Here is a 57671-nt window from a genome sequence, read left to right as displayed (position 1 = left end):
TACGTTAAACGAGAAATGCTTAGGTTGATAACCTCTTAGCTTTGACAACTGTTGTTTAGAGTATAAATCTCTAATATCATCGTAGGCTTTGATATAGGTTACAGGATTAGATCTAGAACTTCTTCCGATTGGATTCTGATCTACATATTCTATTGATTTAATACCACCAAATTCCCCTTTCATCTCTGTAAACTGACCAGGTTTATCGCTAAGTCCTGTTAGTTTTTTCTGTAGTGCAGGGAATAATATTTTTTTGACTAAGGTACTCTTACCACTGCCAGATACTCCTGTGATCACTGTTAGACAGTCTAATGGGAATGTAACGTCTATATTTTTTAGATTGTTTTCTCTAGCGCCTACTATTTCGATAAAGTGTTTGTACCCTCTGCGTTTTTTAGGAACAGCTATTTCAAGAGCACCACTAAGGTATTTCCCTGTTAGAGAGTTTGCTTTTAAAATAGTATTGTAATCTCCTTGAGCTACCAGTTGTCCTCCATAGCTACCAGCTTCAGGACCGATGTCTATAATCTGATCAGCTGATTTCATGATGTCTTCATCGTGTTCTACCACGATAACTGTATTCCCTAGTTGTTTAAGGTTATTCAGTACATCGATTAACTTTTCTGTATCCTTAGGGTGTAATCCTATACTTGGTTCGTCTAAGATATACATAGAACCTACTAAACTACTTCCTAATGAAGTAGCTAAGTTAATACGCTGAGATTCTCCACCAGATAGCGTAGCAGAGTTTCTATTTAATGTTAGGTAGTCAAGCCCTACATTACTTAGAAAGCCAAGTCTGTTGTTGATTTCGATTAATAAGCGTTGTGCTACTTTGGCTTCGTATTCATTTAGTTTTAAATCTTTAAAGAAGGTAATCAAATGCTTGATAGGTAAGTCTACCAGCTCGCTTACTGTTCTGTTACCTACTTTTACATAGCTCGCTTCTTTGCGCAGTCTTTTTCCTTTACATGTAGGACATTTTGTTTTTCCTCTATAACGAGATAAAAGGACGCGATTCTGAATTTTATAGTTTTTGTCTTCTAATTCTTTAAAGAAGTCATTAAGTCCTGTAAAGAACGAGTTTCCTTCCCATACCAATGCTTTTTGCTCTTCTGTTAGCTCAAAGTAAGGTTTGTGAATAGGGAAGTCAAATTTATAAGCATTGTTAACCAGTTGATCTCTATACCAGCTCATCGACTCTCCTCTCCAAGGGAAGACCGCATTCTCATATATAGAAAGCCCTGTATTAGGAATGACTAGTTCTTCGTCAATACCGATGATATTACCATATCCATCACAAGATGGACAAGCTCCATAAGGATTGTTAAAGCTAAATAAGTGAACATTAGGCTCAAGGAATATTTCTCCATCTAGAGCAAAGTTGTTGCTGAACTCTTTGCGTTTTTTATCTTTAAGATCCTCAATATAGCAATATCCTTTTCCTTCGAAGAAAGCTGTTTCTACAGAGTCTCCTAGACGGTTAAAGAAATCCTCATCATCACTGACTACGATACGGTCTACAACTAGATAAACTTGAGTAGCGTCTACTTGATTAACGATATCTTCTGTATTATCACTAATGTATTGATCTAAACGCAAAGTCTCTCCATGCACTAATATTCTAGCATATCCCTGCTGAAGAAGGACATTAAGGTGCTCATAAAGCTCTCTGTCTTCTCCTAAATCAATAGGGGCTAGCAATAATAATTTGGCTCCAATAGCTAAGCTCTTAACATAGTCTAATACATCACTTACAGTATCCTTCTTTACTTCTTCTCCTGAGATAGGGGAAAAAGTCTTTCCGATACGTGCGTAAAGTAATTTGATGTAGTCATATATCTCAGTAGAGGTACCTACTGTAGAACGAGCATTGCTAGTGTTTACTTTTTGTTCAATCGCAATCGCAGGAGCAATTCCTTTTATGTATTCTACTTTAGGTTTGTTAATACGTCCTAAGAATTGTCTAGCATAAGAAGATAAGCTCTCTACATAACGTCTTTGTCCTTCTGCATATAAGGTGTCAAAGGCTAAACTGGACTTACCAGAACCAGACAACCCTGTTATAACAACAAGATTATTACGAGGGATGACAACGTCTAAATCTTTTAGATTGTGTAGCTGAGCGCCCTTGATGATAATATTCTTTTTTGGATCTATATTGGAGAAATCTATTTTTTTCATGTAGCCTATAAAGGTTTAATAAACAAAGATAATGCTTTCTTTAATTCCACTAAAACTCTGCAAGGTATAATCTTGTGCAAAATGCTGAATCTGCTATAATATTTCGCATTATCACCTTGTATAAAGAGTAGGATGAAAGAACGATCAGAGGTTTAAATATAGAAAGAACTAGAAAGTGGATGTAATAGAAAGTCAAAAAGTGGAGTAAATAGGAGTAAAAGGAGGTAAAAGAGCGTAGTTGTTTTAAAGAGAAAGCTAGTGTTGATCTAGCGTGTATCCTGTTTGGACGCTGTGGTTATCCTATTTTGTTTTCGAGTTGTTCCCAAAAAGTCGCTTCTAGGGTATCTCTTGGGAACACGACACAAACGAGATTAAGAGCTGACAGGAATAAGGATGAAATACCACATGGGAGCAAAAGGGAGGCCGTATTATAAAAATGTAAAGGTTCAATACATAAATATAATTGTGTTTTCTACATCTATTCCAGCCTAATATTGTGATTATTTCATTTAGATAAATTTAAGAGATGTGAATTTTATTGTTTGTCCGGCTAAATGATGAGATATGATAACGTTTGTTGATTGAGGTTCTAAAAAAAACTTTTATTTTTTATTTATTTTAACAAATATAATTTTATATATTTGTCTCGTTAAACGATAAAAATCAAAGCCTATAATACAAAATTACTTTATAAAAATCTATTTACAGTTTTAAAAAAGAAATTTGGTATGGTATATATAAATATGCCTGATGCAACCCTTGTAACATTATATATTGCAGGTGGTGAAGAGGCGTTAGAGGTTTTGATCAAAAGACACCAGTCTAAGATCTATGGTTTTATCTTTTCTAAAGTATCAGATGCTGAGTTAGCAAATGACATTTTCCAAGATACATTCATAAAAGTAATTAATACCCTTAAATCGGGTCGATATAATGAAGAAGGTAAGTTTCTACCTTGGGTTATCCGTATTGCTCATAATTTAGTAATGGATCATTACCGAAGAGAGAAGCGTGTACAGTTTCAATATGATTCTGAGGAATTGCCTATCTTTTCATTTCTAAAAGATGATTCTAATACAGTAGAAGGAGATATCATCCAACAACAGATAGAGTCAGATCTACATTTATTGTTAAAAGAATTACCAGAAGATCAACGTCAAGTGATCACGATGCGTATGTATCAAGACTTGAGCTTCAAGGAGATAGCAGAGTTGACAGATGTAAGTATTAATACTGCTCTGGGAAGAATGCGATATGCACTGCTTAATTTAAGAAAATTAATTGACGAAAAAAATATTATTTTGACAGAGATATAATATGTAAAGCGTTTTGTCGTTATTATTGTATAAACAACAAAACGCGCCACATATGAAGAAAAATTACACAACGAAAACTAGTTCATTTAGTTTACCCAAAGAAGAAACCATTAAATTCCTTTTGAGTTACTCTAAAGGATTGAGCCTAGTTAGGCTAAACGGGTTAATCAATAATCTATCGCTTTACTCGAAAGAGAATTAAAAAAAAGAGGTTAAGTCATTATACTTAACCTCTTTTTTTACTTTTTGATGATCTTAGATTACTCCTCGATACCTCTATATATTGTCTTTAACCATTAGCTAAATACTACAAAGCAATTCTACTTCATAGTTCTTTCATTAGCTCTAAAACCATACTATAGTATGCTTTAATTACTAATTCAGACCTACTTTGAATAATTGGGGTTAAACTGATGTGCTAGGATTAGCAGTTTTATTTCTTTTCTTTTTTTTCTTTCTTTTTATAGTATTCATTGATAACCGTTTTTCTACCTATCACACTCGTTATAATATCTAGTTCTAGATTCCAGCCACGTGCAGGAGAGTATTGTCTTCCATACCATACGAGTTGTAAATGAAGTAGATTCCATTTGTCCTCTGGAAATAAACGTTTAGCATCTCTTTCTGTCTGTTCTACACTTTTTCCATTAGAGAAATTCCAACGATACATTAATCTATGAATATGGGTATCTACTGGAAAAGCAGGTACTCCAAATGCCTGAGACATAACAACACTAGCTGTCTTATGACCTACAGCAGGCAATTCTTCTAATGCAGCCATATCTTGAGGAACTTCTCCATTATACTTATCAATTAAGATATGGGATAGTCCATAAATTCCCTTAGACTTCATAGGAGATAATCCACAAGGCCTAATGATATCTTGTATTTCTTCTACCGTCATTTTGACCATATCATACGGATTATCAGCCTTAGCAAATAGAAGAGGAGTAATCTTATTTACGCGTTCGTCTGTACACTGTGCTGATAGAAGTACAGCGATCAGTAGAGTATATGGGTCTTTATGATCTAATGGAATAGGAACTTCTGGATAAAGAGCGTCTAAGGTCTCCATAGCGAATTTTACTTTTTCACTTTTGGTCATAGTCTTTCTGTTTTTATTTAGGGCGAATATACTTAAAAAAAAGATAGCCTATTTTCTATTCAGATAGAGTTTCTTTATCTGAGAATAGGTAATTAGGGGTATTGTGTTTTTTGAAGGAGGGCTGTGATTTGATGCTTTATATTGAGGTTGTTATCTTATACTTAAAAGAAGTAAGAAATTCTTTATTTTTCTTTTATTCTTGTTAAAGGGAGATATTTATCGGATAATAACTGATATATTTATCCTTGCAAAATAAAATTAAGAAATGAAGAGATTAAGTATTTCCATAGCGATGTGTTTATTGATGAGTTTTGGTTCTTTCGCTCAAGAGAAAGAGTTTAAACCCTTAATAGATACTTTTGTAAAGGATTACAACACCAATGATTACGATGATATTTACAGTCACTTCGCACCATCTTTAAAAGAAGAGTTGCCTAGTGCTAAGGCTAAGTTATTCTTTGTAGAGATGAAAGAGAAACTTGGTAATATTAAGAGTATGGAGTTCTATGGCTTAGATAATAATCAATTAGCGTTGTTTAAAACTGAGTTTGAGAATAATGAAGTTGCTTTACTTAATCTAGCGATGAATGATACTGGGGAGGTAGTAGGATTTAGATTATTAGACATGCCTAAGCCTGTAGATGATTCATTTAAGAAGTTTAGTGTAGAAGAAATTATCGCAAACGAAACGGTTAACCTACCTGATAAAGGACAGTATGCTATCGCTATCATTGATGATGATAAGGTAGAATATCACGGCTTTAAGAAAGTAGGGGATGGAGTGAAAGTAGAGAACAATACAGATAGTAAGTTTTCTATGGCTAATGTAATGACGATATTTACTTCTACTGTATTAGCGCATGCTGTACTAGAGCAAGGTCTGGATATGACTACGGATGTAAATAAGTATTATGATTTTAGCTTTAATAAGAATATTAAGCTTCCCTTCATTGCTTTAGCTAATCATTCTTCGTTAGTACCTATGCTACCTGAGATAAAGTCTAATGATCCAAAGGTAGAAGATGATTATTTGACTAATATGACTAGTGCACAGCTAGAAGACTATTTGCAACATAATCTAGAGACAGATACGATAAGTCCAGAGAAGAGACAGAGTTTTTCTTTCTTAGGATATGCCATACTTGGTAATACATTGAGTAAGGTGTATAACAAGCCTTTTAATCAATTAATCGAAGAGAAAGTATTCGCAAGATATGGTATGCATAACTCTACCGTATACATGCCTAAAAAGAAGCGTGAGGTAGTAAAAGGGATTAATGTCAATCTAAAGGAAGTATATCCAGTCAAAGTAGGTGCTTTATTACCATCTAGTGGGGGGATCTCTACAGCTGCAGATTTGACGAAGTTCATTCAAGCGCAATTTAATAGTGAAGATAAGGTACTACAGCTAACACAGAAGCCTACTCTTATTGTAAGTCCTAATTACTGGGTTAGTTTAGGATGGAAGATAGGGTATCCTTTTGGTTCTGGAGAGCCTCTTTACTTCACAAGAGGTATAGATGCTGGATATTCTAACTATGTCGCTTTTGACCCAGTAAGAAAGAAAGGTCTAATCGTTCTTTCTAATAGCTCTTCTGAAGGAGCACTTAATGGACTAGATTCTTTAAGTTATAAATTAGTCGTTAAGCTTTTTGAAGATAAATAATACTAAAAACTCCTTAATAGGAGTTTTTTTGTTTTTAGAAGACAGCGAATCGGTTAGGGGAGTATAAGACTGATACTTAGTTTTTTATTCTACAGCTATGTTATGAAGTAGGAGCTTCACTGAAAAAACTTTCAATTATTTTATCTCGAAAGTTTGGAGGTTTGGATATTTGTGCTACATTTGCACTCGCAATACGGAAGTAATGCAGACCACTGGAGAAATGGCAGAGTGGTCGAATGCGGCGGTCTTGAAAACCGTTGACTGTAACAGGTCCGGGGGTTCGAATCCCTCTTTCTCCGCTGATTTATAAAAGATAACTTTTCAAAAGTTATTAAAAAAGCACAAAACCTATGATTCACAACGAGTTATAGGTTTTTTCTTTTTTAGGGGTATCGCATTTTATTCAAAAGTGCACTTAAAAAGGTTATAGATTCGGTGCACAAAAAAAAATTCAAGTAATGCGCACCTTTCAACTTAGCAAACCCAGACGCCAAAGGGTACCAGAGAGTTTTAGACTGTGATTTTGGAACGTTTTAATTCGACATTTATTAATATTTAAAACAGTTGAATTATGTTAGAAAAACAGTTATCAATTAATTTCTTTCTTAAACCCAATAGAGAGAAAAGTGATTTAAGAGGTGTTTACCTAAGAATCACGGTAGATGGTATTCGCAAAGAGACTTCTCTTAGTCACAAATGGGATATCAAAAGATGGAACCAAAAAGCAGGTCGTGCTAATGGTGCTAAAGAAGATGCTAAAACGCTAAACTACATCTTAGATACAATCATATCTAAGATTACCAAGTACAAATTAGAGCTCTTAAGTAATGAAGAGCCTATTACTGCCTCTGTGCTTATGGATTATATCCAAGGCAAAGGAACAAGTAAAGCTAAAGTTTTAGAAGAATTCCAAAAGCATAATGATGAAGTTTTTAAGTTAGTACCTAAAGAGTATGCTATTGGAACTCATGAAAGATATGTAACAGCAAGATCACATGTCGCTGAGTATATCCGTTATGTATATGGTAAAGAAGATATGGAATTTAGAGAACTCAATTATGAGTTTGTACTTGGCTATGAACACTATTTAAAGACTGTTAGAGCGTGTTCTAATAATACAGCTATAAAGTACATCTCAAACTTCAAGAAGATTGTTTTACGGGCAGTTGCTAAGGGAATTATTGCTTCTAATCCATTTGTACAATACAAACCTAAAAAGACTAAACTCAACAAAAAACCATTAAGCAAACAAGAGCTATTTATTTTAGAAAACAAAGAGTTTACTAATGAGCGATTAGCTACTGTTAGAGATGTGTTTGTATTTCAATGTTATACTGGTCTTGCCTATATTGATGTCTTTCAACTAAAGAAAAGTGATATTACAAAAGATGAAGAAGGTAACCTGTGGGTTAGAATTAACAGACAAAAGACAGATGCTAATATTACTATACCACTACTTCCAAAAGCTATTGAGATAATGGAAAAACATAAAGATCATCCTGATTGTATAGATAAAGATATTGTGCTTCCTGTTCGCTCCAACCAAAAGATGAATGAGTATTTAAAAGAGATTGCTTCACTCTGTGAGATAAGCGAACTAAACACCCATAAAGCAAGAAGAACTTTTGGAAGTACTGTAACTCTTGGTAATGGTGTACCTATTCATGTAGTAAAAGAAATGTTAGGGCATCACTCTGTTAAGCAGACAGAGGAATATGCTCTAACAGAAGAAGAGTCTATCAAAACTGAAATGCAGATACTCAAAGCTAAACTTGAAGAAAAAACAAATAAACAAACTGATAGTTCCACAGACTTAATTGAAAGTTTAAAAAATCTAAATCCTGATAAATTAGCTCAGCTAACTACCTTTATTAATCAGTTAAATGGATAATAAAAACCCCCTTGAATTCTCTACAATTTCTAATAATTCAGCTGTCGTATTTGTAGTAAGGAATTCAAGGGAGTCAATTTTCAACCTTTTTAATGAGTAGAAGTTAACTTCTACTCATTAAAAAGGTTCATAATATCTTTTCTGTTGTAGTAATACGAACCAAGTATTTTGCGACACTGCAATTTACCACTGATACGCAGTGTTTGTAGTGAAGCTGGTGAGATACTGAGTAGTTGTCTAGCTACTTTAGCCTTTACCCATTCAAGAGAGGTTTCTTTGCTCTGTTTAGCTAATAGTTCTTTTAGTTCGCCAATGATTGTTTGAGCAAACAGTTTTAAATCTTCTTTTGTGATTTGATTTTCCATGATAGTTGTTTTTTAGGTTAAGCAACTAAGGTATTTGTCATTACTATAAGTTGATTTAAAAGGCAAAAAGATGACGTATTTGGCTTTTAACAGAAAAAAAAGTCAATTATTTTTTTAAAACTAAAGTATTCAGATGTTAGAAAAAGAACTATAAAAAAGATAAATAACATTATGCCCCAGATCAAAATATACAATTTCTTTCTTTTATCTAAAAAGATTAATTAGGTTCAAAGTTGTTTATAAAGAGTAGTTTACAAGAATTGAAAACCTTATCGGTAACGATTTAGTAATGGTGCTTACTGCACTTGCTTTCATTTGATTACCTTGTAAATCATTACTGCAAATGTAATAAATTAATGGGTAAAGTATATTACTGCTTTACCCTTTTTTCATCTCCCCTAATATAAAAATCTTTGAAAAAATTCCCACACTGGGGAGAACCTGTGATATTAGTTTCAATATTATTTCCAAATTTTGGCATACAACAATAGTTGCAATTCCGAAACAAATAGTGATAACTTCAAAAAAGACTATGCTATGGAAATCGTGTTGAGTAAAATATTATCGCAAATTAGACATCAGGAAGATGACCTGTCTTCTCAAATGATGCGAACGGCAGACGAGGCATACCAAATGACCTTATTCCTAAATGAAATGCTGGGAAGCATAAAAGCAAAAGTATTGCAGGATAATTTTGTGGATGAACAGCAGGAGATTGACTTTTTCAAGAATATCAAGCCACAGGTTTTAGGAAAGCTCATTTACTATAATAAAGTGTTTCGTATTGAAACGACCTGCCCCGTGAGTAATGGTAAGATACATCAAAGCTATTACGAGAACCTATTGAAAACGCTGAAAGCAGAATATAAAGAAAGTATCTGCAACGAGGATTTTTATAGGTACTATCGGGCTTGCAGAATTGACCGGGACCATATTTACTTCCGGCTCGGTCAAATCAATTACCACGATGGATTAAAGAGTGGCGTATTTGAAATTGACCTTAGCTTTTCTACTTATTATGATAACAAGATTGCCCACATTATAGCCAACGAACTCCTCTACACTTACCTGCTTACCAAAATGAACCCCGAAGAAAATCCTGATGCGATTTTAATAAATGGAGATGCAAACAAGGATATTTCTTGGACTAATTCCCAAAATGCACTTATCGAATTGATATACGCCCTATATGCTTCAAATTCCATTGCACACGGAAAAATCGGCATCCGAAAATTAGCCTTAATTTTTCAAGTGTTGTTCAGAACTCCGCTAAACGACGTTCATCATTCTTTCCACCGAATGAAAACAAGGGCTGGTTCAAGAACAGCATTTTTAGACCAACTTAAAATATCCCTCGAAGAATATATGGACAAAGACCTTTAGCTATATTATTAGATATGTTCAAAGCGGTACATCAAAAGTGTACTGCTTTTTTTATGCCAATATCCGCCAATGGTCGAACACTTCCAATAGCCGAATACAAAACATACCAAATCCCCTAAAATGCTTGTCTGAAAAGGGTTTTGCCCGATTGCAAAAATTTTCAAAAAACCACCCAACCAATTGGCGAGGGTTGGCGGACAAACTCTGCCACCCTTAGCAATTTTGCATTGTGAACATTAAAAAGCAATGCGATGAAAATAATCACTATTGAAGAAGAAGCGTGGCAACAGCTAAACAGCCGTATCAACGCCATTGCCGACTACCTGAAAAGACAGGAAGACACCAGCTATAATGACTTGTGGCTCAACAATCACGAGGTATGCCAATATCTGCACATCAGCGAAAAAACTTTATGGCGTATGCGTACCAAAGGCGAAATAGCGTACTCCAAAATTTATGGACAATACTTCTACACCATTGGAGCAATCAAGGATATGCTCAATGCCAATGCCGTACAAAGTAGCGATGAATATGTACAGGAACTTATGGCAAAAGGCAAAAGCTATATCGAAAAAGGCAGAAAGCTGAAAACAGACAAAAAGTAAGTGCTATGAATATTGACAGAATGGAATTTATATCGTGGATGGAACGACTAATCGACAGGCTGGATATGTTGAGCGACCATATAGACGATTTAAAAAAGAAGCGTAACAGTATTGACGGCGAAGAACTTTTGGATAATCAGGATTTACTGCAAATGCTGAAAATCAGTAACCGTTCCCTGCAACGGTATCGCTCCATCGGTAAGCTACCCTATTATACGATAAGCGGAAAACTGTATTACAAGCTATCCGATGTACATCAATTCATCAGAGAGAGTTTTAACAAATAGAAAGCCAATGAGTGCCAAACACTGCCTTTGACTGCCACTTCAAGTTACACAGTAACAACTTCATTTACTTTCGGCACTAAAACTTTAAAATTTTCAGATTATGAGCGAAGAAACAACGAACAAACAGGAAATGCCCGAACAGTTATCGGACATATTATTGGTGTTGGATAAAGAAAAAATGAAAATCCAAGCTGTAAAGAGTATTGACGAAAACGGAAAAATGGAAACCGTTGACCCAACTAAAAAGAACCAAAATCAGTTTATGCGTGTGGACAAACACGGCGATTTATTTTCCAACTTCTTCTCCAATTTTTGGAGGCAGTTAAAAGACCCTACCCAATTTTCATTTTTCAAAGTATCTGCTGATGAAGCGGTAGAAAAAGCAAAGGAATTTCAAAAACAGGTAGATAATCCTGCTCCCGAGGGCGAAAAGGAAATGAAAAAGCACGAAGTGAAAACCGATACAAAAGAGAATAATAAACAAGAAAATAATAATGATATGGCAACAACACAAACAACACCGGAAAAAAGCGAATACCGCTACCAGCCGGAACAGATTGATTGGGACACAATGAAAAATCTCGGATTGAGCAAAGAATATCTTGAAAAAAGAAACCTGCTTGACCCCTTATTAAGAGGTTACAAAACTAATGAGCTTTTACCGATTGGCATTAATCTCGGTAGTACAATTCTCCGCACGGATGCCCGTCTGTCTTTACAGCAAGGCGAAGACGGAAATGTTATCGTGGCAATACACGGTATCAAAAAAGAACCTAACCTGCACTTTGAGTTCTTCGGACATAAGTTTACAGATGAGGACAAGAAAAACCTGCTCGAAACAGGCAATATGGGGCGTGTGGTTAATCTAATCAATTCTAAAACAGGCGAACTAATGCCGTCTATTATCAGTATTGACAGGCTTACCAATGATATTGTTGCTCTACGGACGGATTTCATTAAAATTCAAGATGATATAAAGGGTGTGAAGCTGACTGATGAACAAAAGCAAACCTTAATGGAGGGCAAACCGCTCAAATTGGAGGGTATGATTTCTACAAAAGGAACGGAGTTCTCGGCAACGGTACAGTACAATGCCGAAAAACGCTATCCTGAATTTTTGTTTGACCGTAGCAACTCCAACGGACAAAAGCAAAATAACCAACAAAGCAATCAGCAAAGCCAACCGCAGGAAGCTCCAAGAGCATTCCGTGGCAAGGAACTGACCGATGAGCAGTATAAGGATTTCAAAGCGGGTCAAACCGTGTATATGGCAGGTCTGGTTGATAAGAAAGGGCAAACGTACAACGGTTACATCACATTCAACAAAGACACCGGAAAAACAGGCTTTGAGTTTCCTAATCAATACAAGGAAAGAATACAACCTACCGAAGCCCACAAAACGCAAACTGCCGTCAATTCGCAGGGCAAAACCAACGAAGCGACCAAAAACATCAAAGAGCCTTTGAAGTCGGGGCAACAAAGACCAAAAAATGAAAAGCAACAGGAGCAACAGAATAAACCCAAAGCACCTGCAAAATCAAGAGGTAAAAAAGTGAGTTAATTATGAAAACAATCATCGCAGAAAAACCAAGCGTAGCAAGGGAAATAGCGGGCTTGTTGGGAGCTTCCGATAAAAAGGACGGCTACCTGACAGGCAACGGCTATTTTGTTACGTGGGCGTTCGGACACCTTATCGGTTTAGGAATGCCCGAAGATTACGGCATTTCGGGATTTGACAAGGCTTCATTGCCCATACTCCCGAACCCGTTTGTTTTGACCGTTCGTAAGGTCAAAAAGGACAAAGGCTATCAAGCCGATACAGGAGCATTGAAGCAACTGAAAGTAATCAAAGAACTATTCAATAAAAGCGACAGTATCATCGTTGCTACCGATGCAGGTCGTGAGGGAGAGCTTATTTTCAGATACATTTATGAATATCTGAAATGCCGTAAACCCTTTGAACGGCTTTGGATAAGTTCGCTTACCGAAAAAGCCATAAAGCAAGGGTTTGACAGTCTGAAAGACGGAAAAGAATTTGACGGATTGTATCAGGCGGCACAAGGAAGAAGCCGTGCCGATTGGCTCGTGGGTATCAACGCTACACAGGCATTGAGCATAGCCGCAGGCAATGGTATTTATTCGCTGGGCAGAGTGCAAACGCCTACATTGGCTTTAATTTGCAAACGCTATTTGGAAAACAAAAATTTCTCGGTTAAAAAGTATTGGCAAATTCAGCTATTACACCATAAAGAGGATATTGATTTCAAAAGCATATCCAAAAAGAAATGGGACGAACAAAAGCTGGCAGAAGATACCTTGCGTTCAATCCAAAGACACGGCACTGCTACGGTTGTATCTGTGGAAAGCAAGAATGTAACGGAGCAACCTCCACTGCTTTTTGACCTCACGGGCTTACAAAAAGAAGCCAACAAAAAGCTGAACCTATCAGCCGAACAAACCCTCAATATTGCTCAAAGCCTTTACGAAAAGAAATTTATTACCTACCCCCGTACCGGAAGCAAATACATACCCGAAGATATGTGGGCTGAAATCCCCAATCTCGTAAGAGCATTACAGGACAACGAAAGTTTCAAACAAGCTACATCCAAATTGAAATGGGGTCGGTTTAATAAGCGAATTGTAAACGATTTGCGTGTAACAGACCACCACGGTTTGTTGATTACCGACAAGATACCGTCTGCCCTCAATGCAGACGAAACAAAGGTCTATAATATGGTTGCGTTCAGACTGCTCGAAGCCATTTCACAAGCCTGTATCAAAGAGATTACCGATATAGCAATGGAAGCATCCCACTATGATTTTACGTTGAAAGGCTGTAAGGTTTTGGAAGCTGGTTGGCGTTCGATAAAAGGTGCTTTTTCGGACGAAGATACAGAGCCGATACAGGATTTACCCGAACTGAAAAAAGGCGATGAACTTAAAATCAAGGAAGCCGAAGTTTTGGAAAAGAAAACCAAACCGCCTGTGCTATATACAGAAGCCGGACTGTTATCGGCAATGGAAACCGCAGGTAAGGAAATCGAAAACGAAGACGAACGGAAAGCCCTGCAAAACATCGGTATCGGAACTCCGGCTACAAGAGCCGCAATAATCGAAACACTGTGTACACGTAATTATATCCAAAGGGAAAAGAAATCCTTAATTCCGACTGAAAAAGGATTACAGGTATATGGACTGGTAAAAGACAGAAAAATTGCGGACGTTTCTATGACTGCCGAATGGGAATTGGCTTTGCAAAAAATCGAAAATAACGAGATTGATACAAGAGTGTTCCAAAGAGAAATGGAAACTTATGCGAAATCCATTACCGATGAACTGCTGCATACCTCCATTGCCAATGCGAAGCTGCCCAAACTTACCTGTCCGAAATGCAAAAGCCAACAGCTTATTATCCGTGATAAGATTGTCAAATGTCCTGATGAAAGTTGTAGTTGGGTGCAGTTCCGTAATATCTGCGGTGTACAAATTGGTATTGCCGATATTGAAAACCTTGTCAATAAGGGCAAAACTTCCCTTATCAAAGGAATGAAAAGCAAGGCAGGTAAGAAATTCGATGCTTACATCGTGTTGAATGAACAAGCCGAAAGCTCATTTGAATTTGAGAAAAACAAAAGCTACAAACGCAATGGAAAATAAACCAGCTATTGTACCGCAAGAAATCAGAAATCTGATTTACACCATACGTGGCAAACAAGTGATGTTGGATAGCGACCTCGCTACGCTGTATCAGGTGGAAACAAAGAACCTTAATAAAGCCGTAAAACGGAATATCAACAGGTTTCCTGCTTCTTTTTGCTTTCAACTGACCGAAGAAGAAGTTGAAAACTTGAGGTTCCAATTTGGAACCTCAAGTTTGAATTATGGCGGAAGACGTTACCTACCCTACGTTTTTTCGGAAATGGGGGTCGCAATGGCTTCCGCTATTCTCCGTTCAGATATAGCCGTTAAAATCAGTGTTGAAATAATGGAAGCGTTTGTAGAAATGCGGAGAATGCTCATCAGCAATGCTTCTTTATTTCATCGGTTGGATAAGATTGAACTCAAACAGCTTGAAACGGACGTAAAATTTGAAGAAATCTTTAAGGCTTTGGAAAGCGGTAAACTGCAAAGCGAAAAAGGTATTTTCTACAACGGACAGGTCTTTGATGCTTATACCTTTGTTTCCGATATTATCCGAAGTGCCGAACGTTCCATTATCCTGCTGGATAATTATGTGGACGATACGGTGCTGACCCTATTGGGCAAACGCAATGCTAATGTAACCACCACTATTTATACCAAAAATATCAGCAATCAGCTACGGCTGGATGTTCAACGCTACAACAGCCAATATCCGCCTATTGAAGTAGAGATTTTCTCCGATGCCCACGACCGCTTTTTGATTATTGACAGTGCGGAACTATACCATATCGGAGCATCACTCAAAGACTTGGGTAAAAAATGGTTTGCTTTTTCGAGAATGGATATAGAAGTCGGCAGAATGCTTCAAATTCTGAACACTCCATAAAACAAAACCCTCCGAATTTTCAGAGGGTTTTATTTTAGCCTTTAGATGCTTCCAAAGATGCTTTTCTGAACTCTTTTAAAAGTTTCTCCAAATCAAGAGAAGCCTTTCGGGCTCTCGTACCTGCTGCCTTGTTCCCTTTTTCTGCCTGTAATTCTGCATCAGCTTTCAACGCTTCATAGCTTGCGTTGATTTTTTCAATTAGTTCGTTCATTATGATAATGGATTAAAATTTATAACAGGCAAAAATACACTTTCTGCCTTTAAATCCTGTCACTTTACGCCAAATCCTACCTCTCAATGCCAAACCCTGCCACTTCTTCAGAGACACTTATGTACCGCTATAATTTTAGGCTTTAAATAAAATTCTAAACAAAATTATAGTATGAGTACACAGCAAAAAGACCTATCGTATTTCAGATTACGACTGCAAGAATTATTAAACACCAGCTTCCCCGAAAAAGCAAACGACCAAAAATTTATAGACCAGCGTTCATCGTGGGCTGCCAATGCCTACGAGGGTGCGTTTCGCTCCGGAAATGCTATCGACCAATGCAACGAAATAGCCAATTACATACTTTTCGAGGGGCTACACTTTTCCAAGTTTGATACGGTTTTCCAAGTGGTATGCAATGAGTTTGATACCCTGATGGCAGATGAGGAACTGCGACCTTTCGCCCTGAAAATGCTCCCTGTCTGTGAGCCTGTTTTTTCAAGATATACACTAACCGATGATTTCGCATACGGTTATGAGTTTGACCTGCTCTATACCGAAACAACCGGAGCAATCGCAATATGGATAGAGGAAAATGGGCTTCAGTAAAAAGCAACACCTCCAACAGAATATTGATGCTCTGCGGATTGCTTTTACATTGGAAAAGGAGAAACGGCAAGCCACCGTAAGCGAAAGACTGTCATTGATGCAATATAGCGGATTTGGCGGTCTTAAATTCGTTCTGAACCCCATAGCGGACGAAACAGACATCAACCATTGGCGGAAGACCGAACACGATTTATTCCCCATTACGCAGGAACTCCACCAACTGCTCAAAGAAAACTTCGAAGACGATAAGCAATACCGCAGGTATGTGGATAGTATGAAAAGCTCCGTACTGACGGCTTTTTATACCCCGCCACAGGTCATTGATGCGATTTCCGAAACCTTGCGTGAAAGCGGTCTGAATATTGACAAATTCCTTGAACCCTCCGCAGGTATCGGCTCGTTTATACAATCATTTTCCGAAAACCAACAACCCAAAATTACTGCCTATGAAAAGGATTTGCTGACAGGTAAGGTTTTAAAACAGCTTTATCCCGAAAGCACTATCCGTATAAGTGGTTTTGAGGAAATCCCCGAAAAGGAACAAAACAGCTATGATGTAGTCGCAAGTAATATTCCGTTTGGCGATACCTCCGTATTTGATTTATCCTTTTCCCGAAGCAAGGACAATGCAAAAGTACAGGCTTCCCGAAGCATTCATAACTATTTCTTTTTGAAAGGAAATGATATGCTTCGTGAGGGTGGTTTACAGGCGTTTATTACTTCGCAAGGCGTTTTAAACAGTCCGAAGAATGAGCCTATACGGAGGGCGTTAATGGAGAACAACAATCTGGTTTCAGTTGTGCGGTTGCCCAACAACCTGTTTACCGATTATGCTGGTACGGAAGTAGGAAGCGATTTGATTATCCTGCAAAAGAATACGGCAAAACAAAGTCTGACCGAAACGGAAGAACTGTTTTGCCAAAGTAAACAGACCAAATACGGTACGCCAAGCAATGCTTTCTTTCAGAACGGCACGAGGGTAATCCATACCGACCGTAAAATTGATACCGACCCCTACGGACAACCTGCAATCATCTATACACATAAGGACGGAGCTGAGGGCATTGCCAAAGATTTGAAGCAAATGCTTTCAGAAGATTTTGGAAAGCACCTGAATTTGGATTTATATAAAGGCGAACGGAATGATGAACCTATAATACAAATTCCGGTTGAACCAACGGTTATACCTCTGGTTGTCGAACCCGAAATCATTCAGCAAAAACCGCAACCTGCACCCACGCCTGTAATCCATCGGGAAAGTCCGCAGGAATTAAAACAGATGAGCATTTTTGACCTGTTTGAAAATGCGAATGAACCCGTAATGGTGGTTGCTCCACCCAAAAGAACCTCGCAAGCCAAAAGACAAACTACTAAAAAAAGACGGGGTGCAATAGGTCGTCAAACCGACCTGTTCGGTGGTACGATGCAACAACCTTATACACCACCAAAATCTAACGGTACACCACTAATAAACGGCAAAAAACAGGAAGTCATTGGCGACCTGTTTTCGGGTATGGGTGGGAATGGCCAAGCTGATAAGCCAGCCATTCCCGTAACCGTTTCCAATACTATTCCCGAACCTGCTCCGTACAGTGGCGAACTGCAATCGTTCCACCGAAACGACTGCCTTGTCGTGGATAACGGTTGGGTCGGTCATCTGCAAGATATAGATACCGCAGACGGTACGGCTGTTTTCCACCCTTTGCAACTACCGTCCTTGCAGAAAGCAAGAGCCGAAGCGTACATAGCTGTACGTGATGTTTACCAACAGCTTTACAACAAAGAAGCGGAACTGCACACCGAACATAAAGAAGAAAGGGAAACTCTTAACAGCCTTTACGATGCCTTTGTAAAAAGATACGGAAATCTCAACGATGCTAAAAATATCGAACTTATCAAAACGGACAGTGCAGGTAAAGAAATGCCCTATTTGGAGCGTGTCATTGGTGGTGTGGTACATAAGGCAGATATATTCAACCGCCCTGTAAGTTTTTCAACCGCAACCATAGCAACGGACAATCCCGAAGAAGCCTTAGCGGCTTCGCTGAACAAATACGGAAGCGTGGATTTGGACTATATGTCCGAAATCAGCGGTATGACGGACGATGCTTTAAAAGAAGCCTTACACGGTCGCATCTACTACAATCCATTGCAAAAGGAATATGAAATATCCGAACGCTGGATTGCAGGTAACGTAGTGGAGAAAGCCAATGAAGTAAGAGCCTACCTCGAAAACAATCCCGATGATGCCCAAGCCAAAGAAAGCCTTACCGTATTAGAGGAAGCAAGACCAAGACGTATCGAATTTGAGGAACTCGATTTTAATCTCGGCGAACGTTGGATACCCACAGGCATTTACGCCCGATTTGCTTCGTACTTGTTCGAGGCAGAAGTGCATATCCATTATGCCGATAGTGCCGATGACTTTTCCGTAACCTGCAAACAGAAGAACGTACATATTTGGGATAAATATGCGGTCAAAGCCCAAAGCCGGACGTATGACGGGATTGCCCTGTTCAAACACGCCCTTGTCAATACCACACCCGATATTTCAAAAACAATAACGGTTGATGGCAAAGATGTCAAGGTGCGGGATATGGAAGCCATACAAATGGCGAATACCAAGATTGACGAAATCCGTACCTCCTTTACCGATTGGCTTCACGCCCAAAACGATGAGTTCAAAACAAGGCTGACCGACCAATACAACGATACCTTTAACTGCTTCGTCCGACCGGACTATGACGGCTCACATCAGGAGTTTCCGGGATTAGACCGCAAGGGATTAGGCATTGAAGACCTGTATTCGAGCCAAAAAGATGCCGTTTGGATGATAAAGCTCAACAACGGAGCTATCTGCGACCACGAAGTAGGTGCAGGAAAGACGTTGATAATGTGTACAGGTGCACAGGAAATGAAGCGTTTGGGAATGGCTCATAAACCGATGATTATCGGGCTGAAAGCCAATATTCCCGAAATAGCCGAAGCCTACCGCACCGCTTATCCCCACGCCAAAATCCTCTATCCCGGCGTTGATGATTTTACGCCCGAAAAACGCCTGCGGATTTTTGGAGATATAAAAAACAATGATTGGGACTGCGTGATATTGACACACGACCAATTCGGAATGATACCCCAATCGCCCGAGATACAAAAGGAAATTCTCCAAGACGAATTGGACAGCGTAGAGGAAAACCTTGATGTTATGCGAAGTCAAGGCGATGACATAACGCAATGGATGCTCAAAGGAGCGGAAAAACAAAAAGACAACCTCGTAGTCAAGCTCAAAACCCTGCAACACGATATTGAAAACCGCAAAGATGACATTGTGGACTTCAAAATGATGGGCATAGACCATTTATTTATTGATGAAAGCCACCAATTCAAAAACCTGATGTTCAACACAAGGCATTCAAGGGTTGCGGGATTGGGCAATCAACAGGGAAGCCAAAAGGCATTGAACCTGCTTTTTGCTATCCGTACCATACAGGAGCGTACCCAAGCGGATATGGGTGCGACCTTTCTTTCGGGAACGACTATCAGCAACTCACTTACTGAACTTTATTTATTGTTCAAATACCTGCGACCACGGGCATTGGCAAAACAGGGCATTAACTCCTTTGATGCTTGGGCGGCGATTTACGCGAAGAAAACAACCGATTACGAGTTTTCGGTGGCTAACAATATCGTGGCAAAAGAGCGTTTCCGCTATTTTATCAAAGTGCCGGAACTGGCTCAATTCTATTCCGAAATCACGGACTACCGTACTGCGGAGATGATTGGTATTGACCGCCCCGAAAAGAACGAGATATTTTACAACATACCTCCAACTCCGGACCAGGAAGAATTTATCCAAAAGCTGATGAAATTTGCCGAAACAGGCAAAGGCGAATTACTCGGCAGAACACCGCTATCAAAATCGGAGGAAAAGGCAAAAATGCTCATCGCTACGGATTACGCCCGTAAGATGTCATTGGATATGCGAATGGTAAGCCCACATTACGCAGACCACCCCGACAATAAGGCTTCACATTGTGCCAAGAATATCGCCAAGTATTACAATAAGTTCAATGCACAAAAAGGAACACAGTTCGTTTTCTCGGATTTGGGAACGTACAAGCCGAACGAATGGAATGTGTACTCCGAAATCAAACGCAAGCTCTTGGAAGACCACGGCATACCTGCAAATGAAATCCGATTTATACAGGAAGCAAAAAACGACAAGCAACGCAAGGCACTTATCAAGGGAATGAACGACGGTACAATCCGTGTGCTGTTTGGTTCTACAAGTATGCTCGGTACAGGCGTAAACGCACAAAAAAGAGCCGTTGCCGTTCATCATTTAGATACACCGTGGCGACCGTCCGACCTCGCCCAGCGTGACGGTCGGGCAATCCGCAAGGGTAATGAAATCGCTAAACATTTTAATAACAACAAAGTGGATGTCATTATATATGCAGTAGAAAAATCATTGGACAGCTACAAATTCAACCTGCTGTACAACAAACAGCTATTTATAGACCAGCTAAAATCCAATAATCTCGGCAAACGTACCATTGACGAGGGCAGTATGGATGAAAAATCGGGTATGAACTTCTCCGAATATGTGGCTATCCTTATGGGAAATACCGACCTTTTGGATAAAGCTAAAATAGAAAAACAGATTGCCGGATTGGAAAGCGAAAAACAGGCGTTCAACCGCTCTAAATACAGTGCCAAATACAAATTGGAAGACTATACGGCAGAATTGGACAAAGCCCAATCCCGCTTTGACCGTATGAGCCTTGATTGGAATAATCTGCAAGGGCGTATCCAAAAACGTCCTGACGGTACTATTGCCAATCCTGTACGGTTAGACGGCTTGCCACCCAATGCGGATATAAAACAAATCGGTGCAAAACTCAACCAGCTTGCGGACAAAGCCCGTACAGGTGGGGATTATGAGGAAATTGGCAGTTTGTATGGATTTCAACTTTTGGTCAAAACGGAAATGTCGCAAAAAGAGGGTGTGGACATTCGTGTAAACCGTTTTTTGATACAGGGCGAGGGAAATATCAAATACACGTACAACAACGGTATCATTGCCAAAGATGAAAAATTGGCATCAATGAATTTCCTTAACGCATTGGAAAAACTGCCTGCCTACATTGAACAGGAACAAAAGAAAATAGCCGAAATACAAAAAGATTTACCTGTTCTTCAGGAAGTGCTTAACAGTACGTGGAGTAAAGAGAGCCGGTTGAGCGAACTCAAAACGGAACTGGCTGCCATTGAACGAAAGATACAATTATCCATCAAACCCGAAACGAAAGAAGAACCCGAAGAGCAATCCGAAAAACACAAGCAAACGCCACAAGTTTCGGAAAGTATTGTACGGACAAAAGGTATTCATTTGCCACGTGGAGTATTATAATATTACTGCTCGTCCTCTTCATCCATTTTCTTAATCAAGGCATCACGCAAGCTGTCAATAAATTTGGTACGGTTTATTTTCCTTGCTTTAAGTTCCATAAACGTATGATAGAAATCGCCCAAACTAATATTGAATGTACTTTCAAATGTTTTAGCGATGGTTATTATATCTGCATTGCCAAATGCACCCTGCGAATGCAGTGCGTAAATCAATTCGGTTATCGTAGAGCCAAAGAATAAAGGACCAAAAATTTCATAATGCTTTATTCCCTTTTCATCGGTATATTTTCTTGCCCTGATACGTTTGGCACTTTCCCAAGCAAACACCAAAGCGGAAATGAAAACACCGATTAATACGGCTAAGGCGAGGTTATGCAAAACAACCGTAATCAGGGCTACCAACATACCAACGAAAATATCGTGTCTTGGCATTTTGTTGATGATGCGAATGCTTGCCCATTCAAACGTACCGATAGCCACCATTATCATCAGTCCTGTCAATGCAGCCATTGGAACTTTCTCTATCAGGCTGCTGCCAAACATTACAAAGACTAACAACATTACCGATGCTACAATGCCCGATAGTCTGGCTCTTGCTCCATTGGACACGTTGATTAAACTTTGACCAATCATTGCACAACCGCCCATTCCCGAAAACAGACCCGATAATAGATTTCCGGCTCCCTGTGCTACCGCTTCACGGTTGCTATGCCCCCGGGTTTCCGTAATTTCATCCACGATGTTTAATGTCAGTAAACTTTCAATCAACCCTACACCTGCAACGATGGCTGCATAAGGGAAAATGATTTGCAGGGTTTCAAATGTGAATGGTATAGAGGGAATGTGAAACGGCGGAAAGCCACCTTTGATGGAAGCAATATCGCCAACCGTTTTCGTGTCGAGTTTCAGGACATACACCAATCCGAATACGACCAAAATAGCCGTCAAAGAAGCGGGAATGGCTTTCGTCAATTTCGGCAATCCCCAAATAATAAGCATTGTTAAGGCTACCAACCCTACGAGCAGGTAAAGATTAGTACCTGTAAGCCAATTGCCGGAAGCGTCTTTAAACTGGTCGAGCTGCGACATAAAAATGATAATTGCCAAACCGTTTACAAATCCGAAGATTACGGGATGCGGTACAAGGCGGATGAGTTTTCCTAACTTCAAAAATCCGGCAGCCATTTGTATCAAACCTGCAAGTATAACGGTGGCAAAAACGTATTCCACACCGTGGCTTTTGGCTAATGCAACAACAACAACTGCGACTGCTCCTGTTGCTCCTGAAATCATTCCGGGACGACCTCCTAAAATAGATGTGACCAAACCCATCATAAAAGCGGCATATAAACCGACCAACGGAGAAAGACCTGCAATCAAAGCAAATGCCACCGCTTCCGGAACCAATGCCAAGGCTACGGTTAAGCCTGATAAAACTTCTGTTTTGTAATCTACCTTTTGTTTAAAATCAAACAAATTAATGATTTTCCGCATATATGTATAGAGTTAAAATTGTTGAAAAATGAAATGAGCCGAAAGGGTAACTTTCGGGTACGACTAAACGACCAATAAAATTAAATTGGGAAAAACAACGATTATCCGACTATCAAGGCGGAGTAACTTGGGAAGATATTTGTGTTGTTCTTTTCATTGAGTTCGCAAAAATACAATTCCAACATAGATGTAACAAGTTTATACGAAAAAATAATAGGAAAGAACGTCAGTGCAGTAAATAATACAGTTCAATATCCTGAATACTTACTCTTTCTGTACCATTTCCTCTATTGGCGATATTCAGAATATTAAATTCTGTGTTATGATAATTGTGACAATATCCTCGTTCATTTCATATTTCTTCTTGTTCGTCCATTTTCATAATCAGTGCATCACGTAGGTTGTCAATGAATTTGGTACGGTTTATTTTCCGTGCTTTAAGTTCCATAAACGTATGATAGAAATCGCCCAAACTAATATTGAATGTGCTTTCAAATGTTTTGGCGATGGCTATTATATCTGCATTGCCAAATGCACCCTGAGAATGCAGGGCATAAATCAACTCGGTTAGTGCTGTTTTGCTTTCTGCCCAATTTAAAGAAGAACTGTTGGATGGCTTCTTCTGATTGTTATTAGTCAGTTGGTCCTCAATATAAACTTGTATCAGGTCGTTGGCAATTATCTTTGATGCTTTATAGTCGTGGGAAGTAGAAAAACGGGGGTCAGTTTCAAAATAAATGGTATCCAAGCTCAATTTTATATCGTATTTGCCCCGAATAAACAGCTTATCATCAATAAATGAGTTATTTGTTCGGTAGTATTTATAAAATTCAAGATTATTATCAAAATACCTTTTGAGCTTTCTCAATTCTTCATTGAGGTATTTCCGTATAGCCTTTGTATCATTGGGCTTCTTTGTTTCGATTTTATAAATGGCATTGTAATAAATGAGTTTTGAAACGATAGCAGGTTTCTGATGTTTGAAAAAATGGATTTCTTCATCAATGTCTTTAAAACCACGTTTTAATACAACTTGTTTTAATTTAGCTATTTTGTCTATAGTTAAGCCAATAGCTTTTTCGCATAATGCTAAAGAGCCATTAAATTCGATAGATAACTCATTAATCTCGTCATCTAAATCTCTAATTATGTTTTTACAAAAATCGTTCATTTAAAAAGGTAGTATGATATGGCTATTCTTTAAAGGATTTTCCTTGCACTAAACCATAAATATTCAATAATAAAATTGTTTTGGATTCTCAAAAAGACTTTATCAAGCCTTCCAGGTATTCTATATTGGCTTTCTTTCCGGTTAACAGCCTATCTTTGCAATATGCTGTATAAAAACAGTGTTTGTTGAGAAAGTCCAATGACTTCTGTAATTTATCTGGAATTATGTGCCCTGATCGTTGTTCTGTTTCTTTCCATACAAGTTCATCCATTTGACGGAAATCTTTGGTTCCTAAATGGTACACATCCGAATCCCGTAAAATATCTTCGATTAAATTGGTTGGTTTTGTATTTGCCTCTGTTGCCATAATCGCTTTGTTTATTGCCAGTATAATACTGGCATCAATTTTCTGGCTACGTAAAAATTGTTCCATAATAAATGCTCCTCTTTTTTCATGGCCATCCATTGGCCCAAATAATTGACCGGTATCGTGGAACCATGCTGCCGCCAACAAAACAAATCTTTCCATATTTTTCAAACGATAGAAATCTGCCATTTCAGCTGCATTTTTAACAACAGCCTTTGTGTGTTCCAGATTATGATAGCATAGTTCAGCGGTAGTCTTTGAATCAAACAGGCTTACTACATACTCCGCTATTCTTTTTAAATAATTTTGCTTTGATATATCCATTGTATCAATATTTATTAAATTGACAATTACATTGGGATTAAAACCTAAATATTCTTTTGATTTTGCCGTTCATCATTGTTAGGAAATATTTACGCCAAATACATACCCAACAATTGCCGTTATTACCATTGCAATAGTCCCCCAGAAGCAAATTCTAACTATTGCGACCCCTATATTGGAGCCCCCTGTTTTGGCAGCAATAGCCCCCAAAATCATTAAGAAAATAATCGAAAAACCATATTGGTAATACACCATATTTTTTTCTGGAGCAAAAATGGAGACCATCATTGGCAACGCTGCTCCGGAAAGAAAAGAGAAAAACGATGCTACTGAAGCCTGAAAAGGTTTTGCTACAGTAATCTCGTTTATTCCTAATTCGTCTTTTGTATGTGCTTCCAGTGCATTGTGATCTGTAAGTTCTTTCGCCACGAGCATTGCTGTTTCTTTGCTGACACCTCTTTTTTTATAAATTTTTGCCAATTCGTGGAGTTCAATTTCAGGCATTTTTTCTAACTCTTTCATCTCCCTGTTTATGTCCGATTTTTCTGTATCAGCTTGTGAGCTTACAGAAACATATTCTCCTGCGGCCATCGACATTGCTCCTGCGATGGTTCCCGCCAAAGCCGCCAAAATTATAGCATGTCGGCTGGGATCTGCGGCAGCAACTCCAATTACAATACTTGTGGTGGAAAGCAATCCGTCATTAGCTCCTAAAACAGCAGCTCTTAACCAACCCACTCTGTTTACATAATGTTTTTCCAATTCCATTTTTATAATTATTTATATAGTTTATATTATTTTTATTCTCCACCTATCATCTTAGATACTATTCCTTTTTTATTTGTCAGTTCACCAATTACGATTCCGCCAAAATGCAATAAAATGAATATCGGAAACCAATAAATGGCCCACTTATGAACAGCTTCCATGGGTTCTTTCCATTGACCATCACCCCATTTCAGGTAAAATCCTGTAACAATAGAAACGGCGATGAACAGATAAAAAATTACATAAATAAATCCTTGCATTCTTTCCTTTACTGATTGGGATTTCTTCAACGGATCAGGAAATTTAATTCCCTTTACGAGCATATAAATTATCCTTACTAAGAATGCCAGAAACATAAAGTAGGCAGCATATTCATGCCATTCCCACATCGGTTTCTGAATGCTTTTTACGATAGGTATTATCTGTCCCTTTTCAAGTGAAATGTTGTGGCTTTGCATCTCGGTTTCAACCGTATCTATAATTGTTTTTTTGCTCATCCAGTACATCCGTAAAAATCCGGTAATAAATAAAATAGACATTAATAGTGCAACAGACCAATGTAAAATCCGGTGAATTACTGTAAACTGATTTTTGTTTTCCATTTTCATATTTTAAAATGTTTTAATGATTGCTAATCCAAATTGTTTTGTTTGATAAGTAGGTAGAATAACCAGTGATGCCTGATTCTTTTTATTTGCAAACCATTTTGAAATGGTTGGAAACAACCAATACGCCACTTCTGTCGATAGAATGCCAATGCCTGCTCCGGTCATCACGTCACCAACCCAATGTTTGTCATTAAAAATCCGGTAGATTCCTGTCATGGCAGCAATCGGATAGCCGGAAATACCCAACCAAAAATTGGTTTCATTATATGCCTATGAGGCCTTCGCTGCGGACATATAAAACAGTAGGCCCTTTTTCGATATATGCACCGCCGGTATTTTGATTATTTTCTTCCAAAGCCGAAAAAATATCGTTGATGCTAATCCCGTAGGCATTGAGTTTGTCAGGATTTACTGCAATTTCATATTGCTTGAGCTTGCCACCGAAACTACTCACTTCAGCAACCCCCTTTACGCCTAATAACTGCCTGCGTACAATCCAGTCCTGAATGGTACGCAGTTCGGCGATGTCATATTTTTGTTCGTAACCTTTTTTGGGGCGGACTACATATTGGTATATTTCGCCCAAGCCGGTAGAAATTGGCCCTAATGCCGGTGTACCGATCCCTTTCGGGATTTGACTTTGTACTTGTTGTAGGCGTTCAGCCACCTGTTGTCTTGCCCAATAAACATCTATATCATCATCAAAAACAATGGTAACGAGCGAGAGTCCAAAACGGGAAAAGCTGCGTATTTCTTTGGTGCCGGAAATATTGCCCGTAGCTTGTTCTATGGGAAAGGTAACCAGGCGTTCAATATCCGTCGCACCAAAAGAAGGTGCTATCGTGATAACCTGTACCTGGTTATTGGTTATGTCGGGCACGGCATCAATGGGTAATTTTGTGGTTTGGTAGGCACCAATTCCAATGAGCGCAATGACCAAAAGCCCTATGATGAGTTTATTCCTTACGGAAAACTCAATGATTTTAGTAAGCATAGTTTTACTTGTTAATCAAATTATTATTCAATACAATTACAAATAGATACAGCAGTATTTATCGTAAATAAAATAACAGGATTAACCAATTGACAACCACATTCCATGAAGCTCCGGTTTTATGGAGACAGGAATGAAGAATAATGATATAACACTTTGATGTATGAGATTAGTGCATAACAAAACCACATCTCAACAAAGTTTCAGGCAGGCCATACAGAATACCTTAAAAATTGAGTTGAAGATGAAATTCGATACAATCATGCCATAAGAAAAGCCCATGCAATAGGCAGATTATCACAAAAACAATGAGGCAATGTTTTTTTAATTTTGGAGGAACCGAAAAAGAATAAAATCTTTTCTCCAAAGTATAATACCAACCTGCATTCAATAGAATGTGCTAATACTGCATAACAAACCTTTCCTTATGCAAAGTGCAAAAAGAATTTACGAAAAATCAATCGGTTAAAAAAGGATTAACAAGATCTTGGCGGGTGCCAAATAGAAGAAAGGAAATTGTTATCAGAAAAGGTATCGTTGTAAAGTACTACTTTAGCTTCCCGGTTTACGGGAGGTCTGGCTTCTATCTCGAAAGAAAAAGGGGGCGTGACCACGAAACAAAAATTCAAAAAATCGGTATGGGCAATGAAAGGAAGTTTTTGATCCTGATCATAATCATCATCGTGTGGATGGTTTTCAAGGTGGTTGCCTTCGTAATGAAGTACCAAAAACTCCATTACGGAAATTTGGGGATTTTTTTCTTTATGCTCGAAATAATGTTCTACCAGCAAAGGAAACCTCAACAACTGACTTAACTCTGTTGTTGAAATAAGATATGTAGATAGAAAAAATATTGTGAGCACTTTTTTCATAGCACAAAGTTACGGAAAAACCACATTTAATCTCATATTTACAGTAATTTATACTGTATCCAGATAAACTATTTGCATTTTTTGGAAATTTAGACACTTTTTTATTACTTACCGTGAAAGCAAATGCTGCAAATCAGGGTCGTTTTTGATGCGTTCCATTTCGCTTTCAATAATATTTACGATGTCTATTTTTATTTGGCGGTAATTGCTTTCAATTTCCTGTTTCATTTTGTCTTCTCCGTGTTCATCAACAAAGGATAGGATTTCCGGTATCTTCTGATATACCTTAGTTTCTGCGGCAACTTTTTCATTATCTACTACGATTTCAGCGTGGAAAATCTTTTGCTCGATACGTTCATCGAAGTTGTCCGATACGGAACCGACAAACATACCCTGTGTGAGCGTTGAAATTTTGGAAGCCGGAATAAGGCTGTCTAACTGTGTGGAAATAGAGGTAGATTTATCATTCCTGTTAATCGTCATACTTTGGCGTTTCTGCAATACTTTTCCGAAGCGTTCCGAAAGGCTCTTTGCCGTTTCTCCAACCACCTGACCACTGAAAATATTACCTACTGTATTCTGTATTACCTTGCTCTCTTTGTCGCCATAATCCCTTGTTAATTGCGAAAAATCCTGAAATCCTAAACATACTGCCACCTTATTACTTCTGGCAGTTGCGATAAGGTTATCGAGTCCCCTGAAGTAAATCGTGGGCAACTCATCTATGATTACTGAACTCTTTAACTGTCCTTTCTTGTTAATGAGTTTTACAATTCTTGAATTGTACAAACCCAATGCTGCGGAATAAATATTCTGACGGTCAGGGTTGTTACCTACACAAAGTATTTTCGGTTCTTGTGGGTTGTTGATATCCAATGAAAAATCATCCCCTGTCATTACCCAATACAGTTGCGGGCTAATCATTCTTGACAAAGGAATTTTTGCCGATGCAATCTGTCCCTGTAATTGGTCTTGTGCACCGCCTTGCCAAGCATCCATAAACGGCGATAAGTAGTTTTCCAAATCGGGATAGGAAGTTAAAATCGTGAATACGTCCGAATATTTTTTATTCAGCAATTCAATAGCGTGTGGGAAAGTACAATACTTACCGTCCTCATAGATTTTCAGATACCAGATAATTGCTGCCAATAGGATAATTGGGCTTTCCACGAAAAAATCCCCTTGCTTCTGTATCCACGACCTGTTAAGGTTAAGCATTATGGTATAAGCTGCTTCGTAAGCATCGGAAATGTCCGTCATAAAATCGGGATTGAGTGGATTACACCTATGGCTCTTGCGTGGGTCGTCAAAGTTGATAACGTAGAATTTAGGCTGTACTTTGTACTTATCCCTGTGCTTTAATAAATGGTTGTATGCAATGGTTGAAAGGTCGTCAAACTTGAAATCGTAGATATACATACTAAAGCCTTTCTCAATCTGCTGCTTGATATAATTGTTTACGATTGCATACGATTTTCCTGACCCCGGAGTACCCAACACAATTGAGGCTCGAAAAGGATTGACTATGTTAATCCAGCCATTGTTCCATTTGCCTTTGTAATAAAACTTCGTGGGAAGATTGACAGAATATTCGTTTTCCATCAGCGTTGTTTCCTGCTGAAAGCTCTCGTTCTCATTATTGAAAACATCATCCATCAGATTGGTACGAAGCAGTCGACTCATCCATACACCTGCCATCAACAAGGCGATATAACCTAACGAGATAGTAAGGATATAAAGAAATGTGCCTATTACCGGAGATAGTTTTAACAATGGTGTGTTCAGAAAGAACAGCACAAAACCAACTCCTAAAGCCACGTAAATTTTAGACCAGGTTATTTTTTCATTTTTTACACCTTTGGTTCCCAGACAGCTCAAAGCCAGCAATACCAAAGCAAATACTTTGGTATATAAAGTGTGCGAAAACAGCCCGGCAGTACGCTGAAAATTGCTTAATATCTTGTTGATTACTTCCAGTGTCCAGCCACGTTCCATAAAGAAACCGTAGCAAAACCAATAAAGGTGCATCAGTACCAATAGAATACTTACTGCCCTCATAAAAGCCATTATCTTGGCAAGTCCTCTTAAATCGTCTTCTCCCTGCATTATTTTAAGTTTTAATGTTCGGGCGTGAATTTATAGGCTCTACATAGTGGCTATAAGAATTTGGCAGTCATTGGCTTTGAGTGGCGGTATTTGGCTGAATACTACTGCTGACCTCTTTTGCGTTTACGTTTCTTCTTCATTTTGTTGGCAAAGCCCTGTTCCTCGTAGTCTTCTCCCTGTGCTTCAGGTATAAGCAAACCTCCAAAGGCTTCAATCAAACGGTCTTCGTGTTTTTCAGTAGTTAAGAAATCGAACAAATGATGTGGTTCTTCCGCAGGAAGATCCGCATCATTTGATGGGGATGTTTTTGGCAGTTGTACAGTTGGTTCTTTAATATCCGGTTTGATGTTGTTGTTCCAATAATCATTAAAGGTATTGGCGGAAAGTTCCTTGCTTAAACGTGAACCGTTCCATACGCTTTTAGAATTGTGGTCTATAAAGGTCATTCCGTAAATACGTCCCGTGTCATTTCTACGCACCACAACATTAATCCCTTGTTCCCCTAATTGTTTTTTAAAAGCCTGTTCATTGTTTGTGGATTGCAGGGCAATAGTAACGGCTGATTTTAAGGTCTGTTTAGCTGGGGTATCTTTCAGTGTTGTTTTGCATTTCGCAAAATGCAGTTCCAAAGCCGGAAGCCCTGCGTTCTTTCCGAAAAGCGAAGCCTTAAACGGATGTCCGGCTCTTTCGCCTTTCTCATTCAATGGAATGTACAATAAACCCTGCTGTGCCTTTCCGTGTAATTCTCCCTCCACTTTCTCGGTAGTAATATTGAACAGGGATAGCAAAGCATTGTATTCTCCCAAAGTTTGGTATTGATAATAGTTCGGCAAGTGGCGAATGACCGAAGCAATCTGACTTTTTATATCACTTGCCCGATAATCCACCGGACGAAAAACCTTATCATTGTGATTATGTTCTTTGTCCGTTGCGGGTATCAGACCGTGTTTTCTTTCCAGTTCACGGCATACATTCATAGACCGCATTTTCTCAAAACTATCCGAAATTTTCACGCCCTGTTCGTCCACGCAGACCGATACGATATGGATATGGCTACGGTCAATATCGGTATGTTTGAAGACCACAAAAGGCTGTTCGCCGTAACCCATTTCCCGCATATATTCTTGTGCCATTTCCCTATACTTGTAATCGCTAACTTTATCTTTCGGGTCGGGATTGAGCGAAATATGCAAGGTGTGATATTGCGTATTGCGATTTGCGATAAGGTACGGCTCAAAAGATTGGGTTAATTGAGAAACGGTATATGCTCCGCTTGGCGTTTCAATTATCTTATTGGTAAACAGAATTTGTCCGTTTTCCTTTTCCACTTTCAGATTATTATATGCCAACGCACCGTACAAATTTTCGCTTCTTCCGATTTTTGCTATCATTTTTCATTGATTTTTTTATTTTCTTAATGGTAATGAAGCGTGGATGAGCTATTAATTTTTATCTTTTAATGGATAGCTCATCCAGGTCTAACGCTGTTTTTTCAGATGTTTGGCTTCAAATTCTTCGGTTAGCTGGATGATTTTCTGACACAACATTGCCATTTCAGCCGTCTGCTTTTCCAATTTGTACAGGAAAGCTGCGGCTTTCTTTTCCGAAAAATGACGGTACAACAGCTTTACAATCTGATTATAATTGATACCTATTGCCCGAAACTGGCTGTGAAAAGAAGTCAGTCGCATATAAAAATCAACCGTTCCTTTATCAATTTTGACCGACTTCATTTCCTTTCCGAACACTTGCGAAATGATAAACTTTGCTTTATTGGGCATTCCCGATGCTTCAAAAAGCGATAAAAGTTTGGCATTTTCCTCATCTGTCAATCGGAAAACGTGGCGGTGGGTGCTTGGGTTGAGCTTGGGCTTACGACCGCCCTTATTCTGTTTGCTGTTATTGTTCTCGTTCATCACTAATCCATTTATAATTCACACGAAAAGCCGACTTCGGAGGGTTTTTCTGCTCCCTGCAAGGGCAAGTTGTTTTGAGGCACTAAACTCGGTTTAGAGTGCCTCAAAACACAACTTGCTCTTATCTTTCGATGTGTAAATACACCAATTTTACAAAGTAAAATCTAAAGTGATTTCATATTAGTAAATCACCCACTATTTGACACTAAAGTGCCAAGTACAACCATAAAATTCCATTTAAAGTTTTCAATCTGTATATATACTTTCTTTGTCGTAAGATAGTAAAGTAAGTTTTGCAATTGTCTTTTAAATAGCGCTTTAAAGCTTTTTTAAAATGATTTTTCAGTAAAAAATTAAAAGAGTAAAGTTTGAAAACGATAAAACATTTTTTACAGTTTATGCTTTTTAAAAGAACCTGTTTACAAGGTTGTAAAAAAACGAAGAAGCTAAAGCTTAAAGTAAAAATTGTTTTTGTAAAGTAAGAGGTATCATTTTGAATAAGCTCAGTTAATTGATAAATATTGCTTATTTAAAACAAGGTTTACAATATTACTGTAACGAAACAGTGAATCAAGTATTACTTAGTAAAAACAAAACGCTATGTTTTAAACGATCTAAAACTTACAACTATCCATAATGTAAAACCTAAACCATTAAAAATGTACAATATGGAAACAGTAAAACAACCTTTAAAAATTAGCTTTTATACACAAAAAGGCGGAGTAGGTAAATCTACTTTAACAACACTCTTAGCTAGTCAGCTTCATTATCGATTAGGCTATAATGTTCTTGTTATGGATTGTGATTTTCCTCAGAACAGTTTGGTTAATATGAGAGAGCGTGACAAGGATAGTATCATGCAAAATGAATATTACAAACAAGCTGCTATTAAGCAGTTTCAAACATTAAAAAGAAAAGCATACTCGATTATCAAATGCAAGGTTGAAGAAGCCTTAGAAGTTGCTGAGGCTACTATGAAAGAATTAGATCAAACTTTTGATGTGGTATTCTTTGATTTACCTGGGACAGCTAACACTAAAGGAGTATTATCCACCTTAAATCAAATGAATTACATCTTTAGTCCAATTATCGCAGATCGATTAGTTGTAGAGAGCACTTTAGGTTTTACTAAAGCTTTTGCGGAATTACCAAAAAGTAAAGAAAACTCCATTAAACAACAGTTGTGGCTTTTTTGGAACCAAGTGGATGGAAGAGAGAAGACTGAATTATATAATAGTTATGAGACTGTGATTAAACAATTAGACCTTCCTATTATGAAGGCGAGAATAAAAGACAGTAAACGCTTTAGAAAAGAAACAGAAGCTAAAGGCAAGTATGTGTTTCGATCAAGTTTACTACCTGCGGATAACAGCCTTATGAAGGCTACGAATTTATCGGAGTTTGCCGATGAGTTTTTACGTATTACTAATCTTTAAATCTAGCATGTAATGAAAGAGCAAAACACATCAAAAAAGGGGACTCAAAATGAATTACTCGATGAAGACTACCTAATGAATATTATGAGTGGTGATATAGAAGTTAAGTCTGCAAAACAAGTTAAACCTATTGTAGAGGAAAAAGAAGAACCAGTAACCCAAAAACAAGTACCACAGAAAAAAGAGAAGAAACCAAAGAAAGAAGTAGCAATTACTAAATATCAAGAACTCTTTTTGATTAATGACTTCCCATCAACAAGAGCTGGCAAGGTAGTTTATATAAGGCCAGAATACCACGAAGTACTACTTCGTATAACGCAATTAGCTAAAGAAGAGAAAACAACTCTGTATTCATATTTAGACAATATTTTAAAGCAACATCTACAAGATTACAGCCAAGAGATTACCCAATATTTTAATGACAAATTTAAACCTATTTTATAATGAGAAAATTTAAACACTTTAGGAAAGCAGCTCAAGTACAAACAACTAAGAGCAAAGAGAATTATGTTGATACTTTTTTAAAAGAAACATCAACCAGAGCCAGAGATGGAAAAACGGTCTACATCCGACCAGAGTTTCATGAAAAACTCACTCGTATTGTTCAAGTCATAGGAGAGGACAAAGTTTCTATTTATGCATACTTAGATAATCTGCTTGATAATCACTTTGAGGAGTTTTCACAGACGATTGTAGAAAAATTTAACCAGAAGTATAAACCTATTTTTTAACCCATGGAAATAGTTATAATAATCAGTCTTGTGCTTGTTATCACTCTTCTGTTATTAGATAAAAATAAAACCAACAAACAAGAGAACCAATCTAAAACAGAAGAGCCACCTTTTAAACAAGATGTATCCATCAGCATTATAGGAGAAAGTAAACCAGTCATCCTAAAGCAATCGCTAATGAGTCAAACAGAAGAGGAGCTTGACTTAGAAGAGGAAGAAAAAGAACTAAGTGAGAGTTTACAACCTGTAGATCATGAATTTACTCAAAGGGTTAGTACAGATGAACTTAATAGTTTTGTTAGGTCTATTGAACAAGAGTTAATCAATGAGACTACAGTAAAAACAGCTAAAAAAATAGAAGGCTCAGAGTTATTGGAATTACTTCAACAGGCGATACCTGATTCTGCTCAAACCATAGCAAAGTTATTAGATCAATCCTTAAAGGAAAAATCACCAAAAAAAGAAGAAGAAGTAATAGGTAGTGAGGATTTTAATATCAATGATTTTATATAACAAAGACAGTGTTTAGTTTTAAAAATTAAACACTGTCTTTGTTTATTACAAATTCTTATGTAGGCTTAAAAGACATTTATTCCTCTACCATTTCACACTATCATAATCAAATGTATCATCATCCAATTCCAGATTCGAAGCAATTGTATTTAATTTTTTCGCGTCTTTTTCTAATTCAGTTTTGTATGCTAAATATTCAGATGTTCCAAAACAAGCTTTCTTTAATAGTTCAGGTAATTGTCTAAAGGCTTTTTTACCTCCATTTAATAAGAAATAATCAAGGTTAATTCTTCTCATGTAGATATACAAGCAATCATTAGAAGCGTCAATACTACCTGTTATGTAGTGAGACAAGTTAACTGCTCCATTAGGATCATAACTATACATCGCTTTTTCTAACCAATATTCTAATTGCAATAGATTTGATAATTGAAGTTTATTGATGTTAAAATAACGTGCGTTGTATCGAACAGCATGCAGAAAGAAAAGTCCGTGTATCCAAGATATTCGACATCCAAAATAAGGTGTATCATTAAAATGGAAATGAGTGCCTGTACGCTCTAATCTATTGCCTTGAAAAGCCTTTCGGATTTCATATAGCATACTTGTTATAATAGATTCTCTTGAGTTAAAATCTGGCTGATCTAAGTACTCTTCATTATTCCATAATCCATCAAAGGAATTATATAAAGAAGATAAATCTTCATAAGATCCCCATAATTCAAAACCAATACCGTTTTTGGTTGCTAATAGATAAAACATATTACACCGTTAGTTTAAAAATAAATACCCCACTTGTTGCTTGTTCTCTTACAATGACTATATCAATCCTTATACCTGTTGCTAAAAAACGGAATTATTCTTTTTGTAATTAAAACAAAGTAAGTGATAAACAAACCTACAAAAAAAGATTGACCTGTAATTATAGGGCTACCTAAAAGCCAAACATAACCCCAAACTTCCACAACTCCTACCTCAAACAGTTTTCAAAGGACATTTACCGAAGTATCATGCAAAGGGCATGATTATAACTAATTAAATGTCATTCTTATGAAAACAAAAACAATCAAACAAAGGCTTTTTTTAGTACTTATCGTATTAAGTAGTTTACCACTATTGGCTCAAGGAAATGGAGCTGCAGGAATCACAGAAGCTACCCAAATGGTCACCTCGTATTTTGATCCAGCCACTAAACTTATCTATGCTATTGGAGCAGTAGTTGGTCTTATTGGAGGGGTAAAGGTTTATAATAAATTCTCTAGTGGAGATCCCGATACAAGCAAGACAGCAGCAAGCTGGTTTGGAGCTTGTATTTTTTTAATTGTAGCTGCTACAATCCTTCGCTCGTTTTTCCTTTAAAACTACGCTTATGAAAAAGTATAGTATCAATAAAGGCATTGGAGCCAGTGTGGAATTTAAAGGGCTCAAAGCACAGTACCTGTTTTATTTTGCTGGAGGACTCTTAGGTAATCTCATCCTTGTTATGGTTTTGTATATGGCAGGGGTAAACAACATAGTGTGTTTAACTCTTGGCCTTAGTTCATTAGGCTACCTTGTTTACAAAGTATTTTCACTAAATAAGAAATACGGTCAGTATGGACTTATGAAACTTCAGGCTAGAAAATACTTTCCTAGGTATATCATCTCAAGAAAAGAGGTCAAAGGGTATTTAATTACAAACTTAAAATTAAGAAACTATGAGAAATACAGCTAAGACAAATACTTTAGAGCGGATGTTTCCGATTCTATCGGTTGAGAATAACTGTATGGTTTCCAAGCAAGGAGATATAACGGTTTGTTATAAAGTGATCTTACCAGAGATATTTACTATCTCAGATAAAGAATATGAAACTATTCACAGTGTGTGGCATAAGGCGATTAAAACCCTTCCTGAGTTTACTGTGATACACAAACAAGATTGGTTTGTAAAAGAGAGTTATGAGGCTGATTTTAAAGACGAGCAGCAGAGCTATTTAAGTAGAAGCTTTGAAAGGCATTTTAATGAACGTCCCTATCTGAATCACAGCTGTTATCTCTTTATCACAAAGACAACTAAGGAACGAATTAAAAGTCAGAGTAATTTTTCATCACTAACAAGAGGGGAGCTTATCCCAAAAGAGATTAGGGATAAAGACACTGTTCAAAGCTTTTTAGAAGCTACCACTCAACTGGAAAAGATTGTCAATGATAGTGGACTTATTCAGTTAATGAAACTATCAGAAGAAGACATTATCGGCTCAGAAGATAAAAGCGGACTCATAGAGCAGTACCTAACGCTAAGTCACAGTAAAAGAGGAAGTCTTCAGGATATTGCTATTAGTTCGGATGAGGTGAGAGTAGGAGATAATCGTATCTCTTTGCATACTCTTTCAAGTACGGATGATCTGCCAAGTGAGGTGTCGTATTTATCTCGCTATGAAAAACTATCAACCGATAAAAGCAGTATGGCTTTGTCGTTTGCTTCTCCTGTTGGACTTTTGCTTAACTGTAACCATATCTATAATCAGTATCTGTTTATAGAGGATAGTGATTACAATTTAAAGCAATTTGAAAAGTCGGCTAAAAATATGCATTCCCTTGCTAGATACAGCAGAGCGAATCAAATAAACAAGCAGTGGATAGAAGAATATTTAAATGAGGCTCATAGTAAAGGACTAACATCCATTAAAGCTCACTTTAATGTAATGGCATGGTCTGATGATAAAAACGAGCTTAAACAGCTTAAAAACGACGCAGGAAGTGCAATCGCTTCCATGGAGTGTGTGCCAAGACACAATACAGTGGATGCTGCGACGCTTTACTGGGCTGGTATGCCAGGGAATAGCGCAGACTTCCCAAGTGAAGAGAGCTTTTATACCTTCATAGAGCCTGCACTGTGTTTTTTATCGGGGGAGACCAACTATCAAAACTCGCTATCTCCCTTTGGTATTAAAATGGCGGATCGCTTAACTGGAAAACCAATTCACTTAGATATCTCAGACTTGCCGATGAAAAAGGGAATTATCACTAATCGCAACAAGTTTATCTTGGGACCTTCGGGAAGTGGTAAGAGCTTTTTTACCAATCATATGGTACGGCAATACTATGAGCAGAATGCGCATGTCTTGCTTGTTGATACAGGGAACTCTTACCAAGGCTTATGTGAACTAATTAATGGAAAAACAAAAGGGGAGGATGGAGTGTACTTTACCTACACGGAGGAGAACCCAATTGCTTTTAATCCTTTTTACACTGACGATGGGGTATTTGATATTGAAAAAAGAGAGAGTATTAAGACTCTTATCTTAACGCTTTGGAAGCGTGATGACCAGCCGCCCTCACGAGCTGAGGAAGTAGCGCTTTCAAACGCAGTAAGTGGATACATTCAAAAACTTCAAAATAGCAATATAAAACCAAGCTTCAATACTTTCTATGAGTATATCAAAACTGATTACAAAGCTGAGTTAGAAAACAAACAAGTTAGAGAAAAAGACTTTGATCTGGCGAACTTTTTAAATGTGCTTGAACCCTACTATAAAGGAGGTGAATACGACTATTTATTAAACTCCGAAAGCGAGCTTGATTTACTTAACAAACGCTTTATCGTCTTTGAAATTGATAGCATCAAGGATCACAAAATTCTGTTTCCCATTGTGACAATTATCATCATGGAAGTGTTTATAAATAAGATGCGACGTCTTAAAGGACAACGTAAACTAATCTTAATAGAAGAAGCTTGGAAGGCTATAGCCAAAGAGGGGATGGCAGATTATTTACGCTACCTTTTTAAAACCGTTAGAAAGTTCTTTGGTGAGGCAATTGTGGTGACTCAAGAGGTGGATGATATTATCCAATCTCCAATTGTAAAGGAGAGTATCATCAATAATTCAGATTGTAAGATACTTCTTGATCAGCGCAAATACATGAACAAGTTTGATGATATACAAGCTATGCTTGGACTTACTGACAAAGAAAAAGCTCAAATCCTCTCTATCAACTTAAACAACAATCCAAACCGTCTTTACAAAGAAGTATGGATTGGTTTAGGAGGTACTCACTCTGGTGTGTATGCTACAGAAGTGAGCTACTCAGAGTATTTAGCTTATACCACAGAGGAGACTGAAAAAATGCAGGTCATGAACCTAGCCAAAGAACTCGATGGTAATGTAGAGATGTCTATAAAACGCCTTGTACAAGAAAAACAACAAGAGTATAACCAGTAATACTTTATCCCAATTTCTTTAAAGGGAAAACAGAGTAGATAATTAATAGAATAAACAATCAATTAAAACATATCACGATGAAAAAACTATTACAGGTAGTAATGGTAGCTATGCTACTTATTCTACCAATACAGATAAATGCTCAGTGGGTAGTTACCGATCCCACTAATTTGGCATCTGGCATATTAAACAGTGCTAATGAAATTATACAGACTTCTTCAACAGTTAGTAATGTCATTAAAAATTTTAAAGAAGTAGAGAAGGTCTATAAACAAGGGAAGGAGTACTATGATAAGCTCCAAGCAGTAAATAATCTTGTCAAGGACGCAAGAAAGGTTCAACAAACGGTACTCTTAGTAGGAGACGTTTCAGAGCTATATGTCAAGAACTTTGGCAAGATGCTTAATGATCCTAATTTCTCTGCTCAAGAACTTGTAGCTATTGCTAATGGATATTCAGTGTTACTTCAAGAAAGCACAGAACTAGTCAAGGAACTCAAGCAGATTGTAAGCGCCTCGAGTCTTTCTTTAAATGATAAAGAGCGTATGGATATTATAGATAGAGTTTACAAAGAAGTAAAAAACTATCACAACCTTGTTAGTTACTATACCAGAAAGAACATTGGCATCAGCATCTTAAGATCGAAGAAGAAAAATAATACTCAAAGAGTACTTGATCTATATGGAACCTCGAATCAAAAATACTGGTAGTTATGGGAGATAGTAATTTACATGAGGTACTTCAGAACCTCTATTATGATATGATGCCACTTACAAGTCAGATGGTATCTGTGGCTAAAAGCTTAGCAGGTCTTGGTGCTCTTTTTTACATTGGTATAAAAGTATGGCAAGCCTTAGCAAGAGCTGAGCCAATTGATGTGTACCCGATGCTCAGACCCTTTGCTTTGGGCATGTGTATTATGTTTTTTCCAACCCTTGTTCTTGGAACATTAAACACGGTCTTAAGCCCTGTGGTTAAAGGTACACATCAGATTTTAGAACGTCAAGTGATTGATATGACTTCTTTACAAAAGCAAAAAGATATTTTAGAAAAAGAAGCGATGCTAAGAAATCCTGAGACAGCTTATTTAGTTTCTGATGAAGAATTTGATAAAAAGCTTGATGAGCTTGGGTGGTCTCCATCTGATTTAGCTGCTATGACAGGAATGTATTTAGAGAAATGGCAATATGAGTTTCAAAAAAACCTAAGGGATGGTTTTAGAGAGATATTAGAAATGCTCTTTCAAGCATCAGCTCTTGTTATTGACACGATTCGGACTTTCTTTTTGGTAGTGCTGTCCATACTTGGTCCAATTGCCTTTGCTATTTCAATATGGAGTGGTTTTGAATCTATGCTTCTGCAATGGCTCACACGGTATATCAGTGTGTATCTCTGGCTTCCCGTAGCCGATTTATTTAGTGCAATGCTAGCTAGAATTCAATCTCTAATTATCGAAAGAGATATGCAGATGCTTTCAGATCCAAGTTTTGTCCCTGATACCTCTAATACTGCGCATGTTATTTTTATGATCATCGGCATTGTAGGATATTTTACTATTCCAACAGTTACGGGTTGGGTAATTCAAGCAGGTGGAGCAGGAAACTTTATGCGCAACATGAATAAGACTGTATCTACTACTGGTAATATGGCTACAGCAGGAGCAGGGGCAACAGTAGGTAATATTTCAGGACAACTAATTAAAAAATAAAGGTATTATGGAATTTAAATCACTTCGAAATATAGAAAATAGTTTTAAACAGATTCGGCTTTATGCTATTGTATTTGCATCGGTTTGTCTTTTAGTAGTTGGATTTACTATCTACAAAAGCTATGACTTTGCTAAAGAGCAACGAGAGAAGATTTATGTGCTTGACAAAGGTAAATCACTTATGCTTGCCCTATCTCAAGACGCAAGTATAAACAGACCAGTAGAGGCAAGAGAACACGTAAGGCGTTTTCATGAGCTATTCTTTACCCTCTCACCTGAGAAGGCAGCAATAGAAGGTAATATGCAAAGAGCGTTTAACCTTGCTGATAAAAGTGCTTTTGATTACTACAAAGATCTTCTTGAAAAAGGATATTACAGTCGGGTAATTTCGGGAAATATTCAACAGCGAGTTGAGGTAGATAGTATTAAAATAGACTTTAATAATTATCCCTATAAAGCGATGACCTATGCTACCCAGTATATCATACGATCAAGTAATCTCACCAAGAGGAATCTTGTAACAAGTAGTCAGCTTATATCTGCGGTTAGGTCTGATAATAACCCGCAAGGATTTATTATAGAAAAGTTTACCGTTGTTGAGAACAAAGACTTAGAAGTTATTAAACGCTAAAAAAAACATGACTATGAATAAGTTACAACTTTTAAGATATAGCTATTCCAGTAGGCTACAGACCTATTGGAATAACCTCTCAGTAAAAATACAACAAGTTTTATTACTTACTGTATTTACATTCTATAGCCTTGTTTGCTTTTTTATTGTAAAGACAAGCTTTAGTTCTAAACTAACATCAGATAGTCAAGAGAAACAAAACAATATCAGACCTGTTAAGTATTTGCTTGAAAAGCAAAAGGTAAAATCAAAATCAACTATTAAAATCAAGAGTTATGAATCACAATCAAACAGATAAAACCCATCAGATAGAGAAAGTGCCTAAAGAAAATAAGGTATTTCAAGGTATAATTGAAAAACACAAAAAACACATTGTCTTTGCTTTAATGGGCATTGTGTTTTTAGGGGCTATGTATCTTTTGTTTAAACCAGAAGATAAGGAGCTTATCACACATAATGACTCAGTTCCCGAAGCAATAACACAGGGGATGCCCACAGATAAGGTCAAAGCTTATGAAAAAGAGCTATGGGAGCAGAAACAACAAGAAAATGAAAACCAGATGCAGTCCTTAGCGGATTATTGGAATGAGTCTCAAGAAGAGTCTAATAGCACTTATAATCACCAAGATTACAACGAGGAGCCTACTTACACGCCTTATGAGAGATCTTATCAGAACTATAAGCAAAACCAAGAGGTGCTGAGTAGTTTTTATGATAATACAGAAAATCCTGAAACTGATAAGCTTAAAAAGCAAATAGAAGAGTTAGAGAAACAATTAGAAGAAAAAGATACTCCAACGCCTATTACAATGGATGGTCAATTAGAGCTTATGGAAAAGTCTTTTCAGATGGCAGCTAAGTATTTGCCAGGTGGTCAAAATCAAACTGAATTACCATCTTCAAATGAAACTACGAATGTGAAAACAATTTCAAGTAAAAAACAGGCTATAACAGTGGTTGATAAAACCAGTAAAGATATTGTCTCTTCACTTGTAAAACCGATGAGTTTACAGGATTTCTTACCTATCAATATTCAATCAAATCAAACCTTTTATACTGCTGAAGGAGAACGTAAAACACAAACTCATAAAAACAGTATAAGAGTCAGTATCAAAGAAGATCAGGTTATTATAAACGAAGGTTACATCAAACTAAGACTCTTAGAGAGCATTGTTATAAACGGAGCTCTATTATCTGAAACAAGTACGCTGATTGCTAAAGTCAAAGTAAACAGTGGACGATTAGAGCTAAGTGTAAACTCTATTAAAATCGACGATATCATCATTGATACAGAGCTTATTGGTTATGATAACTATGGGCAAAAAGGACTTGAGGTACTAGACCTTCAAGAGATAAGCGCTTCAAAAGAAATCATCGCCAATATGGGACAAACAGCTGGCACGAGTATATCGATGAGTAAATCAGCTTCTGACCAAATAGCAGGAGATCTAACCAAAGGACTCATTCAAGGCGTATCAGGATACTTTTCAAAGAAGGTAAAAGCTCAGAGAGTAACGCTAAAACAAGGGCAAGAGCTATTTCTTGTTCCAAAAGAATAATAATCAAGTAAAAAAAAATCATTATGAAAACAATTATTAAATATATGCTACTGTGTTTGCTAACTGTAAATACAGTAAACGCTCAAGAGAATAATAAATCTATCAATCTATCTAATGCTGAGGTAACACCATATAAGATAGAGCTTACCCAAAACAAAACAACTCACATACTTTTTCCAAGTAGTATTGAATATGTAGACTTAGGAAGCAACGAAATTATAGCCAATAAAGTAGAAGCTACCTCTAATGTACTTCGATTAAAAACTGTAAAAGAAGCTATCTCTTCAACAAACTTTACAGTTATTACAAACGATGGTAAATACTATAGTTTCAATGCTAGCTACAATGAAGAGCCCATGTTACTTAGTTATGATTTAACCAAGTTTGAAAAACAGAATAGTAAACAGCAAAGTGAAGTTCTATTCAAAGATTTAGGTAAGACAGCTCCAAGTTTAGCTTATCTTTTGATGAAAGCAATTATCAAAAAGAATAAAAAGGAGCTAAACATTAAAAGCAAAACATACGGGGTAGAAGCAAGGTTAAAGAGTATTTATACTCAAGATGGTAAACTTTACTTTCACATCTCAATTACTAACAAAAGCAATCTACCCTATGAAGTTGAGTATATTAGTTTTAAAATCAAAGATAGAAGAACCTCAAAGCGAACTACAATTCAAGAAGTAAGTTTAAAACCGATTAGGATTTATAGTGATTTTCAAACGATTAGTAGTCATAGTAAACAAGATAATGTTTTTATGTTAGATCAATTTACTTTGTCTGATAAACAGGTACTTTTGATTGAGATTAAGGAGAAGAGTGGGGTGAGGAATCAGCTTTTGAAAGCAAAGAGTTCGGATATTTTAAAATCAAAGCAAATAAAGAATTTAAGTATTAAACATTAGAGTTAAAAGGCAGTTAATTGATTTTCAATTAGCTGCCTTTTTTTAATGAGGGGTATATTTAGAATTAACTAACCATTAACTGTACTAAATGCTTTACATCAAGTATTAATTCAGAATGATGATTAACTAAATATAGCCTTTCACAGTCTTTTTACATTGGCTATATTTACGCCAAATTGAATAATTACAATGGCAATTAAAAAATCCGAATTATATAGCTCACTTTGGGCATCTTGTGACGAATTACGTGGTGGAATGGATGCATCGCAATACAAAGATTATGTATTGACGATGTTGTTTGTGAAGTACATTTCAGATAAATACAAAAACGATCCCTTTGGTGCTATAACTGTTCCAGCAGGTGCTTCGTTTGATGATATGGTAGCTTTGATTGGTAAAACAGAGATTGGCGACAAAATCAACAAAGAGATTTTGAATCCTATAAAAGAAGCTAACAAACTAAACGAGTTTCCTGATTTTAATGATGAGAGCAAGCTAGGAAAAGGAAAAGACTTAGTAGACACCGTTTCTAACTTAGTTCGTATTTTCAACGATTCAAGTTTAGATTTTTCGGGTAATACGGCCGAGGGTGATGATATTTTGGGGGACGCCTACGAATATCTGATGCGCCATTTTGCAACAGAATCGGGTAAATCGAAAGGACAATTTTACACACCGGCCGAGGTATCGCGTGTGTTGGCAAAGGTAATTGGTATCAATCCCAATAATGCAACTAACCAAACGTCAGCTTACGATCCAACCTGTGGGTCGGGATCGTTGCTTTTGAAAGTAGCTAACGAATCGGGTAAAGATATCTCGTTATACGGACAAGAAAAAGAAACAACAACCGCCAACTTGGCACGTATGAATATGATTTTGCACAATAGTCCAACAGCGATAATTGTAGCAGATAATACGTTGTCGCGTCCAGCCTATAAAGAAACAGATGGCAATTTGAAACGTTTTGATTATGTGGTTGCCAATCCTCCGTTTTCACTAAAAAGTTGGAGCAATGGCGTGAGTATTGACAGCGATGAATACAATCGATTTATTTTGGGTGTACCGCCGGAGAAAAATGGTGATTACGCCTTTCTACTACATATTATTACTTCCCTAAAAACAACGGGTAAAGCGGCTGTGGTATTGCCACATGGTGTTTTGTTTCGCGGAAATGCCGAAGGAGAAATTCGTAAAAACATTCTAAAGAAGGGCTATATCAAAGGAATCATTGGATTGCCTGCCAACTTATTTTACGGTACGGGTATTCCAGCTTGTATTGTTGTGTTGGATAAAGAACATGCTGCACATCGCAAAGGTATATTTATGGTAGATGCCAGCAAAGGCTTTGTGAAAGATGGAAATAAAAACCGTTTGCGCGAGCAAGATATTCGCAAGATAACGGATGTATTTACTGCTGAATTAGAAATTCCGAAATATAGCCGTATGGTATCTATTACTGAGATTGCTGATGCCAAAAATGATTACAACCTAAATATTCCACGTTATATTGATACGCAAGAAGCAGAAGATATACAAAATATAGAAGCCCCATCTAAAAGGGGGAATTCCAGAAGCTGATGTACTTGCATTGAGCAGCTATTGGCAAGTATTTCCAACCTTGAAAAACGATTTGTTTCAGCAACTTAGAACAGATTTTTTGGAGCTTAAAGTACCTGCTAGTGAATTGAAAACTACGATTCTGAATCATCCTGAATTTAAAGCTTTTGATAGCCAAGTAAAAAACACGTTTAACACTTGGTTAGCCACGCAAATGCGCCAATGGCAAAGTTTGGAGCAAGGAGTACAACCCAAACAGGTGATTGATGAGGCGAGCCAAAGTTTATTGGCTGCGTTTGCGGATAATGCATTGTTGGATACCTACGATATTTACCAGCATTTGATGAGCTATTGGAGTGATACTATGCAAGATGATGTGTATTCGTTGGCAATAGATGGCTGGAAGGCTGGAAATGAATACCAACGCTTGGTCATAAAAGGTAAAAAAGGCAAAGATGGCAAAAGTAAAGGCGATAAAGAAATAACAGGATTAGCAGGAATTGAAGGACGTATGATCACGCCTAATTTGTTGATTTCGGTATATTTTACAGCTATGCAATTGGCTATTCAGGAACAAGAAGCGATAGTAGAAACAGCGCAAGCTCGAATGACCGAAATAGAAGAAGAACAAAGCAGTGAAGAAGGCTTATTTACTGATTTAGAAAAGGTGAATGCCACGGAAATTGGTAAACTATTGAAACAATTAAAACCTGTTAAGAAAGTAAAAGTTCCTGTAGAAGAAACGTATGGTATGGTGGCTGAATCTGCGGCATCTTATGGGGTACAAAATAATTTTGAAATTTTAGAAGAATATTTACTTCAAGATATTACCATTAAAGGTGCCAATGCCAAGATTAAAAAATTAAACGCGGATTTAGAAAAAGCGGTACTAGCCAAATATCCAGCATTGAGCGAATCCGAAATCAAAGACTTGGTTTTGGTACATAAATGGCAAGCCCATTTAGAAAATGCGCTACAACAAGAGCAAGAACGCATTAGTCAAAACCTTACCCAGCGTATCAAAGAACTAGCAGAACGCTATGAAACTACTTTATCAAGCTTAGAAACTGCTGCAAATGACGCTGCCTCGAAAGTAAAGTCTCACCTGGAAAAAATGGGATGGACATGGTAAAACAAGGTTATAAACAAACAGAAATTGGCGTGATTCCTGAGGATTGGGAGATGTTCACAATACGAGATTTAATAACTCTTCTAACTGACTATGATGCTAATGGAAGTTTTTCTTCTGTTGCTGAAAATGTTAAATCATATAATTATCCTGAATATGCTTGGTATGTTAGATCAACAGATTTAGAAAATAATACTGATTTATCTAATGTGAAGTATGTTGATAAAGCTTCATATTCTTTTTTAAAGAAAACATCTTTGTTTGGTGGAGAATTATTATTTCTTAAAAGAGGAGATATTGGAAATGTTTATCTTTTTGAAATGAAAACAAAGAGAGCAACGTTGGCACCTAACTTATATCTTTTAAAACTAAATGATATATCTTCTTCTAAATATTTATACCAATATTTTATTAGTGAAACGGGACAAAAGCAATTAAAAAGAAAAAATGCTGGTTCAACATTGGGCGCTTTATATAAAGATGATGTAAAGTCAATTTTAATACCACTTCCTCCGCTTGCTGAGCAACAAGCAATAGCAACAGCTTTGTCTGATGCCGATGCGTGGATAGAAAGTTTGGAACAACTTATCGCCAAAAAACGCTTAATTAAACAAGGTGCTATGCAAGAATTACTTACTCCCAAGGAAGATTGGGAAGTGAAAAAGTTGGGGGAGGTTTTATCCCATAGACCCGATTATGGTATAAATGCACCTGCTGTCGAATTTAGTAGCAGCCTTCCAACATATATAAGAATTACAGATATTGGTAGAGATGGAACATTTATGAACGGAAATAAAGTATCTGTAGACAGCCTGTTATCAGAAATGTATGTATTGCAGGATGGAGATATATGCGTAGCTAGGACAGGTGCAAGTGTAGGGAAATCTTATTTTCACTCATTTTTAGACGGTCAATATGTCTTTGCAGGCTTCTTGATCAGATTAAGAGTTGATTCAAAAGTACTTTATTCAAGATTTTTATTCTATCTAACCAAAAGTAAGAATTATGATAATTTTATTATCTCTAATTCTATGAGAAGTGGTCAGCCAGGTATAAATAGTAATGAATTAGAAGCGTTTATAATTCCATTCCCACCCCTTCTTGAGCAAACCCGCATTGCTACAATCTTATCGGATATGGATACCGAGTTAGAAGCCTTAGACAATCAATTAGCCAAAGCCCGTCAAATTAAACAAGGGATGATGCAAGAGTTGTTGACAGGGAGAGTGCGGTTGGTGTAAGAGTAAAATATAAGACTCATAGTTTAACCAGCTGTGGGGTTAACTAAACGAATAAAAACGATTAATTATGGCAGTGTTTAAAGGAACTCTAAGAGAGTTTAATGATTATGTTGGACCATTAGCTCGAAATATTGTAGCTAATATGGCCAGAAAATTAAAGGCACACACAACCTGTCGTGAAAAAGGTTGTAATAAAAGAAAACCATTAGAAGCAGCCCATATTAAAGGAAAAGACAGACCTACTATTATTGCAACTATTCTATCAGATTATAAAATAGACCATGATTTATATGAGGTAGATTTGGAAGAGTTTAAATCTAAATTTATAGCTCAACATCAACCAATTGAAGATGTTATTTTACCGATGTGTAAGGAGCATCATTTGGCGTATGATAAAAAACATAAAATAGAAAGTGAACTTCCAGTTGTAATTGATGAATTAGTAAATGAAGAAGGGCAAAATACGTATACAGAAGCTGATTTAGAAAACATTTCCTCTTTAGAGTTCAAATCTTTAGAAAAGGCGATTAAAAAGTTTAGTATATCTGATATAAAAGATAAAATAAGTAAAGAATTAAATCTAGCGAAGCAACAAATTTCTGTTTCTAATATTTCTGATTCAAATGGATTATGGAATTTTGATATTAATAAGAGCAAATTTGCTCAAGATTTCGCCTTTGTTTTTTACGATCAGAAAGCTCAAACCTATAAAATTTCAATTTTTGAAGGAAATAGTTTAGAACTTAGCAATTTCGGAGAAAAGAATGATGGGCAAGTAGTTCGCTTTTTTGTTGATGCTAATTATCAAGATAAATCAGGGTTTAAATTTAGTATTCAATAATCTCAAATAACCCAAATCAACTAAATTAAACAAGATATGAGGTAAGTCTTTGCAGAGTTTAATAAAAGATATGATGAACTTAATGATAGTTTAGCATTATTAACGTTAACTACAAATATTAGTGAACTTAAAAAAAACTATAGATACTAATATAGGTAGTAAATCGCTCTACAATGAATTAATAGATTATTTTAATCTATGTTCCAAACAATATTATTAGTATAAAAAGGGCAGGATTTCTAATGCATGGCATTAAGGTATGATGTATTATTATAATACATTTCCTGTTGTTAAAGAATTGTGGGAAGAAGAAACAAAAGAAGAAGGTTTCAAATCATATTATTTGAAAGACAAACTTGGGTTTTTCAAGTAAACTATTTTAAGGATAAGTTGAACTAATTATATCTACATTAATCAAGGCATGATGCAAGAGTTGTTGACGGGGCGAGTGCGGTTGGTGTAAATATAATAATAAACCTTACGGTTTAACCAGTCGTGAAGTTTTTAATTAAATATTGTAAATAATAAAACTTATGGATGCTAAGCATGATTCTATGGTCGCTATTAAGAATTTTAAAGGTAAAAACTTTTTAATTAACAAGTATCAAAGGGGATATCGTTGGGGTAAAAGAGAAATATATGCCCTACTAAAAGATATTTTATCTTTTGATATTACCAGAGACGGTTTTTACTGTTTGCAACCGCTGGTAATGCTATATAAGGGCGAGAATAATTTCGAATTAATTGATGGACAGCAAAGAACTACTACTATTTTCTTGATTATAAAGCATTTACTAAAGGAAAATTATTTCCATATTCATTATGAAACAAGGAATTCAATAGAAGATGGATCTAATGATTTTTTAACACGTTTGCATACTTTAGATTTCTCAGCAGTTTTACAATCTGAGTCAAAAGATATTGAAAATCATATATGGACTGTTTGGAAAGAATCCTTTTGCTATGAAAATAACATCGAAGATACGGTAGACAATTTTTATTTCTTTAAAGCATACTGCTTAATTCAATTATGGTTTATTAAGAATGGCAATGAAGACTTTATTAAACATAATCTTTTAGAGTATACTAAGGTGATTTGGTATACTGAAGAAGTAGATGATAAAGATGTTGCTTTTACTTTTATTAATTTCAATGATGGTAAAATTCAATTGGATCAAGCAGAATTAGTGAAAGGTTTATTTGTGTTGGATATGAACAAGATAAGTGATTTTACGCGAAAGTCTTATGAGTTAAATCAATTTGCTGATGAATGGAATGCAATCGAACAACATTTACAAAGACCTGATTTTTGGAATTTTATTCAAAATAATCGATCAAATAAAGAATTAGCAAATAAAATTACCATCTTATTAGAAATTGAGAAAGGAAAGGGTGCCAAGGAAGAAGATTTGTATTACACTTTTCGACAGTATGAAAAAGCTTTTGAACGTGAAGAAAAACCAGAGTGGAGAAGCTTAGCAACATTATATAATTTATTAGATGAATGGTACCATGATAGAGAAACATATCATTTAATGGGTGCTGTGGTGCATTTAACTACCAAAACTATACATACAGTTTTAGAAGAATATAGATCTTCAAGTAAGAAAAATCAATTAAAAAACTATTTAAAACAGATTTTAAAAGATGAGTTTTTTGAAGATAAAAAACAAAAGTTTAAGAGTAAATACGATATTAATGAGATTAAGTATGGTAAAACAGGAGTTTTTCCAATTTTATTGCTATACAATATTGCGGTAGCACAATTACAAGATAAAAAGTATTTGTTTCCATTTGATTTGTTTAATTTGACACGAGCCTGGAATATAGAACATATCTATGCAAAAAACTCAATGGGTTTTGAAAAGAAGGAAGATTTGCAAGAATGGATGAAAGAGATAGAAGAACTATTTGCTGAAAATGCACAATTAAAACAGAATGAAGAATTAGAAGCTAAATTTAAGCAGATAAAAGTAGATGATTTAGAAAGTGCTAATTTAAAGGTTAAGGACATTGAAACGCTTCTGGGAGATATTATAGATAAAGATCATTTATCTAATCTTTGTTTGTTGGATGATAAAACGAATATTCAAGTAGGAAAAAAAGTATTTAGAAAAAAGAGAAATATGATTCTTGAAGTGGATTCGTGTTTGGATCCAGAGGCTTATGTACCAGTTGCCACAAAACAAGTTTTCCAAAAGGCACTGACGCCATCAAATGAGTTAACACTGAACTATTGGAATACAAGAGATAGAGATGCATATATGAGTGATATCTTGAATAAAATAACTACTTTTTTAAATTAAAGTTATGATTATAAAATATACATTTCATCAATTATTAGCTAACCATATTATTGAGGTACCTATTATCCAAAGGGATTATGCACAAGGACGTCTTTCTGATAATGTAAATTATATTAGAGAACGATTTGTAAAATCATTAGTAAATAATATTGTTCAAAAGGAAGATTTACATCTTGGTTTTGTTTATGGTAAGATTGAAGGGAAAGAGCGCCAAAGAGAAGCAAAGCTTCATCAGGATTCAGTAAAAACCTTATTGCACACTGTAACACAATATGCGCATCAATTTAATATAGATGTAGAGACAAAGATTAATATTAATGAAATTGATGAAACGAGTAGTTTAATTTTTATACCACTTGATGGGCAACAGCGTTTAACCACTTTGTTTTTGTTGTATTGGTATATTTCCATGAGAAAAGGAGAGGTCTCTAAAGAGTTATTAAATTTTAAATATAATAATAGAAAACTAGCTTTAGCATTTTTCGAGGAGTTAACTGCTAAAGGTAATATCGAAGTTATTCATAAAGAGTTAAGCGAAGAACTGGACAAACAAATAACAAAATATACGTGGTATTTAGATAAATGGAAATATGATGCCACTGTAAGTGGAGCTTTGGTAATGCTTCAAACTATACATAAAGAGTTTTCTACTCATAAAGAATTCGATTTTATGTCAATTAATCTTAAGGATTTACCATTTAAGTTTGATTTTTTAGACCTAGATGATTTAAGACAGTCTGATGAATTATATATAAAAATGAACGAAAGAGGTAAACAATTGACCGATTTTGAGCATTTTAAAGCATGGCTTCAAGATTGTATGAATAAAAAACAACTTTCAATTGATGATAAGGCCTTTTTGGAAAGATTTTGGAAAAAGATTGATACAGATTGGTTGAATTTCTTTTGGAAAAAAATAGATGCTGATTTTAGATCACTAGATGATTTCTATTTTAATTATTTAAAGACATTGGCAATAAATTTTCATTTATCTACTTCTAAGAATACGGCTTTACCTAATCATTTAAAGGAATTATTACAAAAGATTAGGAATAGTGATACTTACAACAAACAATCTGTAAAATATATTCCCCTAAGTCAATTTATAATTGAATTAAAGAATGACAGTGGTATATTGGAAATTTTTGAGCTATTTTCTATTGATTGTTTAAGATATATTGATAGTACAATGTCAACCTTAATTGAAGTTGAGGAAGATATTAAATATAAAATAAATTCGATTGTCAAGGAACCGTTTATTTCGAAGGGAAAGAATATTTTATCACTTTATCTCAAAAATAATGCTTTCACTCCAAACTATTGGGACCAAGTTTATTATTACTTTATTTTAGAACTTCTAAAGTCTAATAAAATAAATATTGATTTTTGGATACGTAGTATGAGGAATATTATTTACAATACCTACATACAAAGTCCAGATAATGTATTCGATGCACTTAAAAGCATAGGTACATTACTGTCTTCAGACATACTAGATTTAGAAGAAGCTTTGAAGTCAGAAAAATTTAGTTTATCATTTTTCGATAAAAGTCAAATTACCGAAGAGAGATATAAATGTACGTTGGATCCTACAGTATGGGATTTTAATAAAATTCACAAGCTTGAAGATCATGAATATTTTATGGGACAAATTCAATTTGCGTTTGACTTAGCCACTAGTGATAAAGATCTATTTACAAAATACTCTGATTTACTTTCAGAGCTGTTTTCAACAAGAAATAATGAAATTTATTTGCAGCAAGCATTACTAACAAAAGGGGACTACCTTGTTGAAAGAACAAATCATTCATTTTGCCGTATATCTTATGATTCTTTAAGGAGTCGTAATGACAATTGGAGACAAATATTTGATGATGAAAAAAGAAGAAACCTATTAAGGAGTTTGTTGGATAACTTATTAGATCTTTCAGATCTTGATCTTGTAAATAAATTAAATACAATAATTAAAAACCATAAATTTACTAAAGAAGATTGGGAATACTACTTTGTGGAAAACGGAGGAGCTATAAAAGAGTGTAAATACAATGAGATTAGATGGTTTTCGGCAAATGATGTTCGACTTTTACATTCCACAGCTATAACAGGATATCATTTAGAATTGAGAACTATGTGGCTATTTCAAGAATTAGAAAATCTTAAATTTGATATAAATCCGTTTGAAACTAAGGAATATTTGTGGGATAAAAATACAGGTGGATCTCCTGGAATTAAATTATCTTCTTTTAAATTAGGAGAAAAGGTCTATGACCTAGACATCAGATTTGCAAAAGATGGGGCAGGATATGAATGTTGCTTTTTCCATAAGGCAGCCACAATTAATGATAGATCTGCTGATGAAATAGTGATTAAATCACTGGGTGATTTTATTTACGATGATGAATATAAGCATTATTTTAAAAAAGTAGATAAAGAGAAAATAATAGAATATTTATCTATATTAACGAGTAAATTGTCAACACTATGATCAACCCAATAGAACGCATCACTCAAAATCGTATCATTCAATTGTTTCAAGAACAGTTGAATTATTGCTATTATGGCAATTGGGAAAAACGAGAGCATAATAGCAATGTAGAGCAAGAGATCTTAAAGAGAAATCTACTCAAGCGTGGTTATTCAGAAACCTTAGCGAATAAAGCAGTAAAGGAAGTGTACGATTTGGCAAATACCAATGCAGGTGGATTGTATCAGCGCAATAAAGAAGTGTATTCGCTATTGCGTTATGGTGTGAAAGCTCGCCCTGAATTGGGAGAGAACTTTGAAACCATTTTTCCGATTGATTGGCAGAATTGGCAAAACAATGAATTTGGTATAGCGGAAGAAGTTACTTTGGCCAAAGGGCAAAATGTACGCCGCCCAGATATCGTGTTATATGTCAATGGAATTGCGTTGGGAGTTTTAGAATTAAAACGCGGAACAATTGATATTTCGGAAAGTATTCGGCAATCTATTTCCAACCAAAAAGAATTGTTTAATGAGTGGTTTTATAGTACAGTTCAATTCCTTTTTGCAGGAAATAATACACAAGGTTTACGATATGGAACTATTGAGACACCAGATAAATATTATTTGTCTTGGAAAGAAGATGAACAAGAAAACGAAGATTATAAATTAGACAAATACCTCAAAAAACTTTGCGACAAACAACGTTTATTGGATATTATCTATAATGGTGTTGTGTTTGATGCAGGTGTGAAAAAACTACCTCGTCCACATCAATATTTCGCCTTGCAAGAAGCCCAGCCATTTATCAAGCGCAGAGAAGGCGGAATCATTTGGCATACCCAAGGTTCGGGTAAATCCTTGATGATGGTGATGTTGGGCAAGTGGATTTTGGAAAATGTTGCCAATTCACGTATTGTTATTTTAACAGATAGAACCGAATTAGATGACCAGATAGAACGAGTATTCAATGATGTAGGTGAAACTGATATTGCTAAGACCAAATCAGGAAAAGAACTGATGGATTTCCTAACCTCGCCACGTCCTCGATTAGTATGTTCGTTGATTCATAAATTCGGCAATAAAACAGAAACTGATTTTGATGCTTTCATTAAAGAATTGCAAGATAATCCTGTAAAAACGCAAGGTGAAATTTTTGTATTTATCGACGAATGTCACCGTACGCAAAGTGGTAAGTTAAACCAAGTAATGAAGGCAGTATTACAAAATGCGGTTTTCATCGGTTTTACAGGTACACCTTTGTTGAAAGAAGATAAGAAAACTACTATGGATGTTTTTGGAAGATACATTCATACCTATAAATTCAACGAGGCAGTAGAAGATGGAGTGGTAAAAGATTTGATGTATGAAGGGAGAAATATTGAACAAAACCTGACTTCACAAGCTAAAATCGATCAATGGTTTGAATCAAAAACGGCTGGTCTGAATGATTTCCAACGAAATGAACTGAAGAAAAAATGGGGAACCATGCAAAATGTCTTGAGCTCTAAAAGTCGCATGGAAAAGATTGTAGCTGATATTATTTTTGATTTTCAAACCAAAACACGTCTGCGTTCGCAAATGGGAAATGCTATTTTGGTGGCATCGAGTATATATGAAGCTTGCAAGTATTACAATTTGTTCCTGCAAAGTGAATTAAAGAATAAATGTGCGATTATTACCTCATATAATCCCAATATGCGTGATGTATCAACTGAAGATACGGGTGCTGATACAGAAACGGATAAAGAATATATTTTTAATACATATACAGAGCTATTAAAAGAAGTTCAGTCCAGTGGTAATAAATCGAAGACAGAAACTTACGAATCTGAAAGTAAAGAACGTTTCAGAAAGGAACCAGCCAAAATGAAATTACTTATCGTAGTTTCTAAATTATTGACCGGTTTTGATGCGCCACCTTGTTCGTATATCTATATCGACAAAAAGATGCAGGATCATACCTTATTTCAAGCCATTTGTCGTGTGAATCGTTTGGATACCGATGATAAAGACTATGGTTACATCGTCGATTATATGGAGTTATTTGGCAATGTAACCGATGCCATTAATGTTTATACGTCCGAATTGGATAGTGAAGGATTCACAAAAGAAGAGGTTGAGATTAATCTAAAGGATCGATTAAAGATTGCTGTAGATCGTTTGTTAACAGCGTTGGAAACGGTAGAGTTCATTTGTGAATCAGTAGAATTTCCAAAAGCAGATATTGATTTTATTCGTTATTTCTGTGGGAATACGGAAAATCCGGAAGATTTAAAATCGAATGAATATAAACGCATGGCCTTATACAAAGCTATTGTAGAATATATAAGAGCTTATGCGAATCTAAAAGCTGATTTTGTCAATACTAATTTTACAGAAGCTGAAGTGAAGCGTTTTCATCAAAAGATGGAAGATTATTTGAATTTGCGTGAGATCATCCGTAAAGCTTCAGGTGAAACTATTGATTTGAAAGCTTATGAAGCTGATATGCGTTTTTTAATTGACACCTATATCAAAGCAGAAGAGTCTGAAAAGGTGTCTCCCTTTGATGATATTTCCCTATTAGATTTGATGGAGACTGATATGGAGAAGGCTATTGATTCATTGCCAAAAGGAATTAAGGGGAATAAGGAAGCCGTTGCAGAAACCATTGAAAATAATGTACGAAGCAAGATTGTAGAAGAGCATTTATTAGATCCAAAATATTTCGACCAAATGTCCGTTTTATTACAAGAATTAATAGAACGCAGAAAACAAGAAACGGTTTCTTATCAAGAATACTTGGTAAAGATGGCAGAGCTAATCCGACAAGTTAATCGAGGTAAAAAGGATGATATCCCAGTTTCATTAAACACAAAAGGTAAAGTAGCCTTGTATCATACTTTAGGTAATGAAGAAATGGCTTTGGCTTGTGAAGAAGCAGTCCAATATGTTAAACAGGAAGGATTTAGAGAGAACTTAGCTCGCCAACGCATGGTGAAGAAAGCTATTTTTGATGTAGTTAAAGATATCGATAAGGTAGAAGAAGTTTACAAAATTATCGAAGCACATAAAGACGAATATTAAAAATGACAGAACGTATAGAGATAGGGGAAGTAGAGATAGAGGTGACGTTCAAAGATATTAAGAACTTGCATCTGAGTGTGCATCCACCTTATGGACAAGTAACAATATCTTCTCCATTGTTTTATGATTTAGAAAAAGTGAAGATTTACGCTGCTACTAAATTAGGATGGATTAAAAAAGAGCAGCGTAAATTTTTAGAACAACTGCGAGAAGAGCCGAGAGTATTTAAAAATCAAGAGAGTCACTTTTTCTTTGGAGATCGTTATTTATTGAAGTTAGAAGAGAGTACGAGAAATAAAGTTGAAATCGCTGGTAAAAAGATTGTTTTAAAATCTTCAGATTTGAACAATGTTAAACAACTCCAAGCTACTCTGTATGCTTTTTACCGTAAAGAATTACGAAAGTATTTAGAGGCTAGGATTGTTTATTTTTCGGCTTTGATGAATATCAAATCACCTAGCTTCAAAATTCGAACTATGAAAACCAAATGGGGGAGTTGTGCTACAGATCAGCAACGAATATGGTTTAATATCGAATTGGCTAAAAAGCCTTTAGATTGTATTGATTATATTGTTGTTCATGAACTAATTCACCTGATAGAACGTCATCATAATAAACGATTTGTGTTGTTAATGGATCAATATTATCCTTCGTGGCGCACCCAGAAAAAGAAATTAAATGAGTTGCCTTTGTAATAAAACTATGTTTACATTATTACAAAGATCAAACACTTATATTACGTGATGTATGGAATAATTAGAGAGACTCGTAGGCTTTTTAATTAAATTGTTTTAAAATGAGTTTTTTATATATTAATGAATTAAGTATAGTTGTATAGATTTTTTTAGTATATTTAGTATTAAATTAATACACTAAAAATCATCGATTTAAAAGCTCGGCTATTTCATGGCACAAAAAGTTACAAAAGCCTGAAAGTCACTATTTATAGGACATACGGAGTAGGGTGTAAATCCCTCTTTCTCCGCTGAAAAGCCCGATAACACTCGTTATCGGGCTTTTTTTATGCCCTTGTGCACCGAAAGTGCACCTTTTATAAATAGGTTACCTGATAACTTTGGGATCAGTGACAAAATTTGGGGACTAGGCAAAAAGTCTAGTTAATCTAAAAAGAAAAAACTTCTTATCTATATTAGCCCCTAAATAAGCTGGAGTGAAATTAGTAAATTAATTACATAACTTT

47 protein-coding genes, 1 tRNA gene and 1 pseudogene (1 of these 49 running past the window's edge) are annotated in these 57671 nt (G+C 36.2%); 33 read left to right on the top strand and 16 right to left on the bottom strand.

Annotated features, from left to right (window positions below; all coding sequences use genetic code 11):
* Nucleotides 1–2184, bottom strand: partial view of an excinuclease ABC subunit UvrA gene (gene uvrA, locus RT228_RS10835; RefSeq protein ID WP_006260070.1) — the 5' portion only. Its footprint begins 630 nt before the window's first position; only the first 2184 of its 2814 coding nucleotides appear in the window; it begins with the start codon at nucleotides 2182–2184; its stop codon lies off the left edge, out of view.
* Between the two features lie 728 nt (nucleotides 2185–2912).
* Here uvrA and RT228_RS10830 point away from each other — a divergent pair.
* A complete protein-coding gene (locus RT228_RS10830; RefSeq protein ID WP_006260071.1) occupies nucleotides 2913–3500 on the top strand; it encodes a sigma-70 family RNA polymerase sigma factor in 588 nt (195 codons plus the stop codon).
* A gap of 433 nt (nucleotides 3501–3933) precedes the next feature.
* On the opposite strand, the gene nth is transcribed toward RT228_RS10830, so the two are convergent.
* On the bottom strand, nucleotides 3934–4605 hold the full coding sequence (gene nth, locus RT228_RS10825) for an endonuclease III domain-containing protein (RefSeq protein WP_006260072.1): 672 nt from the start codon (nucleotides 4603–4605) through the stop codon (nucleotides 3934–3936).
* 265 nt (nucleotides 4606–4870) lie between these two features.
* Here nth and RT228_RS10820 point away from each other — a divergent pair, with 265 nt between their 5' ends.
* From RT228_RS10820 to RT228_RS10810, 3 genes are all read left to right on the top strand, one after another.
* Nucleotides 4871–6271, top strand: a complete 1401-nt coding sequence (locus RT228_RS10820; protein WP_006260073.1) for a serine hydrolase — start codon at nucleotides 4871–4873, stop codon at nucleotides 6269–6271.
* 214 nt (nucleotides 6272–6485) lie between these two features.
* A tRNA-Ser gene (locus tag RT228_RS10815) sits at nucleotides 6486–6570 on the top strand.
* Between the two features lie 272 nt (nucleotides 6571–6842).
* Nucleotides 6843–8162, top strand: coding sequence for a site-specific integrase (locus RT228_RS10810; protein ID WP_313138673.1), 1320 nt, complete (start codon nucleotides 6843–6845; stop codon nucleotides 8160–8162).
* Nucleotides 8163–8272: 110 nt separating this feature from the next.
* On the opposite strand, the gene RT228_RS10805 is transcribed toward RT228_RS10810, so the two are convergent.
* The gene (locus RT228_RS10805) at nucleotides 8273–8527 is read right to left on the bottom strand and encodes a DNA-binding protein (protein WP_313138672.1); all 255 of its coding nucleotides are present in this window, start codon (nucleotides 8525–8527) and stop codon (nucleotides 8273–8275) included.
* A 537-nt stretch (nucleotides 8528–9064) separates the two neighbouring features.
* Between RT228_RS10805 and RT228_RS10800 the strand changes: the two genes are divergently transcribed.
* From RT228_RS10800 to RT228_RS10775, 6 genes are all read left to right on the top strand, one after another.
* Nucleotides 9065–9910 (top strand): RteC domain-containing protein, encoded by an 846-nt coding sequence (locus RT228_RS10800; RefSeq protein ID WP_313138671.1) that lies wholly within the window; start codon nucleotides 9065–9067, stop codon nucleotides 9908–9910.
* A gap of 251 nt (nucleotides 9911–10161) precedes the next feature.
* A complete protein-coding gene (locus RT228_RS10795; protein WP_313138670.1) occupies nucleotides 10162–10515 on the top strand; it encodes a helix-turn-helix domain-containing protein in 354 nt (117 codons plus the stop codon).
* 5 nt (nucleotides 10516–10520) lie between these two features.
* Nucleotides 10521–10802: a helix-turn-helix domain-containing protein gene (locus RT228_RS10790; RefSeq protein WP_299183161.1), complete on the top strand. Its 282-nt coding sequence runs from the start codon at nucleotides 10521–10523 to the stop codon at nucleotides 10800–10802.
* A gap of 100 nt (nucleotides 10803–10902) precedes the next feature.
* Nucleotides 10903–12363 (top strand): DUF3945 domain-containing protein, encoded by a 1461-nt coding sequence (locus RT228_RS10785; RefSeq protein ID WP_313138669.1) that lies wholly within the window; start codon nucleotides 10903–10905, stop codon nucleotides 12361–12363.
* 2 nt (nucleotides 12364–12365) lie between these two features.
* Complete coding sequence (locus tag RT228_RS10780) at nucleotides 12366–14459, top strand: DNA topoisomerase 3 (RefSeq protein WP_313138668.1); 2094 nt, start codon at nucleotides 12366–12368, stop codon at nucleotides 14457–14459.
* Nucleotides 14449–15330, top strand: a complete 882-nt coding sequence (locus RT228_RS10775) for an ORF6N domain-containing protein (protein WP_313138667.1) — start codon at nucleotides 14449–14451, stop codon at nucleotides 15328–15330. The genes RT228_RS10780 and RT228_RS10775 overlap by 11 nt, the downstream gene beginning before the upstream one ends.
* Before the next feature lie 34 nt (nucleotides 15331–15364).
* Here the strand turns inward: RT228_RS10775 and RT228_RS10770 are convergent, their stop codons facing one another.
* Nucleotides 15365–15541, bottom strand: coding sequence for a histone H1 (locus RT228_RS10770; protein ID WP_313138666.1), 177 nt, complete (start codon nucleotides 15539–15541; stop codon nucleotides 15365–15367).
* 171 nt (nucleotides 15542–15712) lie between these two features.
* On the opposite strand from RT228_RS10770, the gene RT228_RS10765 reads away from it, so the two are divergent.
* Complete coding sequence (locus RT228_RS10765) at nucleotides 15713–16150, top strand: DUF1896 domain-containing protein (RefSeq protein WP_313138665.1); 438 nt, start codon at nucleotides 15713–15715, stop codon at nucleotides 16148–16150.
* The gene (locus tag RT228_RS10760) at nucleotides 16137–21563 is read left to right on the top strand and encodes an N-6 DNA methylase (protein WP_313138664.1); all 5427 of its coding nucleotides are present in this window, start codon (nucleotides 16137–16139) and stop codon (nucleotides 21561–21563) included. The genes RT228_RS10765 and RT228_RS10760 overlap by 14 nt, the downstream gene beginning before the upstream one ends.
* Before the next feature lie 2 nt (nucleotides 21564–21565).
* Here the strand turns inward: RT228_RS10760 and RT228_RS10755 are convergent, their stop codons facing one another.
* From RT228_RS10755 to mobA, 11 genes and pseudogenes are all read right to left on the bottom strand, one after another.
* Complete coding sequence (locus RT228_RS10755) at nucleotides 21566–23056, bottom strand: SulP family inorganic anion transporter (protein ID WP_313138663.1); 1491 nt, start codon at nucleotides 23054–23056, stop codon at nucleotides 21566–21568.
* A 352-nt stretch (nucleotides 23057–23408) separates the two neighbouring features.
* Nucleotides 23409–24227 carry an RteC domain-containing protein gene (locus RT228_RS10750; RefSeq protein WP_313138662.1) on the bottom strand — a complete coding sequence of 273 codons (819 nt, stop codon included), beginning with the start codon at nucleotides 24225–24227 and terminating at the stop codon, nucleotides 23409–23411.
* Between the two features lie 88 nt (nucleotides 24228–24315).
* Entirely contained in the window at nucleotides 24316–24918 is a 603-nt protein-coding gene (locus tag RT228_RS10745) for an HD domain-containing protein (RefSeq protein ID WP_012026439.1), read from the bottom strand.
* A gap of 78 nt (nucleotides 24919–24996) precedes the next feature.
* Entirely contained in the window at nucleotides 24997–25686 is a 690-nt protein-coding gene (locus RT228_RS10740) for a VIT family protein (protein ID WP_078677425.1), read from the bottom strand.
* 32 nt (nucleotides 25687–25718) lie between these two features.
* Nucleotides 25719–26288, bottom strand: a complete 570-nt coding sequence (locus RT228_RS10735; RefSeq protein ID WP_200911887.1) for a cytochrome b/b6 domain-containing protein — start codon at nucleotides 26286–26288, stop codon at nucleotides 25719–25721.
* 9 nt (nucleotides 26289–26297) lie between these two features.
* The gene (locus RT228_RS10730) at nucleotides 26298–26540 is read right to left on the bottom strand and encodes a phosphatase PAP2 family protein (protein WP_313138661.1); all 243 of its coding nucleotides are present in this window, start codon (nucleotides 26538–26540) and stop codon (nucleotides 26298–26300) included.
* 25 nt (nucleotides 26541–26565) lie between these two features.
* A pseudogene (locus tag RT228_RS10725) lies at nucleotides 26566–27288 on the bottom strand (efflux RND transporter permease subunit); the annotation flags it as partial.
* 476 nt (nucleotides 27289–27764) lie between these two features.
* The gene (locus RT228_RS10720; protein ID WP_281031988.1) at nucleotides 27765–28160 is read right to left on the bottom strand and encodes a hypothetical protein; all 396 of its coding nucleotides are present in this window, start codon (nucleotides 28158–28160) and stop codon (nucleotides 27765–27767) included.
* A 108-nt stretch (nucleotides 28161–28268) separates the two neighbouring features.
* Complete coding sequence (gene mobC / locus RT228_RS10715) at nucleotides 28269–30266, bottom strand: conjugal transfer protein MobC (protein WP_313138660.1); 1998 nt, start codon at nucleotides 30264–30266, stop codon at nucleotides 28269–28271.
* Between the two features lie 101 nt (nucleotides 30267–30367).
* A complete protein-coding gene (gene mobB / locus RT228_RS10710; RefSeq protein ID WP_073063022.1) occupies nucleotides 30368–31657 on the bottom strand; it encodes a conjugal transfer protein MobB in 1290 nt (429 codons plus the stop codon).
* Nucleotides 31658–31744: 87 nt separating this feature from the next.
* Nucleotides 31745–32182, bottom strand: a complete 438-nt coding sequence (gene mobA, locus RT228_RS10705; protein ID WP_073063019.1) for a conjugal transfer protein MobA — start codon at nucleotides 32180–32182, stop codon at nucleotides 31745–31747.
* Between the two features lie 668 nt (nucleotides 32183–32850).
* Here mobA and RT228_RS10700 point away from each other — a divergent pair.
* Genes RT228_RS10700 through RT228_RS10685 form a run of 4 tightly spaced genes read left to right on the top strand, consistent with a single transcriptional unit; the run spans nucleotide 32851 to nucleotide 34862 of the window.
* Nucleotides 32851–33618 carry a ParA family protein gene (locus RT228_RS10700; RefSeq protein ID WP_006266609.1) on the top strand — a complete coding sequence of 256 codons (768 nt, stop codon included), beginning with the start codon at nucleotides 32851–32853 and terminating at the stop codon, nucleotides 33616–33618.
* Nucleotides 33619–33630: 12 nt separating this feature from the next.
* Entirely contained in the window at nucleotides 33631–34062 is a 432-nt protein-coding gene (locus RT228_RS10695) for a DUF3408 domain-containing protein (RefSeq protein WP_006266610.1), read from the top strand.
* The gene (locus RT228_RS10690; protein ID WP_058699395.1) at nucleotides 34062–34349 is read left to right on the top strand and encodes a DUF3408 domain-containing protein; all 288 of its coding nucleotides are present in this window, start codon (nucleotides 34062–34064) and stop codon (nucleotides 34347–34349) included. Before RT228_RS10695 ends, RT228_RS10690 begins: the two co-directional genes overlap by 1 nt.
* 3 nt (nucleotides 34350–34352) lie before the next feature.
* The gene (locus RT228_RS10685) at nucleotides 34353–34862 is read left to right on the top strand and encodes a hypothetical protein (RefSeq protein ID WP_313138659.1); all 510 of its coding nucleotides are present in this window, start codon (nucleotides 34353–34355) and stop codon (nucleotides 34860–34862) included.
* Between the two features lie 84 nt (nucleotides 34863–34946).
* Here RT228_RS10685 and RT228_RS10680 read toward each other — a convergent pair whose 3' ends face one another.
* Nucleotides 34947–35624 carry a DUF6904 family protein gene (locus RT228_RS10680; protein WP_006266613.1) on the bottom strand — a complete coding sequence of 226 codons (678 nt, stop codon included), beginning with the start codon at nucleotides 35622–35624 and terminating at the stop codon, nucleotides 34947–34949.
* Nucleotides 35625–35912: 288 nt separating this feature from the next.
* On the opposite strand from RT228_RS10680, the gene RT228_RS10675 reads away from it, so the two are divergent.
* The 17 genes from RT228_RS10675 (at nucleotide 35913) to RT228_RS10600 (ending at nucleotide 57165) form a co-directional block, all read left to right on the top strand.
* The gene (locus RT228_RS10675) at nucleotides 35913–36221 is read left to right on the top strand and encodes a DUF4134 domain-containing protein (RefSeq protein ID WP_006266614.1); all 309 of its coding nucleotides are present in this window, start codon (nucleotides 35913–35915) and stop codon (nucleotides 36219–36221) included.
* 10 nt (nucleotides 36222–36231) lie between these two features.
* Nucleotides 36232–36576, top strand: coding sequence for a DUF4133 domain-containing protein (locus tag RT228_RS10670; RefSeq protein ID WP_006266615.1), 345 nt, complete (start codon nucleotides 36232–36234; stop codon nucleotides 36574–36576).
* Entirely contained in the window at nucleotides 36560–39064 is a 2505-nt protein-coding gene (locus RT228_RS10665; protein ID WP_006266616.1) for a TraG family conjugative transposon ATPase, read from the top strand. Before RT228_RS10670 ends, RT228_RS10665 begins: the two co-directional genes overlap by 17 nt.
* A 101-nt stretch (nucleotides 39065–39165) precedes the next feature.
* Entirely contained in the window at nucleotides 39166–39774 is a 609-nt protein-coding gene (locus RT228_RS10660) for a DUF4141 domain-containing protein (protein ID WP_394333466.1), read from the top strand.
* Between the two features lie 2 nt (nucleotides 39775–39776).
* The gene (traJ, locus tag RT228_RS10655; RefSeq protein ID WP_006266618.1) at nucleotides 39777–40772 is read left to right on the top strand and encodes a conjugative transposon protein TraJ; all 996 of its coding nucleotides are present in this window, start codon (nucleotides 39777–39779) and stop codon (nucleotides 40770–40772) included.
* Nucleotides 40773–40779: 7 nt separating this feature from the next.
* Nucleotides 40780–41403, top strand: coding sequence for a conjugative transposon protein TraK (gene traK, locus RT228_RS10650; RefSeq protein WP_006266619.1), 624 nt, complete (start codon nucleotides 40780–40782; stop codon nucleotides 41401–41403).
* Between the two features lie 13 nt (nucleotides 41404–41416).
* Nucleotides 41417–41701, top strand: a complete 285-nt coding sequence (locus tag RT228_RS17970; RefSeq protein ID WP_006266620.1) for a hypothetical protein — start codon at nucleotides 41417–41419, stop codon at nucleotides 41699–41701.
* Nucleotides 41679–42962 carry a conjugative transposon protein TraM gene (traM, locus tag RT228_RS10645; RefSeq protein WP_006266621.1) on the top strand — a complete coding sequence of 428 codons (1284 nt, stop codon included), beginning with the start codon at nucleotides 41679–41681 and terminating at the stop codon, nucleotides 42960–42962. Before RT228_RS17970 ends, traM begins: the two co-directional genes overlap by 23 nt.
* 23 nt (nucleotides 42963–42985) lie before the next feature.
* The gene (gene traN, locus RT228_RS10640) at nucleotides 42986–43864 is read left to right on the top strand and encodes a conjugative transposon protein TraN (protein ID WP_006266622.1); all 879 of its coding nucleotides are present in this window, start codon (nucleotides 42986–42988) and stop codon (nucleotides 43862–43864) included.
* 189 nt (nucleotides 43865–44053) lie between these two features.
* Complete coding sequence (locus RT228_RS10635) at nucleotides 44054–45442, top strand: type I restriction-modification system subunit M (protein ID WP_313138658.1); 1389 nt, start codon at nucleotides 44054–44056, stop codon at nucleotides 45440–45442.
* Nucleotides 45443–45482: 40 nt separating this feature from the next.
* The gene (locus tag RT228_RS10630; protein ID WP_313138657.1) at nucleotides 45483–46553 is read left to right on the top strand and encodes a hypothetical protein; all 1071 of its coding nucleotides are present in this window, start codon (nucleotides 45483–45485) and stop codon (nucleotides 46551–46553) included.
* Entirely contained in the window at nucleotides 46547–47791 is a 1245-nt protein-coding gene (locus RT228_RS10625) for a restriction endonuclease subunit S (protein WP_167357250.1), read from the top strand. Before RT228_RS10630 ends, RT228_RS10625 begins: the two co-directional genes overlap by 7 nt.
* 67 nt (nucleotides 47792–47858) lie before the next feature.
* Nucleotides 47859–48632 (top strand): hypothetical protein, encoded by a 774-nt coding sequence (locus RT228_RS10620; protein ID WP_006266626.1) that lies wholly within the window; start codon nucleotides 47859–47861, stop codon nucleotides 48630–48632.
* Nucleotides 48633–49165: 533 nt separating this feature from the next.
* Nucleotides 49166–50938, top strand: coding sequence for a DUF262 domain-containing protein (locus tag RT228_RS10615; RefSeq protein WP_006266627.1), 1773 nt, complete (start codon nucleotides 49166–49168; stop codon nucleotides 50936–50938).
* 4 nt (nucleotides 50939–50942) lie between these two features.
* Nucleotides 50943–53423: a DUF262 domain-containing protein gene (locus RT228_RS10610; RefSeq protein WP_006266628.1), complete on the top strand. Its 2481-nt coding sequence runs from the start codon at nucleotides 50943–50945 to the stop codon at nucleotides 53421–53423.
* Entirely contained in the window at nucleotides 53420–56470 is a 3051-nt protein-coding gene (locus RT228_RS10605; protein ID WP_006266629.1) for a type I restriction endonuclease subunit R, read from the top strand. Before RT228_RS10610 ends, RT228_RS10605 begins: the two co-directional genes overlap by 4 nt.
* A 2-nt stretch (nucleotides 56471–56472) precedes the next feature.
* Entirely contained in the window at nucleotides 56473–57165 is a 693-nt protein-coding gene (locus RT228_RS10600; RefSeq protein ID WP_006266630.1) for a M48 family metallopeptidase, read from the top strand.
* Nucleotides 57166–57671 lie beyond the last annotated feature (506 nt).

The organism is Myroides sp., assembly GCF_032073645.1.
GTDB lineage: Bacteria > Bacteroidota > Bacteroidia > Flavobacteriales > Flavobacteriaceae > Flavobacterium > Flavobacterium odoratimimum.
The sequence above is the reverse complement of the archived record's forward strand: the minus strand, read 5'-3'. Positions and strand labels throughout refer to the sequence as shown.

Excerpts from the sequence above, each read along its gene's own strand:
- traK (WP_006266619.1), top strand. The coding sequence starts at position 40,780 with ATGGAATTTAAATCACTTCGAAATATAGAAAATAGTTTTAAACAGATT.
- RT228_RS10830 (WP_006260071.1), top strand. The coding sequence starts at position 2,913 with ATGGTATATATAAATATGCCTGATGCAACCCTTGTAACATTATATATT.
- nth (WP_006260072.1), bottom strand. The coding sequence starts at position 4,605 with ATGACCAAAAGTGAAAAAGTAAAATTCGCTATGGAGACCTTAGACGCT.
- RT228_RS10700 (WP_006266609.1), top strand. The coding sequence starts at position 32,851 with ATGGAAACAGTAAAACAACCTTTAAAAATTAGCTTTTATACACAAAAA.
- RT228_RS10750 (WP_313138662.1), bottom strand. The coding sequence starts at position 24,227 with ATGAACGATTTTTGTAAAAACATAATTAGAGATTTAGATGACGAGATT.
- RT228_RS10625 (WP_167357250.1), top strand. The coding sequence starts at position 46,547 with ATGGTAAAACAAGGTTATAAACAAACAGAAATTGGCGTGATTCCTGAG.
- RT228_RS10740 (WP_078677425.1), bottom strand. The coding sequence starts at position 25,686 with ATGGAATTGGAAAAACATTATGTAAACAGAGTGGGTTGGTTAAGAGCT.
- RT228_RS10800 (WP_313138671.1), top strand. The coding sequence starts at position 9,065 with ATGGAAATCGTGTTGAGTAAAATATTATCGCAAATTAGACATCAGGAA.
- RT228_RS10695 (WP_006266610.1), top strand. The coding sequence starts at position 33,631 with ATGAAAGAGCAAAACACATCAAAAAAGGGGACTCAAAATGAATTACTC.
- RT228_RS10680 (WP_006266613.1), bottom strand. The coding sequence starts at position 35,624 with ATGTTTTATCTATTAGCAACCAAAAACGGTATTGGTTTTGAATTATGG.
- RT228_RS10790 (WP_299183161.1), top strand. The coding sequence starts at position 10,521 with ATGAATATTGACAGAATGGAATTTATATCGTGGATGGAACGACTAATC.
- RT228_RS10735 (WP_200911887.1), bottom strand. The coding sequence starts at position 26,288 with ATGGAAAACAAAAATCAGTTTACAGTAATTCACCGGATTTTACATTGG.
- RT228_RS10785 (WP_313138669.1), top strand. The coding sequence starts at position 10,903 with ATGAGCGAAGAAACAACGAACAAACAGGAAATGCCCGAACAGTTATCG.
- mobC (WP_313138660.1), bottom strand. The coding sequence starts at position 30,266 with ATGCAGGGAGAAGACGATTTAAGAGGACTTGCCAAGATAATGGCTTTT.
- RT228_RS17970 (WP_006266620.1), top strand. The coding sequence starts at position 41,417 with ATGAATAAGTTACAACTTTTAAGATATAGCTATTCCAGTAGGCTACAG.
- RT228_RS10685 (WP_313138659.1), top strand. The coding sequence starts at position 34,353 with ATGGAAATAGTTATAATAATCAGTCTTGTGCTTGTTATCACTCTTCTG.
- RT228_RS10760 (WP_313138664.1), top strand. The coding sequence starts at position 16,137 with ATGGGCTTCAGTAAAAAGCAACACCTCCAACAGAATATTGATGCTCTG.
- RT228_RS10795 (WP_313138670.1), top strand. The coding sequence starts at position 10,162 with ATGAAAATAATCACTATTGAAGAAGAAGCGTGGCAACAGCTAAACAGC.
- RT228_RS10820 (WP_006260073.1), top strand. The coding sequence starts at position 4,871 with ATGAAGAGATTAAGTATTTCCATAGCGATGTGTTTATTGATGAGTTTT.
- RT228_RS10770 (WP_313138666.1), bottom strand. The coding sequence starts at position 15,541 with ATGAACGAACTAATTGAAAAAATCAACGCAAGCTATGAAGCGTTGAAA.
- RT228_RS10660 (WP_394333466.1), top strand. The coding sequence starts at position 39,166 with ATGGTAGCTATGCTACTTATTCTACCAATACAGATAAATGCTCAGTGG.
- RT228_RS10745 (WP_012026439.1), bottom strand. The coding sequence starts at position 24,918 with ATGGATATATCAAAGCAAAATTATTTAAAAAGAATAGCGGAGTATGTA.
- RT228_RS10765 (WP_313138665.1), top strand. The coding sequence starts at position 15,713 with ATGAGTACACAGCAAAAAGACCTATCGTATTTCAGATTACGACTGCAA.
- RT228_RS10780 (WP_313138668.1), top strand. The coding sequence starts at position 12,366 with ATGAAAACAATCATCGCAGAAAAACCAAGCGTAGCAAGGGAAATAGCG.
- mobB (WP_073063022.1), bottom strand. The coding sequence starts at position 31,657 with ATGATAGCAAAAATCGGAAGAAGCGAAAATTTGTACGGTGCGTTGGCA.
- traJ (WP_006266618.1), top strand. The coding sequence starts at position 39,777 with ATGGGAGATAGTAATTTACATGAGGTACTTCAGAACCTCTATTATGAT.
- RT228_RS10635 (WP_313138658.1), top strand. The coding sequence starts at position 44,054 with ATGGCAATTAAAAAATCCGAATTATATAGCTCACTTTGGGCATCTTGT.
- RT228_RS10610 (WP_006266628.1), top strand. The coding sequence starts at position 50,943 with ATGATTATAAAATATACATTTCATCAATTATTAGCTAACCATATTATT.
- RT228_RS10810 (WP_313138673.1), top strand. The coding sequence starts at position 6,843 with ATGTTAGAAAAACAGTTATCAATTAATTTCTTTCTTAAACCCAATAGA.
- RT228_RS10720 (WP_281031988.1), bottom strand. The coding sequence starts at position 28,160 with ATGAAAAAAGTGCTCACAATATTTTTTCTATCTACATATCTTATTTCA.
- RT228_RS10605 (WP_006266629.1), top strand. The coding sequence starts at position 53,420 with ATGATCAACCCAATAGAACGCATCACTCAAAATCGTATCATTCAATTG.
- RT228_RS10665 (WP_006266616.1), top strand. The coding sequence starts at position 36,560 with ATGAGAAATACAGCTAAGACAAATACTTTAGAGCGGATGTTTCCGATT.
- RT228_RS10620 (WP_006266626.1), top strand. The coding sequence starts at position 47,859 with ATGGCAGTGTTTAAAGGAACTCTAAGAGAGTTTAATGATTATGTTGGA.
- RT228_RS10805 (WP_313138672.1), bottom strand. The coding sequence starts at position 8,527 with ATGGAAAATCAAATCACAAAAGAAGATTTAAAACTGTTTGCTCAAACA.
- RT228_RS10775 (WP_313138667.1), top strand. The coding sequence starts at position 14,449 with ATGGAAAATAAACCAGCTATTGTACCGCAAGAAATCAGAAATCTGATT.
- RT228_RS10615 (WP_006266627.1), top strand. The coding sequence starts at position 49,166 with ATGGATGCTAAGCATGATTCTATGGTCGCTATTAAGAATTTTAAAGGT.
- RT228_RS10670 (WP_006266615.1), top strand. The coding sequence starts at position 36,232 with ATGAAAAAGTATAGTATCAATAAAGGCATTGGAGCCAGTGTGGAATTT.
- RT228_RS10755 (WP_313138663.1), bottom strand. The coding sequence starts at position 23,056 with ATGCGGAAAATCATTAATTTGTTTGATTTTAAACAAAAGGTAGATTAC.
- traN (WP_006266622.1), top strand. The coding sequence starts at position 42,986 with ATGAAAACAATTATTAAATATATGCTACTGTGTTTGCTAACTGTAAAT.
- RT228_RS10690 (WP_058699395.1), top strand. The coding sequence starts at position 34,062 with ATGAGAAAATTTAAACACTTTAGGAAAGCAGCTCAAGTACAAACAACT.
- mobA (WP_073063019.1), bottom strand. The coding sequence starts at position 32,182 with ATGAACGAGAACAATAACAGCAAACAGAATAAGGGCGGTCGTAAGCCC.
- RT228_RS10600 (WP_006266630.1), top strand. The coding sequence starts at position 56,473 with ATGACAGAACGTATAGAGATAGGGGAAGTAGAGATAGAGGTGACGTTC.
- traM (WP_006266621.1), top strand. The coding sequence starts at position 41,679 with ATGAATCACAATCAAACAGATAAAACCCATCAGATAGAGAAAGTGCCT.
- RT228_RS10675 (WP_006266614.1), top strand. The coding sequence starts at position 35,913 with ATGAAAACAAAAACAATCAAACAAAGGCTTTTTTTAGTACTTATCGTA.